Origin of the sequence: Streptomyces sp. Tue6028 (assembly GCF_002300165.1) — a bacterium.
Taxonomy (GTDB): Bacteria; Actinomycetota; Actinomycetes; order Streptomycetales; family Streptomycetaceae; genus Streptomyces; species Streptomyces siamensis.
This window is the reverse complement of the sequence record NZ_MLCE01000018.1, coordinates 57098-114271: the sequence shown is the minus strand read 5'-3', so window position 1 is coordinate 114271 and position 57174 is coordinate 57098. Positions and strand designations below refer to the sequence as shown.

The 57174-nt window shown below is 70.7% G+C and carries 49 protein-coding genes, 2 tRNA genes and 2 pseudogenes (2 of these 53 only partly in view); 27 read left to right on the top strand and 26 right to left on the bottom strand.

Annotation, left to right across the window (positions count from 1 at the left end):
- Both BKI49_RS15970 and BKI49_RS15965 read right to left on the bottom strand, forming a co-directional pair.
- Nucleotides 1-150 (bottom strand): annotated as a pseudogene (locus BKI49_RS15970) (IS110 family transposase) (it extends 914 nt beyond the left edge of the window).
- Between the two features lie 504 nt (nt 151-654).
- On the bottom strand, nt 655-1524 hold the full coding sequence (locus BKI49_RS15965; protein WP_143658453.1) for a hypothetical protein: 870 nt from the start codon (nt 1522-1524) through the stop codon (nt 655-657).
- A gap of 453 nt (nt 1525-1977) precedes the next feature.
- On the opposite strand from BKI49_RS15965, the gene BKI49_RS15960 reads away from it, so the two are divergent.
- A complete protein-coding gene (locus BKI49_RS15960; RefSeq protein WP_095934948.1) occupies nt 1978-2157 on the top strand; it encodes a hypothetical protein in 180 nt (59 codons plus the stop codon).
- Between the two features lie 302 nt (nt 2158-2459).
- Entirely contained in the window at nt 2460-2705 is a 246-nt protein-coding gene (locus BKI49_RS15955; RefSeq protein ID WP_095934965.1) for a hypothetical protein, read from the top strand.
- 367 nt (nt 2706-3072) lie between these two features.
- Here BKI49_RS15955 and BKI49_RS15950 read toward each other — a convergent pair whose 3' ends face one another.
- The gene (locus BKI49_RS15950) at nt 3073-3321 is read right to left on the bottom strand and encodes a DUF7660 family protein (protein ID WP_095934947.1); all 249 of its coding nucleotides are present in this window, start codon (nt 3319-3321) and stop codon (nt 3073-3075) included.
- A 181-nt stretch (nt 3322-3502) separates the two neighbouring features.
- Nucleotides 3503-4681 carry a protein kinase family protein gene (locus tag BKI49_RS15945; RefSeq protein ID WP_095934946.1) on the bottom strand — a complete coding sequence of 393 codons (1179 nt, stop codon included), beginning with the start codon at nt 4679-4681 and terminating at the stop codon, nt 3503-3505.
- Nucleotides 4682-5182: 501 nt separating this feature from the next.
- Here BKI49_RS15945 and BKI49_RS15940 point away from each other — a divergent pair.
- Nucleotides 5183-6205: pseudogene (locus BKI49_RS15940) on the top strand (integrase core domain-containing protein); the annotation flags it as partial.
- Nucleotides 6206-6527: 322 nt separating this feature from the next.
- Here the strand turns inward: BKI49_RS15940 and BKI49_RS15935 are convergent.
- Nucleotides 6528-6600: transfer RNA gene (locus tag BKI49_RS15935), tRNA-Arg, on the bottom strand.
- A gap of 257 nt (nt 6601-6857) precedes the next feature.
- A complete protein-coding gene (locus BKI49_RS15930) occupies nt 6858-7475 on the bottom strand; it encodes a ScbR family autoregulator-binding transcription factor (protein ID WP_179332465.1) in 618 nt (205 codons plus the stop codon).
- A 98-nt stretch (nt 7476-7573) separates the two neighbouring features.
- Between BKI49_RS15930 and BKI49_RS35835 the strand changes: the two genes are divergently transcribed.
- Nucleotides 7574-7702 (top strand): hypothetical protein, encoded by a 129-nt coding sequence (locus BKI49_RS35835; protein WP_257004810.1) that lies wholly within the window; start codon nt 7574-7576, stop codon nt 7700-7702.
- Between the two features lie 155 nt (nt 7703-7857).
- Here the strand turns inward: BKI49_RS35835 and BKI49_RS15925 are convergent, their stop codons facing one another.
- The 3 genes from BKI49_RS15925 to BKI49_RS15915 all read right to left on the bottom strand — a co-directional run bounded on the left by BKI49_RS15925 (nt 7858) and on the right by BKI49_RS15915 (nt 11810).
- The gene (locus BKI49_RS15925) at nt 7858-8529 is read right to left on the bottom strand and encodes a ScbR family autoregulator-binding transcription factor (protein ID WP_095934944.1); all 672 of its coding nucleotides are present in this window, start codon (nt 8527-8529) and stop codon (nt 7858-7860) included.
- A 133-nt stretch (nt 8530-8662) separates the two neighbouring features.
- The gene (locus BKI49_RS15920; RefSeq protein ID WP_095934943.1) at nt 8663-10447 is read right to left on the bottom strand and encodes an IclR family transcriptional regulator domain-containing protein; all 1785 of its coding nucleotides are present in this window, start codon (nt 10445-10447) and stop codon (nt 8663-8665) included.
- Nucleotides 10448-10532: 85 nt separating this feature from the next.
- The gene (locus BKI49_RS15915) at nt 10533-11810 is read right to left on the bottom strand and encodes a M6 family metalloprotease domain-containing protein (RefSeq protein ID WP_095934942.1); all 1278 of its coding nucleotides are present in this window, start codon (nt 11808-11810) and stop codon (nt 10533-10535) included.
- Nucleotides 11811-12265: 455 nt separating this feature from the next.
- On the opposite strand from BKI49_RS15915, the gene BKI49_RS15910 reads away from it, so the two are divergent.
- Both BKI49_RS15910 and BKI49_RS15905 read left to right on the top strand, forming a co-directional pair.
- Complete coding sequence (locus BKI49_RS15910; RefSeq protein ID WP_095934941.1) at nt 12266-12910, top strand: TetR/AcrR family transcriptional regulator; 645 nt, start codon at nt 12266-12268, stop codon at nt 12908-12910.
- Nucleotides 12911-13132: 222 nt separating this feature from the next.
- Nucleotides 13133-14665: an MFS transporter gene (locus BKI49_RS15905; RefSeq protein WP_095934940.1), complete on the top strand. Its 1533-nt coding sequence runs from the start codon at nt 13133-13135 to the stop codon at nt 14663-14665.
- Between the two features lie 156 nt (nt 14666-14821).
- Here the strand turns inward: BKI49_RS15905 and BKI49_RS15900 are convergent, their stop codons facing one another.
- Nucleotides 14822-15325, bottom strand: a complete 504-nt coding sequence (locus BKI49_RS15900; protein WP_095934964.1) for a MarR family winged helix-turn-helix transcriptional regulator — start codon at nt 15323-15325, stop codon at nt 14822-14824.
- 120 nt (nt 15326-15445) lie between these two features.
- Here BKI49_RS15900 and BKI49_RS15895 point away from each other — a divergent pair, with 120 nt between their 5' ends.
- On the top strand, nt 15446-16264 hold the full coding sequence (locus BKI49_RS15895) for a dioxygenase family protein (protein ID WP_095934939.1): 819 nt from the start codon (nt 15446-15448) through the stop codon (nt 16262-16264).
- Nucleotides 16265-16269: 5 nt separating this feature from the next.
- On the opposite strand, the gene BKI49_RS15890 is transcribed toward BKI49_RS15895, so the two are convergent.
- Nucleotides 16270-16794, bottom strand: coding sequence for a GNAT family N-acetyltransferase (locus tag BKI49_RS15890; protein ID WP_095934938.1), 525 nt, complete (start codon nt 16792-16794; stop codon nt 16270-16272).
- A gap of 170 nt (nt 16795-16964) precedes the next feature.
- On the opposite strand from BKI49_RS15890, the gene BKI49_RS15885 reads away from it, so the two are divergent.
- Nucleotides 16965-17963 (top strand): sigma-70 family RNA polymerase sigma factor, encoded by a 999-nt coding sequence (locus BKI49_RS15885; protein WP_095934937.1) that lies wholly within the window; start codon nt 16965-16967, stop codon nt 17961-17963.
- 464 nt (nt 17964-18427) lie between these two features.
- Here BKI49_RS15885 and BKI49_RS15880 read toward each other — a convergent pair whose 3' ends face one another.
- Nucleotides 18428-19429 (bottom strand): helix-turn-helix transcriptional regulator, encoded by a 1002-nt coding sequence (locus BKI49_RS15880; RefSeq protein ID WP_095934936.1) that lies wholly within the window; start codon nt 19427-19429, stop codon nt 18428-18430.
- Between the two features lie 62 nt (nt 19430-19491).
- Here BKI49_RS15880 and BKI49_RS15875 point away from each other — a divergent pair, with 62 nt between their 5' ends.
- From BKI49_RS15875 to BKI49_RS15855, 5 genes are all read left to right on the top strand, one after another.
- Nucleotides 19492-21042 (top strand): MFS transporter, encoded by a 1551-nt coding sequence (locus BKI49_RS15875; protein WP_179332464.1) that lies wholly within the window; start codon nt 19492-19494, stop codon nt 21040-21042.
- A gap of 719 nt (nt 21043-21761) precedes the next feature.
- A complete protein-coding gene (locus BKI49_RS15870; protein ID WP_095934934.1) occupies nt 21762-22523 on the top strand; it encodes a DeoR/GlpR family DNA-binding transcription regulator in 762 nt (253 codons plus the stop codon).
- 95 nt (nt 22524-22618) lie between these two features.
- Nucleotides 22619-23572, top strand: a complete 954-nt coding sequence (gene pfkB, locus BKI49_RS15865) for a 1-phosphofructokinase (protein ID WP_095934933.1) — start codon at nt 22619-22621, stop codon at nt 23570-23572.
- Between the two features lie 235 nt (nt 23573-23807).
- On the top strand, nt 23808-25907 hold the full coding sequence (locus tag BKI49_RS15860) for a PTS fructose transporter subunit IIABC (RefSeq protein WP_095934932.1): 2100 nt from the start codon (nt 23808-23810) through the stop codon (nt 25905-25907).
- A gap of 120 nt (nt 25908-26027) precedes the next feature.
- Entirely contained in the window at nt 26028-26273 is a 246-nt protein-coding gene (locus BKI49_RS15855; RefSeq protein WP_257004808.1) for a hypothetical protein, read from the top strand.
- On the opposite strand, the gene BKI49_RS15850 is transcribed toward BKI49_RS15855, so the two are convergent.
- The 4 genes from BKI49_RS15850 to BKI49_RS15835 all read right to left on the bottom strand — a co-directional run bounded on the left by BKI49_RS15850 (nt 26270) and on the right by BKI49_RS15835 (nt 31087).
- Nucleotides 26270-27022, bottom strand: coding sequence for a DUF6227 family protein (locus BKI49_RS15850; RefSeq protein ID WP_095934930.1), 753 nt, complete (start codon nt 27020-27022; stop codon nt 26270-26272). The genes BKI49_RS15855 and BKI49_RS15850 overlap by 4 nt on opposite strands.
- Nucleotides 27023-27179: 157 nt before the next feature.
- The gene (locus tag BKI49_RS15845) at nt 27180-28394 is read right to left on the bottom strand and encodes a L,D-transpeptidase (protein ID WP_179332463.1); all 1215 of its coding nucleotides are present in this window, start codon (nt 28392-28394) and stop codon (nt 27180-27182) included.
- Between the two features lie 100 nt (nt 28395-28494).
- The gene (locus tag BKI49_RS15840; protein WP_095934928.1) at nt 28495-29553 is read right to left on the bottom strand and encodes a P1 family peptidase; all 1059 of its coding nucleotides are present in this window, start codon (nt 29551-29553) and stop codon (nt 28495-28497) included.
- 307 nt (nt 29554-29860) lie between these two features.
- Nucleotides 29861-31087 (bottom strand): low temperature requirement protein A, encoded by a 1227-nt coding sequence (locus tag BKI49_RS15835; protein WP_095934927.1) that lies wholly within the window; start codon nt 31085-31087, stop codon nt 29861-29863.
- A gap of 91 nt (nt 31088-31178) precedes the next feature.
- Here BKI49_RS15835 and BKI49_RS15830 point away from each other — a divergent pair, with 91 nt between their 5' ends.
- Complete coding sequence (locus tag BKI49_RS15830; protein WP_095934926.1) at nt 31179-31361, top strand: hypothetical protein; 183 nt, start codon at nt 31179-31181, stop codon at nt 31359-31361.
- Nucleotides 31362-31404: 43 nt separating this feature from the next.
- Here the strand turns inward: BKI49_RS15830 and mscL are convergent, their stop codons facing one another.
- The 6 genes from mscL to BKI49_RS15800 form a co-directional block, all read right to left on the bottom strand.
- Nucleotides 31405-31875, bottom strand: coding sequence for a large conductance mechanosensitive channel protein MscL (mscL, locus tag BKI49_RS15825; RefSeq protein WP_095934925.1), 471 nt, complete (start codon nt 31873-31875; stop codon nt 31405-31407).
- Between the two features lie 114 nt (nt 31876-31989).
- Entirely contained in the window at nt 31990-32541 is a 552-nt protein-coding gene (locus BKI49_RS15820; RefSeq protein WP_095934963.1) for a hypothetical protein, read from the bottom strand.
- 305 nt (nt 32542-32846) lie between these two features.
- Entirely contained in the window at nt 32847-33725 is an 879-nt protein-coding gene (locus BKI49_RS15815; RefSeq protein ID WP_095934924.1) for an S-methyl-5'-thioadenosine phosphorylase, read from the bottom strand.
- Between the two features lie 226 nt (nt 33726-33951).
- Entirely contained in the window at nt 33952-34266 is a 315-nt protein-coding gene (locus BKI49_RS15810) for an FmdB family zinc ribbon protein (protein ID WP_095934923.1), read from the bottom strand.
- Nucleotides 34267-34334: 68 nt separating this feature from the next.
- Nucleotides 34335-35597: an MFS transporter gene (locus tag BKI49_RS15805; RefSeq protein ID WP_095934922.1), complete on the bottom strand. Its 1263-nt coding sequence runs from the start codon at nt 35595-35597 to the stop codon at nt 34335-34337.
- Nucleotides 35598-35964: 367 nt separating this feature from the next.
- Nucleotides 35965-37503: a potassium/proton antiporter gene (locus BKI49_RS15800; RefSeq protein ID WP_095934921.1), complete on the bottom strand. Its 1539-nt coding sequence runs from the start codon at nt 37501-37503 to the stop codon at nt 35965-35967.
- Nucleotides 37504-37738: 235 nt separating this feature from the next.
- Between BKI49_RS15800 and BKI49_RS15795 the strand changes: the two genes are divergently transcribed.
- Entirely contained in the window at nt 37739-40483 is a 2745-nt protein-coding gene (locus BKI49_RS15795; RefSeq protein ID WP_095934920.1) for a penicillin acylase family protein, read from the top strand.
- Between the two features lie 201 nt (nt 40484-40684).
- Here the strand turns inward: BKI49_RS15795 and BKI49_RS15790 are convergent, their stop codons facing one another.
- The gene (locus BKI49_RS15790) at nt 40685-41260 is read right to left on the bottom strand and encodes a 5-formyltetrahydrofolate cyclo-ligase (RefSeq protein ID WP_095934919.1); all 576 of its coding nucleotides are present in this window, start codon (nt 41258-41260) and stop codon (nt 40685-40687) included.
- Between the two features lie 133 nt (nt 41261-41393).
- Between BKI49_RS15790 and galU the strand changes: the two genes are divergently transcribed.
- From galU to BKI49_RS15755, 7 genes are all read left to right on the top strand, one after another.
- The gene (gene galU, locus BKI49_RS15785) at nt 41394-42296 is read left to right on the top strand and encodes a UTP--glucose-1-phosphate uridylyltransferase GalU (protein WP_095934918.1); all 903 of its coding nucleotides are present in this window, start codon (nt 41394-41396) and stop codon (nt 42294-42296) included.
- 4 nt (nt 42297-42300) lie between these two features.
- On the top strand, nt 42301-43623 hold the full coding sequence (gene glp / locus BKI49_RS15780; RefSeq protein ID WP_095934917.1) for a molybdotransferase-like divisome protein Glp: 1323 nt from the start codon (nt 42301-42303) through the stop codon (nt 43621-43623).
- 150 nt (nt 43624-43773) lie between these two features.
- Nucleotides 43774-44253 carry a cyclic pyranopterin monophosphate synthase MoaC gene (gene moaC, locus BKI49_RS15775; protein WP_028804863.1) on the top strand — a complete coding sequence of 160 codons (480 nt, stop codon included), beginning with the start codon at nt 43774-43776 and terminating at the stop codon, nt 44251-44253.
- A complete protein-coding gene (locus tag BKI49_RS15770; protein ID WP_095934916.1) occupies nt 44250-44789 on the top strand; it encodes a MogA/MoaB family molybdenum cofactor biosynthesis protein in 540 nt (179 codons plus the stop codon). The genes moaC and BKI49_RS15770 overlap by 4 nt, the downstream gene beginning before the upstream one ends.
- Nucleotides 44790-44815: 26 nt before the next feature.
- A complete protein-coding gene (locus BKI49_RS15765) occupies nt 44816-45490 on the top strand; it encodes a GNAT family N-acetyltransferase (protein WP_095934915.1) in 675 nt (224 codons plus the stop codon).
- A gap of 169 nt (nt 45491-45659) precedes the next feature.
- A complete protein-coding gene (gene sepX / locus BKI49_RS15760; RefSeq protein ID WP_095934914.1) occupies nt 45660-46913 on the top strand; it encodes a divisome protein SepX/GlpR in 1254 nt (417 codons plus the stop codon).
- Between the two features lie 97 nt (nt 46914-47010).
- A tRNA-Ala gene (locus BKI49_RS15755) sits at nt 47011-47084 on the top strand.
- A gap of 157 nt (nt 47085-47241) precedes the next feature.
- On the opposite strand, the gene BKI49_RS15750 is transcribed toward BKI49_RS15755, so the two are convergent.
- Nucleotides 47242-47718 carry a GNAT family N-acetyltransferase gene (locus BKI49_RS15750; protein ID WP_095934913.1) on the bottom strand — a complete coding sequence of 159 codons (477 nt, stop codon included), beginning with the start codon at nt 47716-47718 and terminating at the stop codon, nt 47242-47244.
- A gap of 58 nt (nt 47719-47776) precedes the next feature.
- Between BKI49_RS15750 and BKI49_RS15745 the strand changes: the two genes are divergently transcribed.
- Nucleotides 47777-48580, top strand: a complete 804-nt coding sequence (locus BKI49_RS15745; RefSeq protein WP_095934912.1) for an exodeoxyribonuclease III — start codon at nt 47777-47779, stop codon at nt 48578-48580.
- 220 nt (nt 48581-48800) lie between these two features.
- Here BKI49_RS15745 and BKI49_RS15740 read toward each other — a convergent pair whose 3' ends face one another.
- On the bottom strand, nt 48801-49439 hold the full coding sequence (locus BKI49_RS15740; protein WP_095934962.1) for a MerR family transcriptional regulator: 639 nt from the start codon (nt 49437-49439) through the stop codon (nt 48801-48803).
- A 416-nt stretch (nt 49440-49855) separates the two neighbouring features.
- On the opposite strand from BKI49_RS15740, the gene BKI49_RS15735 reads away from it, so the two are divergent.
- From BKI49_RS15735 to BKI49_RS15720, 4 genes are all read left to right on the top strand, one after another.
- Nucleotides 49856-51394: a flavin-containing monooxygenase gene (locus BKI49_RS15735; RefSeq protein ID WP_095934911.1), complete on the top strand. Its 1539-nt coding sequence runs from the start codon at nt 49856-49858 to the stop codon at nt 51392-51394.
- On the top strand, nt 51391-52350 hold the full coding sequence (locus tag BKI49_RS15730; protein WP_095934910.1) for an alpha/beta fold hydrolase: 960 nt from the start codon (nt 51391-51393) through the stop codon (nt 52348-52350). The genes BKI49_RS15735 and BKI49_RS15730 overlap by 4 nt, the downstream gene beginning before the upstream one ends.
- Nucleotides 52347-53228: an SDR family oxidoreductase gene (locus BKI49_RS15725; protein WP_095934909.1), complete on the top strand. Its 882-nt coding sequence runs from the start codon at nt 52347-52349 to the stop codon at nt 53226-53228. Before BKI49_RS15730 ends, BKI49_RS15725 begins: the two co-directional genes overlap by 4 nt.
- Nucleotides 53229-53342: 114 nt before the next feature.
- The gene (locus BKI49_RS15720; protein ID WP_095934908.1) at nt 53343-53612 is read left to right on the top strand and encodes a hypothetical protein; all 270 of its coding nucleotides are present in this window, start codon (nt 53343-53345) and stop codon (nt 53610-53612) included.
- A gap of 689 nt (nt 53613-54301) precedes the next feature.
- Here the strand turns inward: BKI49_RS15720 and BKI49_RS15715 are convergent.
- Nucleotides 54302-57174: the 3' portion of a S41 family peptidase gene (locus tag BKI49_RS15715; protein WP_095934907.1), read on the bottom strand. The gene runs 412 nt beyond the window's last position; 2873 of the gene's 3285 nt are visible here — the last part of the coding sequence; its start codon lies beyond the right edge, outside the window; its stop codon occupies nt 54302-54304.

The window sequence follows — 57174 nt, the reverse complement described above, 5'->3', positions numbered from 1 at the left end:
GCGGAGCCAGTTCAGGAGCCGGTGATAGCCGTCGGGCGTGGTGGGAAAGGCCTGGGTGGCCAGGTGCTGGCCGATGGAGTCGATCACGGCGGCTTGGTGGAAGTCGGTGTGGGTGTCGACACCGACTTCCACCGCTGTCTCGTCTGCCATGCTGATGACGCTGTCCTTCCGTGCGATGCATGAGGGATGGCACGCGCCGGTCGGGCGGGAGGACAAGACTGTGATGGGACCTTTGGCCGGGCTCCTATGAAGTCACAAACGCCCGACCGGCCGCGCGCGGACGGCACCGCCCGAAGCGGCCGACAAATCATCAACAGGACAGCATGCGTCGGTCAGTCGGAGGGTCAGACCCCTTGGACGGTGCCATCGCCATCCTCACAGTCAGATCTGGATGTCAGAAGGGGGGACCTACCGAATTCGGTAGGTCCCCCCTTCTGAACTGGTGCCCCCGGCAGGATTCGAACCTGCGACACCCGCTTTAGGAGAGAGGATGGGTGATCTCGGGCCTGAGCTGTGACTTCGCTGGCCGAGGAAGTGAGCAGCTACTCGGCCGCAGGGCACCGGTGTTGACCGTGACTGGCCGCTGCATCTGGCACCGTTGTGGCACGAACCTCAGCTGACGATAGTCAGCCATGATGGCGGGGACGCCGGGCCTTACAGAGCAGCTTCGCTATGTAGCTCGATTTTGGCAGCGCGGACGAAGTGTGTTTCCGCCTCGCTGAATTGTTGCTCGGCATCGGCATGTGCGCTGCTGAGCATTGGAGGACGAGACCGGAACCCCTCCAGGAGGGCTCCGAACTCCTCGTCGTTCAGAGCATCCGGTGGCAACGCGGTCTGAGCCTCCTGGCAGCACCGCATCGCCACTCGGGCTTCATGAGTATCCAGCCCACCCAGCTCATCGGGTTCTGAGGAGCTTGCAGAGCGGAGACGGCCCAGGGCAACTAGTGCCTGCATGAGTTCCTCAGCAGCAGCCCTCACACTCGGCGATTGATCATCCATCATTCGGCCGAGTCTGCCCAGCGCTCTCTCGTAAATGGCCTGCTTACCGAAGTAATAGGCCATCCTCTGAGCGGCGTTGGTCATTCCCGCGGCAGGAGCGGCTACGTCATCAGGACCTTCCAACTCGATGATTGTTTGGGCTGCCTTGAGGGTCGCCAGAGCGTCGTCGATAGCGGCCTTCCCGGCTCTGATGCTCTCCGCTGACAGATCTCCCTCACTGTCCATGACGAATCGCTCACCTAGTTCCTTTGTGCGATTCGCGGCGAGGAGGAATGAGGCGTATGCCTCACGTTGGATACCACGGCGCCACTGCAGGTGAGCAGCGTTCGCTTCGGCGCGAACGGCGTCCAACGCTGCACGGTATGCGGACCTTGCCTGAGCCAACCCCGCCTCGCTGGTGGCCTCCGCCGTGCGCAAGCCGGCCTTCATCTGCCATCGGCCGATGAGCATGCTGGCGGGAATCCCAATGAACGCTACTGCGGCCGCGGACAGGGCGGCTATTCCTTCAAGGTCCATGCTGGTCATGGTGCCGCAACTGTAGGGCGTGGTTGCACGATTTAGGTCGGCGGAGCGGCTTTGGGGTGGCGCTGCTTTGGCGCGAGTGATCACGGCCCCGTAAGCTTCCTGTGCGTCGGGCAGTCATCCCCTGACTCTGCCGTCCGCAGCTACTTCGCCCAGTGGGGGTGAGCAGCCTGTCAGTTCTCACTGCCGAGGAGATCGACGCCCTCAGACCAAGCCTTCGGGGCTTCACGGCTGCGAGCATGCCAGCTCATGGAAGCCGCCAGAGCAACACCCTGGGCTGGCAGATCACCGACTGCTGCGCCATGTTTTTCAAGGCCGAGGGCAGCGGCCCCCGGCCTTGACGCGCGAGTAGCTCCGTGTCGCCCTGTGGTGGTACGCGGTCGACAAGGACTGCCGCTTCATCTACCGCAGGGGCGTCTTACAGAGGAGAGCAAGACAGTTGATACGGAGGGTTCAGTGAACGACGAGATCAACATGCGAGCGGTGGCACTTGCCCGGTTTGGCGTGCTTGGCAACTATGCGGAGCTGAGGGCCGCGTTGCTGGTCGGTGCGAGTCTGGCCACCGTCCTGGGTCTTGCCGGGGATCTTGGTTACCTGTGTTTTCGCTGCTCAGAGGCGGTGGGCTCGTACGCTTAGCCGTCGTCATTGGTCGTCATTGGCCGCTGTCGAGCAGCGTCGGACGGCCCAGAGACGGCCCAGCTTCGGCCCGGCTCGACTGACGGCCGGCGCCGTCGACACGCCCCGTCTGAACCTCAGCCGACGACAGTCAGCCACGGCGGCGGTGCGCCCCGACCGACCACGCACGCGTATGCCCCGCTCCGCCCCCACGGGCCTCGGTCACGCCGTCGGTGCCGTCGACCAGAGCACGCCGTGACGGCCGGCCCGTGACGACAGGGCCCCGGCGTGTTGCGGCCAAGGGGCTCGCATACCTTCACGTCATGGACTTCAACATCACCGCGGGGGAGGAAGTCGTCGTGTTCCACGTGGCGAGCCTCGTCCAGGATGGCCTCTTCCCCACGGATGACGACTTGGCGGAGGAGCTGGGTGAAGAGGTTCGCTCAGTGCTGCGATCGCTCCTGGGCAAGGGTTGGCTTGTGGTTGACGAGGATCGTGAGCTGGCCTTGTCCACGATCGCGCGGCATGTCGTGTCCAGCCGCAGGGATGCCGAGGGGCCGCAGGCGTAGCAAGAGAGCTTGCGGTCGACCTGGTTCGTCTGTCGCTCTGCCAGCGGGGTTGCCACGACCCGTCATGTGGTGAAGCGACCGGCTGTGGCAACCGCTGCCTTGTAAGGGAGGACGTAGCCGGTGGCGAGGGTGCCCAGGTCAGTTCGGCCGTAGCGCCAGTCCAAGCGAATGGTGCATCTCGACTGTGGCGGACCGTCGTTGACCGTGATTGACCGCACGATGTGGCACGGCTGTGGCACGTTCGGAACGGCCGAGCGCTCAGAAGGCGCCTGGTGCGTTCACCTGGAATCGGCCCGTGGCCTGGGCAATCACGCGCGCCGGGGACGGGCTGCCACTCGACTTCGACGCGCATTCGACACGGCCTAGATCACTCGTAGATCGTCGCCGCTTGCAGGGCTCGTGCGAAGAACCTCCAGTCACCGCTGGCCGGCACCTTGCGGCCGGTGTTGCTGTACCAGCCGTCCGCGTCGTCGATCCATGCCGCCAAGGCCTCCAGGAAGCTCGGGAGGTCCGCGTTCTCCCATGAGCTTCCGTCCTCGGCGTGGCTGCGATGCAGCGAACGAACGAAGGCGGCGAGGTCATCTCTGTTGTCGACGTGCTCGGGAGAAGTAGTCACGAGCGGACCCTACTTGGCACACCAGCCCTGGGCCCGGTGAGCGCCGCCTTGTAAGTTCGATCCGCCCTCGCTCCAGGTGCTGCTGATGGCTGGTGTGACGGCCAGGCGGATGCGTTGCTGTGCACGCCCGTCCAACACCGTTGATGCCAGCCGTGGATGTCGGAGGGCTCGCCCAGAAGTGTTATGCCGGAGCGTCCGTGGGTGGCGGGGTGGACTCCAGTCTCTCGACGTCACCAATCAGTTCGCGCACGCTCCCATAGCGATGGGCGACATCATGTGCCGCACATTTCCGCACGATCTGACTCAGCGCATCATCTTGGGACATCAGGGCCTCTCTCCCGGTGAAGATATAGGAAAGCACCCAGCCGATCGAGTAGATTTCGTTGCGTACGCCGTAGTCCTTGAAGTTCGCCAGGAGGGGGTCTCGATAAGTTCCCCGCATCTCTGTCTTTGTTCGTGTGAACTCGGAATTCTTGTCCTTGGCGAGGCCGAAGTCTGACAACTTTACAAGAACAGCCCCACCGTTGAAGGTCTTCACTAGAACGTTCTGGAGGCTGACATCGCGATGAAGCAGCCCTTCGCTATGGATGTAGTTGACGCCGTAGAGGAATTGCAGCGCAATTCTCTTCCGCGATGAAAAGGGCAGCGTATTGTTGCGCTTTTTGATGTACTTGCGGAGCGTGGACTCGCAAAACTCCATTAGGTATTCATTTCGGGTTTCGTCGTACTGGAATACCTCGACTATGTACGGAAATCTAAGGCGCTTGAGGATCTCGAACTCTTGCTGGAACCGATGAAGATCCCGTTCGCTCAAGTCCTTATTGGCGCGCTTGACGGCGAATTTGATTCCATAGTCAGGATCGGCGAACGAGAAAACCTTGGCGTACGAGCCTTCACCTATCAGCTGCAGCTGGGTGCGCTGACTGGACTTCTTCAGTTTGATCTCCGTTTCTGGGCGCGAAAAAACTGGCTCGTATTTGACAATGGCAATCTGCTCGAAGTCGTCCGGGATGGTGCTGCCCCCGCTGCGTTCCAGCCAAGACTGGCAGCTCTTTATTGCGCCTACATAGGACTCCGCGAGGTGCGCCTGCATTCCGGCATGCTTGAGAGACTCGAGGAAGTTTGTGATTTCCTTGATGAGCGCGAACATCCCCCTGCTTGGCTCGGCCCAGTAGTGGCGGGTCGTCTCCGCTCTGTCGTTAATGGATTCGAAATGCTCGTTTAGTCGTTCGTGAAGGCTAGCGAAGGCACGGCCGAATTGAGGATCGCTCGCGTATAGACGCAGAAAAGCATTCGAAACTTTTGTTTCCGCGTAAGAATTTGAGAGGTCGGCCAGCATCAACTCGGTGGGGTCGATCATTTTGTTATCCTCCTGACGGTTGCTTTTCGCTTGCCTTCCTCTTTTGGTGCCTAGTCAGGTTAAGGTTTTTTTGGGGCTTGCGGGGTGAGAATCCGAGAAAAGGGCAAGACGGGGCGACCCGCTCACGACTCGCCCCAGCTCCCATCCCGTCCGCCGTCGACCCACATGTCTGTGGAGCGGGCGTGGTTCATGGCGTCCAGGTGGAGCGCGCCACTGTACGAACGACCTGGACGCCATGGGCCGCGTCTGCTCGGCTCTGCCTGGGTCGATGGCGGACGGGATGGGAGCCCACAACCCCTCGCCACCCATGGGCCCGCAGTCGGGAACGGCGCCCCTTCCATCCCGGTGCCGGCCGATCCCTCGCCGGAGGCATCGTCTGTGACTCGCGGATAACGTCCCGCCCTTGCCCGCATACACGCAGCGCGCCGCCGGGCGCGGCCAGCCGGGGCGCAGACAGGAGGCAGGCCGCGCCGCAAAGGCGGCGCGCGCCCGCGCCGTGCGCGGGACTGCGGTGCGTTCGAGAGTGTCGAGGCTGCTCAGGCGGCGTTGGATGGGTGGGTGCGGGAGTACAACTCCGAGCGGCCGCATCAGGCGTTGGACATGCAGTCTCCGGGAGACCGGTTCACGTCGGTTCCCGAACAGGAGCGGGACGTGCTGGGCGTGCGGGTGCCTGCCGTGCTCGCGCTGGTGCCGCAGCAGCGGACGCCTCCTGGGGAGCCGGATCCGGCCGAGGCAGTGCCCGTTCCTGCGGGCCCGCCTGAGCTGGCCCCGGAAGCGGTGCCGGTGGAGCACGGTGGGCCGGTAGAGTTCGAGCGGGTGGTGCCTGCGAGTGGGAATCTGCAGGTCGCGGGCAAGCAGTTCTGGCTCGGTCCGGCCCGCTCAGGGCTGACGGTGACGTTCTGGGCCGACACCTCGGTGATCCATCTGCTGATCGCCGGGACACGGATCAAGACCGTGCGTTCACACCTGTCCGTCTCTGATCTAGCGATGCTGGCGGCCCGGGGCGGACGCGCGGCCGGACCGGCACCGCTGCCGGCCGGTGACGGAGCGGCGTTCGAGGTGGACCGGGTCGTGAACAACAGCGGTCTGGTGGGCCTGGGCGGGCATCAGGTGCTGGCGGCGGAGATCTTGGGCGGCCGCCGGGTGGGTATCCGCGTCGACGACGAGACGCTGTCGTTCTTCGACCCCTCCTCGCGGGAACTGCTGCGGGTGCGGCCCAACCCGCTCAGCCCCGAGGAGGTCCAGCGTCTGCGCGGCCTGCGGCCCGCAGGCCCGCCGCCAAGGCCGCGAGTGGAGCCGGTCCGCGTGCAGCGGCGGATCAGCGCGACGGGCACGGTCATGGTCTGCCGCCAGGTCGTCTCGCTGGGACGGACGTACGCGGGACAGACGGTGACCGTGCACGTGTCGGAGACGACGATCACCGTCGAACTGGACGGCCAGGTCCGCGTCATCCGGCGTACCACCGACGTCCCAGTCCGCAACGTGAAAGCGAACAAACCCCGTGAAGTCTCCGATGTTGTCTAGGCCCACCGTCAAGCATCAGCTGAGACCAGAACGTCAAGCATCACCTGGGACTAGACAGCCAGCGGCGGCCGTCAGGTGTCTCCCTCAGGCCGCGTCCGCCCCCAAACGAGATGCGACCGAGTGGCGCCCTGGGACCTCTCGGGCGACCGTGTTCGGACCATTGCTGACCCTCGGCGCCATGATCCGTGACGGTGAGGGAGACCTCTCCGACCAGGACGGCAACGACTGAACCCGGACGTAGTGGCACGCGAGTGGCACGGCGCCGAACACGGCGAAGGGCCAGCTCGGGAGGAAACCCCTCCTGAGCTGGCCCTTCTGTCTGTGCCCCCGGCAGGATTCGAACCTGCGACACCCGCTTTAGGAGAGCGGTGCTCTATCCCCTGAGCTACGAAGGCGGGGTTCTGGCGGATCATGGTCCGGGCGTCCGGGTCTGATTCCGACAGAGCTTTCGGTGGCGCGGCCGGGGTGCGGCTGTGCCACCGCCCACAGTGTAGCGGTTGGTGATCCGACGGCCGGGGGGACTTTCCTGGGAGAGGGGTCGGTCCGTTCGGAGAGGGCTGCTGACCTGCGGAAAGGCGCACTTCGCGGGTGTGGGGCCGTGGGGGGCGGCAGGGTGTTCCGGTGTCGCCCACGGCTCCCCGCGGAGGGGCGCTCAAGGACCCGACAGCGCCGGGCGGACCAGTTGGATCATGCGGGTCAGGCGCTGTTCGGCCGACTCGCGGGAGCTGAACGGGCTTTTGCCGAAGGCGAGTTCGGTGTGTGTGCGGGTCAGGGACGAGGTGCCGGTGATCAGGGACATCATGAGGGTGGCGGCCGGGCGGACGTCCACGCCGGGCAGCAGGGAGCCGTCGGTCCTGGCGCGACGCAGGGTCCGGTAGAGGCTGCCGAGCCAGTTGAGGTGACAGTGCACCGACGGGTCGTCCGGTGTGTCGATCTCCTGGGTGAGCCGGGTGCCGGCGCGCACGACGACGTCGGTCTCCAGGAGGCGGACGAGCGTGTGGGCCATGTCGACGGCGATGTCGAAGCCGGGTCCCCGCCGCTCCGCCTGCTGGGCGAGGAGGGCGCCCGACGCGGTGCAGGCCTCGGCCTGGACGGCGCGTGCGAGGTCGGACTTGGCCGCGAAGTGGAAGGACAGCGCGCCCTTGGTCACCTGGGCGAGTTCGCTGATCACCAGCAGCGTGGCGCGCTCGTAGCCGACCTGGTCGAAGACCGTGGAGGCCGCTCGGATCAGGTTGCCTCTGGTTCGCCCGGACCTCTCCTGCTTCACCACGACGCAACCACCCGGACGCTCCTTGTCACTTGGCAGCCTCTTGTCCTTCGCAGGCGACGCTAGAAACCAACTTTCCGGTTTGTCAACGGGGCCGGGGCGTGGAGATCATCTTCACGACATGGCGTCAACCTGCGGGTTTCGCAGATGAGTTGAGTGGGCCGCGTTTGATCGATGTCGGTCGTGAGGTGCCAGGAAGTGAAGAAAAAAACCGCGCGGCCGGTTTTTGAAGCCGGGCACCGCGAGGGGATCCTCCGCCGAGAGGCGTTCGCCATCCAGGGGCGTCAGCCACCCGGTGGGCGCCGAGGGGACGACAGGCGCCGGGAGGAGGTCGGGCGCCAAGAGGCCGTCGGATGCCGCGAGGGTGCCGGGCGCCGAGCCGAAGTCAGGCGCCGAGCGTGCCGGACGCCCCGGCCCGCAGCGGCCGGTGCGCGTGGCCGAGCGCCGTCGTCGCGGGATCGGTGACCCCCTCCGGACGGACCCGCGCCAGCGCGCCCGGGTGCGCGACGGACGGCAGCAGATGCCGCCAGAGCACGGCGACACGGTCCCGCAGATCGGCCCGCCCGGTGAGCGCCTGGGACACCAGCTGTACGCCGGTGAAGGACGCCACGACGAACTCGGCGGTCTCGACCGGGTCGACCTGCGGAAGGACCTCGCCCGCCGCCTTGCCCTCGGCCAGCAGCCGGGCGGTGAGCTCGAACCAGCCGCCCCACGGATGGGTCCCGTCGACGAGGACCCCCTCGATGGACAGCCGACTGCCGGCCCGGGCGAGCGGGTCGTGGCGCAGCGCGTACGCGAACTGGTGGGTGATGTCGACGGCCGACTGGAGGGGCGAGCCGTGCTCCGGCACGGTCACCAGCGCGGTCTGCTCGTCGATGACCGCCCGCGCGAGATCGGACTTGGCCGCGAAGTGGAAGTACAGGGCGCCCTTGGTGACGTTCGCCCTGTGCAGGATCTCCGAGATCGCCGCGCGCTCGTAGCCGCGGTCGGCGAACACGCACGCGGCGGCTTCCACTATCGAGCGGCGGGTCTGCACCGCGCGAGCTTGTCTGGCCATCTCTCCCCTTCCGGGAGGTGCGTGCGTGCCCGGCGGGCGCCACGCAGGACCGCCGTGCAGCAGAAGGGGGCTCACCCTACCGGCCGGTCTGTTTCTCCGGCACGGAGTCGACCGCCACGGGTCGCGCCCGGAGTCAGCTGAGCGGTACCCGCCGGAAGCGGCCCGCGACGCGCAGTTCCGCCTCGATGCGGCCCGCCGTCGCGTGCAGCTCGGGCAGCACGTCGCGGACGCAGGCCTCGGTGCTGCGGCGGCTGCTGTGCATGGCGACGTTCACCGCGGCCACGACCCGCCCGTCGCGTCCGCGCACGGGGACGGCGATGGACCGCAGGCCCTCCTCCAGCTCCTCGTCGACCAGGGCGTATCCGGTGTCCCGTACGCGCGTCAGCTCGGTCTCGAAGCGTTCGGGGTCGGTGAGGGTGTGCGGGGTCAGCGGGCGCAGTTCGGGACGGGGGGCCCGGGGCCGGTCGGCCAGCATCACGCGGCCCAGCGAGGTCGGGTACGCGGGCAGCCGGGTCCCGACGGTGATGTTGACGCTCATGATGCGGCTGGTGGCGACGCGCCCGACGTACTGGATCTCGTCGCCGGTCAGGATCGCCAGCGACACGGAGTCGTGCAGTTGCTGGGAGAGTTCGGTCAGGTGAGGGGCCGCGATGTCGGGCAGCGTGGTCCGTGACAGCGGTGGGAAGCCCAGACCCAGGACGCGCGGGGTGAGCCGGAAGACCCGGCCGTGGGCCGTGACGTGGCCGAGGTGTTCCAGGGTGATCAGGGCGCGGCGGGCGGTCGCGCGGGCGAGGCCGGTGGCCTGGGCGACCTCCGTGAGCGTCAGCTCGGCGCGGCCCTCGCCGAAGGCGGTGATCACGGTCAGGCCGCGGGCCAGCGACTCGACGAACTCCCGCCCCAGCTCCTGCTTGGAGGCGCCGGTCCAGGCGGCGAGCCCCGCGGGGGAGCCCGGCGCGTTCCGGTCGGCGGGCGGCGCCTTCTGCAGCTCCTGCTCCATCGCGGCCACGGCCGCGCGCAGCCGCGGCAGCAGTGTGTTCCGCAGCCCGTCCACGGTGTGCCGGCTGGTGTGGCTGACCACGCTCACCACGCACGCGATCCGTCCCGACTCCCGCACGGGCATGGCGAGGGCGACGAGTCCGGGCTCGATGAGCTGGTCGTCCAGGGCCCACCCGTCCTCCCGGGCGCGGAGGGTGCGGAGTTCGAAGTCGTCGCCGACGGCGGCGGGCCGCGTGGTCGGGGGCGTGGCGTCCGGTTCCCGTCCGGTGTCCTCGATGGGCCGGCTCCGGGCCGGTACGGCGGGGAATCCGCGGTCCTCCGGGTCGGTGCTGCGGCGTTCGCGCCAGCGCGCCCAGTCCGCCTCGTCCCACTCGGTGGCGAACAGCGGTCCGGGCGCGGTGCGTTCGGCGGGCAGCAGGTCGCCGATGCGGAAGCTCAGGGACATGGCGCGGCGCCGGGTCGCCTGGTGGATGAAGCGGATGCCGTCGCGGTCGCCGACGGCGAGGGAGACCGACTCGTCGAGTTCGTCGGCGAGCGCGTCGGCGTGCGCGTCCAGGAGGCGGGGGAGCCGCAGGGCGGCGAGGTAGGCGTTGCCGAGTTCCATCAGACGGGGGGCGAGCACGGCGTCCCGGCCGTCGAGGCGTACGTATCCCATGCGGGCGAGGGTCGCGGTGATCCGGTCGACGGTGGAGCGGGCCAGTCCGGTGGCCCGTTCGAGTCCGCTCAGGCTGGACGTCCCGTCCGCCTCGGTCAGCCGCCGCAGGACGGCGATGCCGCGGATCAGGGGGGCGACGGCCTCGGCGGGCACGGCCGCAGCCGCAGCGCCGGCCACGGGTCCGGCCCCGGCGGACGACGTCCGGGACCCGGGTCCCGACCCGGTTGCGTTCCCGGCCCCGGGGGCCGGTGCGACGTTCGATGGCATGGGCTCTCCGTTGCGGATCTCAGAAGAGACACCGTAGTGCTTGCCGGGCCGTATCAGCAGGTCGGCGACGGGCGCCGCCCGCGGCTCAGCGCCGGGTGACGGCGATGTGGTACTCCCCGGACAGGTCGGCGGAGGCGACCCGGACCGTGACCCCCGTCTTGGGGTCCTTGAAGGTCTCGCCGGGGGCGAACGGTGCGTCGGAGAGCTCCGCGTGCACGTTGGGGGAGCGGGTGCAGCCGCCGCTGTCGCGCTGGGAGTCGTACACCGTGACGGGGCCGTTCCCGGTGTCGACGCTCGCGTCGACCTTGTAGATGAGGATGCCGGGGCGGCAGACCTCGGAGTCGTTGCCGCCCCGGGTGCGCAGTTCGAGGGCGTAACCGGTCTTGGGGCTGATGGGGATGAAGACGAGCTTGTTGCCGCCGCGCCGGGCCAGCGGGGTGAGCGTGTACTCCGTGGTGCCGGGTATCGCCGCGCAGCTGACCTGCGAGTCGTCGAGCCAGCCGAGCTTCCACTTGTGCCAGCCGAGCAGGTCGTTGTCGGCGCCCCAGTCCTCGCTCATGATGTCCCAGTGCCCGACCGCGCCCCCGCCGTCCTGGGTGTAGAGGTCGGGGAGGCCGAAGGTGTGGCCGTTCTCGTGGGGGAGCACCCGGTAGCCGGTGTCGGCGTAGGAGCCGGAGCCGTCGTCCTGGCGGCTGTAGACGAAGGACGCGTTGGAGACGGGGACGCCGTCGGCTATGGGCGCGTCGCCGTTGCCGGCGAAGGTCACGGACAGGACGGTGTCCAGGGCGGAGGGCCCGGCGTTCGGGGTGACCAGGACGTTCAGGATGTCGTAGTCGCGGAAGTCGACGGTGGGGTCGGCGGCGGTGACGATGTCCTGCACCAGCTCCCGGTACCCGGGGTCGAAGGGCGCGCCGCGCTCTATGCCGTAGTCCTTGAAGGTCTTGGGCATCCGCAGCCAGTGCGTGATCGGCGTCTCGGGGCGGTAGTCGAGACGGCCGTACGAAGCGGTGCGGAACCAGTCCCGCGTCTTGGGGAAGAACTCGCCGTAGCGGTCCATCGCGCTGCCCTTGCCGGGCGCGTCGGAGAAGTCGATCATCAGGGTGAGGGCCCGGACGGTGCCGGTGGAACGGGCGTAGCCGGCCGTGGTGGGGACGCCTTCCCCCATCTGCACGCTCATCGCTCCGTTGATCATGCAGGGGCCGAGTGCCGAGGTGCGCGCCAGCGCGATGGATCCCGCCGCTGTGGATCCCGCTGTGAGGTGCCCGGTGCCGGCGGAGGTGCTCACCGCCAGCGTGAGGACGGTCACCGAGGCGAGGGCGGCCACGCGGCGCGGGCGTATCCGGCGGCGGCTGGTCGGCTGCATGCATGGGCCTCTCGCTCCACGGCAGCCGCCGGTTTCTGGCTGCACCCTTGCGATCACCCTGTGCCGACCACCCGGCGGGCGCGCGCTGGACGAGCCCGATCGGGTCGTCGGCCCGGGATGCCGGGGGCGTCCGCGGATCCTAGGAACGTCCCTCTTCAGAAGCGGTGCGGCGCGCGCGGCGTCGGGCCCGCGCGAGACACGCGCCGGCAGCGGACGGAGGGCCGGCGCGCCGCGCGGCAGGGGTCGTACGGAGGGCTCGTGTCAGGCGTCCGGCGGCAGCGGGGCGCGGCCCGTGCGCGGCCCCTGGCGACGGCCGGACAGAGGTGTGGCGCAGGTCACATCAAGACGGGGAAATAACCGGGGATCGTTTCCCCGTTTAGCCCTGTGTCCGAGCGAAACGGGGAGCGAATCCCCGGATCGCGATCCGAACTTCCAGCGACTCCGAGGAGCACACCGTGGACACCGCCACCCCCGTGCAGCGCCGAGTGGCCCGGCCGCGCGCCGATGCCCTGCGCAACCGGGAGCGGATCGTCGCCGCCGCCCGCGAGATGTTCGTCGAGTTCGGCCCCGAGGTGCCGTTCGACGAGATCGCGCGCCGGGCCGGCGTCGGCAACGCCACGGTGTACCGCAACTTCCCCGACCGCGACGCCCTCGCCCGCGAGGTCGTCTGCGCGGTGATGGACCGCACCTCGGAGTGGGTCGAGCAGGCGCTCGCCGAGGGCGGCGACGCCTTCGAGACGCTCAGCGGCTTCGTGCACTTCGCCGCCGACGAGCGGATCGGCGCGCTGTGCCCGATGCTCTCCGAGAGCTTCGACCAGCATCACCCCGACCTGGTCGCCGCGCGCGATCGGGTCACCGAACTCATCACGGAGCTGATGTCGCGCGCCCGCGAGGCCGGACAGCTGCGCCCCGACGTCGAGTTCGGCGACCTGATGATCGCGCTCAGCCAGCTCACCCGGCCACTGCCCGGCACCGCATGCCGTGGCATCGACCGCTTCGTACACCGCCATCTACAGCTGTTCCTGGACGGCATGCGGGCCCCGGCCCGCTCCGTACTGCCCGGAGTGGCCGCCACCGTGGAGGACATGCGCCGAGCGTGACCGACGATTCCACCCTCGCATCGACGGGTTGACCATCGCATCGATGAGTTCGGCGCACCGCGCCGGTCAGTACTGACAGCCGGTAGTTCCCTCCGGAACTTCCAGTAGTTCCTCCCGGAACGTCCCGTCAGTCCCCTGCCAAGCTTCCCGGCCGTCAACGATGACGAGCCGTCCCTTTCTCTCGACCTTTTTTCGACACGAAGTCCCGGAGTGGGTATCCCCATGTCAGAAACAGGAACGCCGGCGCTCGCCGCCGACGCCAATTCCAACCGCTGGAAGGCGCTCGCGTTCATCGCGCTCGCCCAGCTGATGGTCGTCCTCGACGCGACCATCGTGAACATCGCCCTGCCCTCCGCCCAGCAGGACCTGGGGATATCGGACGGCAACCGTCAGTGGGTCATCACCGCCTACGCCCTCGCCTTCGGCGGTCTGCTGCTCTTCGGCGGCCGCATCGCCGACCTGTGGGGCCGCAAGCGCACCTTCGTCACCGGCCTGATCGGCTTCGCCGGCGCCTCCGCCCTCGGCGGTGCCGCCCAGGGCGAGGCCCTGCTGCTCGGGGCCCGTGCCCTCCAGGGCGCGTTCGGCGCGCTACTCGCGCCCGCCGCGCTCTCGCTGCTCGCCGTGATGTTCACCGACGCCAAGGAGCGCGCCAAGGCCTTCGGCATCTACGGTGCGATCGCCGGTGGCGGTGGCGCCGTCGGCCTCATCCTCGGCGGCTTCCTCACCGAGTACCTGAACTGGCGCTGGACCTTCTACGTGAACATCCCGTTCGCGATCGTCGCCGCCGCCGGTGCGTACTTCGTCATCCGTGAGCCGGCCGGTGGCCGCAACCGCTCGCCGCTCGACATCCCCGGTGTCGTGCTGTCCACCCTGGGTCTGGTCTCCCTCGTCTACGGCTTCACCCGCGCCGAGTCCGACGGCTGGAGCGACTCGGTGACCGTCGGCCTGTTCGTCGCCTCGGCGGTGCTGCTCGCGACCTTCGTGCTCGTCGAGTCCAAGGTCAAGGCCCCGCTGCTGCCCCTGCGCGTGGTCACCGAACGCAACCGTGGTGGTGTCTACCTCTCCCTGGGCCTCGCGATCATCGCGATGTTCGGCCTGTTCCTCTTCCTGACCTACTACCTCCAGATCGTGAAGGGCTACTCGCCGGTCAAGACCGGCTTCGCCTTCCTGCCGATGATCGCGGGCATGATCACGGGCTCCACCCAGATCGGCGCCCGGCTGATGACCCGCGTCCCGGCGCGGCTGCTGATGGGCCCCGGCTTCCTGACCGCCGCGGTCGGCATGCTGCTGCTGACGCAGCTGGAGATCGGTTCCTCGTACGCGGGGCTGCTGCTCCCGGCGCAGCTGCTGCTCGGCCTCGGCATGGGTACCGCCTTCATGCCGGCCATGTCCCTGGCCACGACGGGCGTCGAGCCCCGTGACGCCGGTGTCGCCTCCGCGATGGTCAACACCTCGCAGCAGGTGGGCGGCGCCATCGGTACGGCCCTGCTGAACACGATCGCCGCCTCGGCGACCACCTCGTACGTCGCGGACCACATCGCCGGTGCCACCTCCAAGCCGCAGCAGCAGCTCGTCCACCTGCAGGGTCTGGTGAACGGCTACACCAACGCGATCTGGTTCGCCGTCGGCATCCTCGTGGCCGCCGCGGCGATCGCCCTCACCTTCGTCAACGCCGGTCGCCCGGACGTCTCCTCGGCCGCCGGTCAGGGCGAGGGCGTCGAGGACGAGGTGAAGATCCCGGTCGTCGCCCACTGACGGCCGCGCACTCCGGCTGCTTCGCGTACGGACGAGGGGTGGGGACGCCTCGTCCGTACGAACCCCAGGGTCTGCCCCGGCTCCCGAGCACGACGGAGCCGGGGCAGACCCCTGTCCGGCAGGAGCGGCGGGCGCGGCGGGGGCCGCTCCCGGCGGTCAGCGCAGCCAGGGCAGGTCCGCGCCCGCTTCCTTCGGCTGGAGCCCCTCGGCGATGATGAGCATGGCGTCGCCGAGGGCCTTCTGCTGTTCGGGGGTGAGCCGGTCGAACATGGCCTGGCGCACGGCGGCCACATGGCCCGGCGCGGCCTTGCCCAGCGTCTCCTGCCCCGCGTCGGTGAGGACCGCGAACTGGCCCCGCTTGTCGGAGGGGCAGTCCTCGCGGCGCACCCAGCCGTTCTTCTCCAGGCGGGCGATCGCGTGCGACAGGCGGGAGCGGGTGATCTTCGCGTTCATGGCGAGCTCGGTCATCCGCAGCCGCCTGCGCGGAGCCTCGGCGAGCTGTACGAGCAGCCCGTAGTAGACGTGCGGCATCCCCGCGTCGCGCTGCAGCTGCCGGTCGAGATGGTCCTCGAGGAGAGTGGCGGCGTGCATGTACGCGCGCCAGGTGCGCTGTTCCTCGTCGGTGAGCCAGCGCGGCTCTTCAGCGGGTGCCGTGTTCATGTACTCCACTGTACGAGCCCCTTCTTGAATGTTAAACAAACCAGGAGTATCGTCCGGCATAGAGATTGAGAGTTCAAGTATCCAGTCCTATGGTGAAAGCCTCCGGAGGGAGCCGCAGTCATGTCTGCCGCCACGTCTTTCGCAGCCGGGGAGCGTGCCCCGCAGCAGCGCATGCCCGCCCTCTATCTGAGCCACGGCGCACCGCCCCTCGCCGACGACCCCGTCTGGCCCGGCCAGCTCGCGGCCTGGTCCGCCGACCTCCCCCGCCCCACGGCGATCCTGATGGTCTCCGCCCACTGGGAGGAGGCTCCGCTCGCCCTCGGCGCCGTCGAGACCGTGCCCCTCGTCTACGACTTCTGGGGCTTCCCCGAGCACTACTACCGGGTCGAGTACGCGGCCCCCGGCGCCCCCGCGCTCGCCGAGTCCGTACGGAAGCTGCTGCGCGCCCCCGGCACCCCGGTCCAGGACATCCCGGACCGCGGGCTGGACCACGGCGCCTACGTACCGCTGGTGGAGATGTACCCCGAGGCCGACATCCCGGTCCTCCAGGTCTCGCTGCCGACCCTCGACCCGGTCCGCCTGTTCGAGATCGGCCGCAAGCTGGCGCCGCTGCGCGACGAAGGCGTGCTGATCGTCGGGTCCGGCTTCTTCACCCACAACCTTGCGGCGCTCCGGCACACCGGCGGGGGAGTGCCGTCCTGGTCCAGCGAGTTCGACGACTGGGGCCACCGGGCCCTCGACGCCGGTGACGTGGACGCGCTGCTCGACTTCGAGCGCAAGTCCCCGGCGGGCCGTCTCGCCCACCCGCGCACCGAGCACTTCGCCCCCCTGTTCGTGACCATGGGCGCGGCCGACGCGTCCGGAGAGCTGGACGGGCAGAAGTCCGTCATCGACGGGTTCTGGATGGGGATGGCGAAGCGGTCGGTGCAGTTCGGCTGACCCGCCTAGCCGTTCAGCTTCTTCTCGTACCAGGCCACGTCCCAGTACCGGCCGAACTTGCGGCCGACCTCCCGGTAGGTGCCCACGTGCTGGAACCCGAAGCGTTCGTGCAGCCGCACGGACGCTTCGTTGGGCAGTGCGATGCCCGCGTACGCCCGGTGCAGGTCCTCGCCCGCGAGCGCGTCGAAGAGGCTCTCGTACAGCAGGGTGCCGATGCCGCGCCCGCCGGCGTCCGGGGCGACGTACACGGTGACCTCGACCGAGGTCGCGTAGGCAGGCTTCGGCCGGAACGCGCTGGACGTCGCGTACCCCAGAAGCCGCTGTGAGTCCGCGTCCGTGGCAACCATCAGGCGGTGCGGTCCGTCTTCAGGGTGGGAGAGCAGCCACGAGCGACGCGCTTCCGGCGTGAACACGGCGGTGTCGAATGTGATGGACGTCTCACGCACGTAGTGGTTGTAGAGGTCCGTCAGCGCGCCGAGATCGGCCTCGACTCCGGGCCTGACCTGGGTCTCCGTACGTCCGACAGGCATCTGTCCTCCCTGGGTGGCCGGACAGGGTACTGCATGATCAGAAAAATCGAGGGGCGGGTTGGGAATTCTGTCCTGATTCCAGTCGTTGTTTCCATCGGATGCCGGGCACCCGGGAGGGTGAACCCGAAGTCCAGGACCACCCGCAAGCCCACCATCGCAAGGGAGCACGCATGGCAACCCGTGCCGTCGCCCGTCGTCAGTCCGCCACCGGCGAGACCGCCGACGCGGCACGCAGTGTTCGCGCCGTAGGCGGCGAGATCGCCGACCGCGACCTGGTCGGCATGTACCTCGACGAGATCGCGCGTACGCCCCTGCTCGACGCCGCCAAGGAAGTCGAGCTGTCCCAGATCATCGAGGCGGGTGTGTTCGCGCGGCAGATCCTCGACGGGGAGGAGGAGGCCCAGGCCGACGCCACCCGTGAGGAGCTCGAGGCGCTCGTCGCGGACGCGGAGCGAGCGAAGGACATATTCATCCGTTCGAACCTCCGCCTGGTCGTGGCTGTGGCGCGACGCTATCCGCGCAGCGGCCTGCCCCTGCTCGACCTGATCCAGGAGGGCAACGCGGGCTTGGTCCGCGCCGTCGAGAAGTTCGACTACCGCAAGGGCTTCAAGTTCTCGACGTACGCCACGTGGTGGATCCGTCAGGCCATCACCCGCTCGATCGCCGACCAGTCGCGCACGATCCGCCTCCCCGTGCACCTGGTCGAGGAACTGGGCCGCATCCGCCGCGTACAGCGCGAGTTCAACCGCGAGCACGGGCGGGAGCCGGAGCACGCGGAGATCGCCGCCGAGCTCGGTTCGACCCCGGAGCGCGTGGGCGACGTCCTGGACTGGGCCCGCGACCCGGTCTCGCTGAACATGGCGGTGGACGACGAGGGCGAGACCCAGTTCGGCGATCTGCTGGAGGACACCTCGGCCGTGTCGCCCGAGCAGTCGGTGCTGACACTGCTGCGCAGCGAGGGCTTGGACGACTTGATCGGCCGCCTCGACCAGCGCACGGCCTCCATCATCAAGATGCGGTACGGCATCGAGGACGGCCGGGAGCGCACGCTCACCGAGGTCGGCAAGGAGCACGGGCTGACGCGCGAGCGCATCCGTCAGATCGAGAAGCACGCCCTTCTCGAACTGAAGAAGCTGGCCCGCGACACCGGGTTCGACGCGGCGGCGTAAGCACCGGGGTCCACGAGTCCGCCCGTATCGCGCCCGACCGTGCGCGCAACGTTGGCCACAAGTCGACCAGACATGGCCATGTAAGGCCGCTTCAACCTGCTGGGCTCTGGGAACAAGACTTCAGAGCCCAGGGTTGAAGGGCTCAGTCCAGGGCAGACGCACCATCGACCCCCAAGAGCCGAGTCCCGACGCACCCCCCCTCGCGACGGGACTCTTCCGAGCCGAGCCTCGGCGCCTCACCCCCCCTGGCGCCGAGGCTCGGCTCCGTTCTGCGAGGGCTGTGCGTGCGGGCTTTCGGGCAGAACGCTGACGGGCCACCCCGGACCTGAACCCCGGGGTGACCCGAAGGGCAGATTCTGCCACAGCGACACAACGACAACTCGGCCCCGACGAGGCCGAACCGGCTGCGCCCGTGAGCGGACCGGTCGCGCGGCCGCGCGCCGGGCCGGCCCGGGGGCCGAGGCTCATCCGCGGGGCGCGGCGAGTGTTCCGGCGTCCGCAGGGTCGCCGCCCGCCCGGGTCAGGCGAGCGCCCAAGTCCCTGACGCAGCCGACCAGTTCCGGCGGCTCGTGCACCACGAACTCGCAGTCGACCATCGCCAGCCGCACCGCCAGCCACTCCACGGAGTCGCCGGCCGAGGCCCGCAGCCGGCACCTGTGGTCGTCGACCGGTTCGGGCGCACCGAGCCAGGCGGGCAGCCGCGCCGCGACGAACTCGGCGGGAGCGGCGAAGGTGACCTCGAAGGCGTACGTCTCCTGACGCCGGTACATGGACTGCCGCAGGTAGTCGGCGGCGTTCCCGGCGGGCAACTCGCGCGCGGCGAACCGGGCCCCCGTGGCGAACGGCTCGGAGACCCGGTCGACACGGAACGTACGCCAGTCCTCGCGGTCGAGGTCGTAGGCGACGAGATACCAGCGGCGGCCGGTGGAGACGAGCCGGTACGGCTCCGTCAGCCGCCGTGACGGCGTCCCGTCCCCCGAGCGGTACGCGAACCGCAGCCGCTCCCGGCCCGCGACGCACGACGCCATCACGGTCAGCGTCTCGGGCGCGATGCTGGCGCCGTCCCCGCTGGTCAGCGGAGTGGTGGCGGCCTGCAGCGTGGACACGCGGTGGCGCAGCCGGGACGGCAGCACCTGCTCCAGCTTGGCGAGGGCCCGTACCGAGGCCTCGTCCACGCCCTCGACGGCGTGCCCGGCGCCGGCCCGCAGCCCCACCGCGATCGCGACGGCCTCCTCGTCGTCGAGCACGAGCGGCGGCATCGCCTTGCCCGCGACCAGCCGGTACCCGCCGTCGGCCCCCTTGGTCGCCTGCACGGGATAGCCGAGCTCCCGCAGGCGGTCGATGTCCCGCCGCACGGTACGGCGGGACACCCCGAGCCGCTCGGAGAGCTCGCCGCCGGGCCATTCGCGGGGCGTCTGGAGGAGGGAGAGGAGCTGGAGGAGACGTGCCGGAGTGTCCGTTGTCATGTTTTCCAGAGTGCCGCAGATCTAGGACACGATCTGACCTATTGGGGTCCTATCTTCTTTCCATGACCTCCACCGACACCACTCTCAGCAGCACGGCCGAGCCGGCCGACGCCCCCGCCGGCTCGGCCGACCGGCGGCGCTGGTTCGCGCTCGCCATCGTGATGACCGCGGCCTTCATGGACCTGGTCGACGTCACGATCGTCAACATCGCGATCCCGTCGATCCAGCAGGACGCCGGCGCCTCGTTCAGCCAGATCCAGTGGATCACCGCGGGCTACGCGCTGGCCTTCGCCGCCGGACTGATCACGGGTGGACGGCTCGGCGACATCCACGGACGCAAGCGGCTCTTCCTCGTCGGCATAGCCGGATTCACCGTGGCCTCGGCCCTGTGCGGCTTCGCCGCCAACCCGGAGATGCTCGTCGCCTCGCGCATCCTGCAGGGCGCCATGGCCGCGATGATGGTGCCGCAGGTGCTGTCGATCGTGCACGCCACCTTCCCGGCGCACGAGCGGGGCAAGGTCTTCGGCCTCTTCGGTGCGATCGTCGGTCTCGGCGCCGTGTCCGGCCCGCTGCTCGGTGCGCTGCTGACCGAGTGGAACCTGTTCGGCCTGGAGTGGCGGCCGATCTTCCTGATCAACCTGCCGGTGGGTGTGGTCGCGCTGTTCCTGGGCCGCCGTTTCATCAGCGAGTCCAAGGCCCCGCGGGCCCTCAAGCTCGACCTCGTCGGCGTCGCCCTCGTCACGCTCGGCCTGCTGATGCTGCTCTACCCGCTGACCCGTGGCCGCGAGCTGGGCTGGCCGGTGTGGGGATACGTGTCGATGGCCGGCGCCCTGGTCGTCTTCGCGGTGCTGGTGGCGTACGAGAAGCGGAAGACCGCGCGGGACGGTTCGCCGCTGGTGGAGCTGTCGCTGTTCAAGGTGAAGAGCTTCGCGGCGGGCATCGCCGTCCAGACGGTCTTCGGCGTCGGCCTCGGTGTCTTCTTCCTGGTCTGGACCCTCTACATGCAGGTCGGCCTCGGCTGGAGCCCGCTGCGGGCCGGTCTGACCGGGGTTCCGTTCTCCATCGCGGTGTCGGCGGCGGCGGGCATGTCGGTGCAGCTGCTGGTCCCCCGGTTCGGCCGCAAGGTCCTCCAGGCGGGCGCCCTGACCATGGCGCTCGGTGTGCTCCTCTACATCTGGGAGTCCGACCGGTACGGCATGTCCATCGCCTCCTGGCAGATGGCCCTCCCGCTGGTGGTCATGGGTGCGGGCATGGGCTTCATCGTGGCCCCGCTGACGGACGCGGTGCTCTCGGAGGTCCCGCGCGAGCACTCCGGCTCGGCTTCCGGACTCATCAACACCGTGCAGCAGATGGGCAACGCCCTCGGACTCGGGCTGGTGTCGGTCCTCTTCTTCGGCGAGATCGGTGACCGACTGACCCCGGCCCAGGTGGGCCCCGCCTTCGTGAACGCCTTCCAGCACGCGCTGGGCTGGGTCGCGGCGGTGATGGCGGTCATCTTCCTGCTGATGTTCGCCCTGCCGAAGCGGCCGGCCCAGCACGTCGAGGGCGCGGACGCCGAGGACGCGGGCGTCGACACGGCCGCGGGGGAGCGGGAGCCCGAGCTCGTCGGCTGAGACCCGGTGGAGGGGAGCGGGCCCGGCACCTCAGGTGCCGGGCCCGTCCCCATGCCCCGACCGCACCGCGCCCAGGCCCCTCGCCCCCACAGCCGGCGCGGCCCGTCGACAGCCGTCCCTCGCCCCCTCCGCCTCTACCCGACCCGAACCCCCGGGGCTCCACCCCCGGACCCCCGATCGGCCTGAACGGCCGTGTCCTCAAGCGCCGGACGGGGTGGGGCACTGCCCCCCCGACCCCGACAATGACGACCCCGGGGTGGGGAAGTCGGCCTGGACGGCCTCGTCCTCAATCGCCGGCCGGGCTGAAAGGTGGCTCCCTGTCCTCAATGCGGGGCGGGACGGGAACTGCTGCCGCGGGCGGAACGGGCTGGGAGCTACCGCCGGACGGACCAACGGCCGGACCCCAGCCCCACTCACACCCGCAGTCGCCCTCTCACCGAAGGGGCCGTGCCGGTGAATCACATGCCCGTTGCGGACGGCGCCACGAACCGACCGCACTGACCCACCGGACCACACGAGGGCTGCAACGGGCGGATCACCGGCACGGCCCCGACCCACCCACCGGACAGACGGCGAAACGGCCGACAACGCTCCGCACCGGACACAAACGGAAGTCCGTTCATGCCCGAATCAAGCCCGAACCTGTTTACTTTCAAGAAATCCGGGCGTAGCCTCCGAGTGAAACCACAGGTTCGGGCATCACGCGGAGGCGAGCGGACATGTACGCACCGGAGCGACAGCAGGAGATCCTGCGGCTCGCCCGTGACGGCGGACGGGTGGATGTGCTCTCGCTGGCCGAGGAGTTCCAGGTCACCGCGGAGACCATCCGCCGGGACCTGAAGGCCCTGGACCGCGCGGGTCTCGTGCGTCGCGTGCACGGCGGGGCGATCCCGGCCGGACGCCTGGACTTCGAGCCCGACCTCGCCGAGCGCGAGTCCACGTCCGCCGACGAGAAGGACCGCATAGCGCGGGCCGCCCTCGCCGAACTGCCCGGCGACGGCACGGTGATCCTGGACGCCGGATCGACCGTCTCCCGGCTCGCCGGTGCCCTCCCCCTGGAGGCGACGCTCACCGTCGTCACCCACAGCCTGCCCATCGCCGCCCGCCTCGCCGACCACCCCGGCATCCAGCTCCACCTCGTCGGCGGACGCGTCCGGCACCGTACCCGCGCCGCCGTGGACGCCTGGGCGCTGCGCGCGTACGGCGAGATCCGCGCCGACGTCCTCTTCATCGCGGCCAACGGTTTCTCGGCCGACTACGGACTGACCACCCCCGATCTGGCCGAGGCCGCCGTCAAGCGCGCCGCCCTGCACGCCGCGCGCCGCGTGGTGCTGCTCGCCGACTCCTCCAAGAGCGGCCAGGAGCACTTCGCCCGCTTCGGCGACCTGTGCGACGTGGACCTGCTGATCACCGACCGCGGGCTGAGCCCCGAAGACGCCGCCTCCGTCGAGCGGGGCGGCACCGAAGTGCTGTGTGTATAGAGCACGGCGCGCGAGTGCCGTGTGGAGAACGCGGCACGCGAGCGCCGCGTGGAGAACGCGGGCCCGTCAGTGCCGTGTCCGAGAAACGAGTGCGCATGATCCTGACCGTCACCCCCAACCCCTCCCTCGACCGTACGTACGAGGTCCCGTCGCTCGACCGCGGCGAGGTCATCCGGGCCACCGGCGAACGCATGGACCCGGGCGGCAAGGGCGTGAACGTCTCGCGCGCGGCCGCCGCGGCCGGCCGGCACACGGTCGCCGTCCTCCCGCTGGGCGGAGCGCCCGGCGCACTCGTCGCCCAGCTGCTCGACGCGCAGGGCATCGAGGTCGCGCCGGTCCCGGTCGCCGGAGCCACCCGCTCGAACATCTCGGTCGCCGAACCCGACGGCACGCTCACGAAGATCAACGCACCGGGTCCCGAACTCTCCGCCGCCGAGGCGGAACTCCTCCTGGAGACGGTCCGCCGGCACTACCGCCCCGGCAACACCGACTGGATCACCTGCTGCGGCAGCCTTCCGCGCGGGCTCGCGCCGTCCTGGTACGCCGATCTCGTCGCGCGGGCCCACGCGGCGGGCGCCCGGATCGCGTTGGACACGTCCGGCCAGGCACTGCGGGAGGCACTGCGCGAGCGGCCCGACGTGGTGAAGCCGAACGCCGAGGAACTCGCGGAGGCTGTCGGGCGCCCGCTCGCCACGGTGGGCGACGCCGTCAAGGCGGCGGAGGAGTTGCGTGAGCAGGGCGCACGCGCCGTGCTCGCGAGCCTGGGCGCGGACGGGCAGCTGCTGGTGGAGGAGACGGGCGCCTGGTTCGGCAGCGCCCGCGTCGACGCCGTACGCAGCAACGTGGGCGCCGGCGACTCCTCGCTCGCCGGCTTCCTGATCGCCGGCGGCCGCGGTCCCGCCGCGCTCGCCTCCGCCGTCGCCCACGGCGCGGCCGCCGTCCAGCTCCCCGGCAGCGTGATGCCCGGACCGGCCGACCTCGACGCCTCCGCGGTGACGGTCACGACGGAGATCCCGATGGACCTTCCCCTCACGGAGCCGGTGCCATGACCCCGGTCGCCCGCCGGGCCCGTACGCCCCTGATACGGCGGGGACTCCCCTCCCTCGCCGCAGCCGAACGGCGGGACCTTCCCGGTCCCGCAGCCCCCTGCACCACCGCTGCCACTTCCCTCACCCCTCTCACACTCCTCACCCCCCTCACCCCTGTTCCCTCTGGGCGCAGCATCCCCGTCCCCACCCCCGCCCACGAATCCCCACGGGCGATACGCGTGCGAAGGAGCCCGCGATGAGCGAGATGATCACCGCGGACCTGGTCGACCTCGACCTGTCCGCCGATACGAAGGAAGCGGCGGCGCGCGCCCTCGCGGAACGCATGGTCGCCCTGGGCCGGGTGACCGACCTCGACGGCTTCATCGCCGACGTGGCGGCTCGCGAGGCCCAGATGCCGACGGGCCTGGACGGCGGCATCGGTATCCCGCACTGCCGCAGTGAGCACGTCACCGAGCCGACGCTCGCGTTCGGACGCAGCGCGGAGGGCATCGACTTCGGCGCACCGGACGGACCCGCCGACCTGATCTTCCTGATCGCCGCCCCGGCGGGCGCGGACGACGCCCACCTCACCATCCTGTCGTCGCTGGCCCGTCAGCTGATGAACGCCGAGTTCACCTCCGCGCTGCGGGCGGCGGGCGACGCGGCGACCGCGGCAGCGCTCATCCGCGGCGAGGAGCCCCCGGCCCCCGCCACGGCCCCCGAGAACTCCGCGACGGTGCCGAATGCGGCGGCCTCCGCAGGCACCGGCGTGGACGGCACGGCCCCGGTGCCGGGTGCGACCGTCGAGGACGGACCCGCCCCGGCGCCGGGCGCCACCGACGCGGAGGCCGAGCGGCCGTTCCGTGTCGTCGCCGTCACCTCCTGCCCCACCGGCATCGCCCACACCTACATGGCGGCCGAGTCCCTGGAGAACGCCGGCCGCGAGGCAGGCATCGAGGTCGTCGTCGAGACCCAGGGTTCGGCCGGATTCACCCGCCTCGACCCCGCGGTCATCGCCGCCGCGGACGGCGTGATCTTCGCGCACGACGTGCCGGTGCGGGACAAGGACCGCTTCGCCGGCAAGCCGACCGTGGACGTCGGCGTGAAGGCGGGCATCAACAAGCCCGCCGCGCTCATCGACGAGGTGCGGGACAAGGCGGCGCGCGGCGAGGTCACCTCCGCGGCGGCCCACGGCACGCCCGTCGAGCGCGCCGGCGAGTCCGGTGAGGGCTACGGCACCAAGCTGCGCAAGTGGCTGATGTCCGGAGTCAGTTACATGGTCCCGTTCGTCGCCGCGGGCGGTCTGCTGATCGCCCTGGGCTTCGCGATCGGCGGCTACAAGATCAACAAGGCGCCCTCGGTCATGGACCACTTCCTGTGGACCCAGGCGGACAGCTGGGGAGCCCTGTTCTTCCAGATCGGCGTCGTCTCCTTCGGCTTCCTCGTGCCGGTCCTGGCCGGCTACATCGCCTACGGCATGGCCGACCGGCCAGGACTCGTGCCGGGCTTCGTCGGCGGCGCGATCTCCCTCACCATTAACGCGGGCTTCCTCGGCGGTCTGGCCGCCGGTCTCATCGCCGGTGCGGTGGTGCTCGCCATCCAGCGGGTCAGGATCCCGGCTGCCCTGCGCGGCATCATGCCGGTGGTGGTGATCCCGCTGATCTCCGCGGCGATCGTCGGATTCCTGATGTTCGTGGTGATCGGCAAGCCCATCGCCTCCGCGCAGAAGGGCATGACGGACTGGCTGAACGGCCTCACCGGCACCAACGCCATCCTCCTCGGAGCCCTCCTCGGCCTGATGATGTGCTTCGACCTCGGAGGCCCGGTCAACAAGGTCGCGTACACCTTCGCCACCGCGGGCATCGCCGTCGCGAGCCCCAGCGACTCGGCGATGAAGATCATGGCCGCGGTGATGGCGGCCGGCATGGTCCCGCCGCTCGCCATGGCCCTGGCGACGACCGTGCGCGGCAAGCTCTTCACCCAGACCGAACGCGAGAACGGCAAGGCCGCCTGGGTCCTCGGTGCCTCCTTCATCTCGGAGGGCGCGATCCCGTTCGCCGCGGCCGACCCGCTGCGCGTCATCCCCGCTTCCATGGTGGGCGGCGCGGTCACCGGTGCGCTGTCGATGGCGTTCGGCGCCACCCTGCGGGCCCCGCACGGCGGCATCTTCGTGGTCCCGCTGATCGGCAACCCGTTCCTCTACCTGATCGCCATCGCCGCGGGCGTCGGTGTGAGCGCGGCTCTGGTCGTCGTCCTCAAGGGCATGCGCAAGCAGGCTCCGGCGGGCGTCGCGGCGGGGGCCGCGGACGCTCCGATATCGGCGAAGGCCGAGACGCAGGAGCCGGTCGCGGCGTGAGGGGCGCGACTCCTGCCCCTTTGCGGCATCTGTGAGTTGTTCAAGGCATCTGCGAGATGCGTCACGGTCCGGGATCAAAGTCCCGGACCGTGGTGTCTACTGGGACGTATGCCTGAGCACGTGTCGACCTTTCAGCTGATAGGCGTGCCCCTGATCGCCCTGGCGACCGCCATCTGGATCGTCGGGCTGTCCCGCTTCATGCGCCGCGCCCGCCTCCGGGACGCGATGCGGCGCGCGGACGACACGCTGCGGGCCATTCCCGAACAGTCGCGGTCCGGCCCGGTCTCCGATTCGGTCGAGCTCACCCCCGAGGAACACGCCGCCTTCGCGGGCCTGGTGCGCCGATTCGGCGACACCCGCCCCTAGTGGCCGAGTCGCGCCGCGCGCCGCTCCATCGCCTCGCGCGCCGCCTCTTCCGTCGGGTACACCTCGCACATGTGACGCCGGTCCGGGGTCGCCGTGTGCTCGACCTCCCACAGGGAGATCTCCCGCCCGTCCCGCAGCAGGAACGCGTGCTCGTAGAGCGAGAAGCACAGCCCCGCCCGACCGGCACGGCACGGCTTTCCGAACGCCTGGGTGATCTGGTGCGCGAACGCCTCGCGCAGCAGCAGCGTCGAGAGGTCGTCGCCCGGCCGGTCCGCGTTCTCCGCGCGCCGCAGCAGCCGGCGGACGTGGTCCGCCGAGTCGTCGGGCACGTACGCGTGGCGCGGCTCGGGGATCGGCGACAGCTGCACCAGCACGGGCAGCTCGAAGTCCGGTGCGTCCGGCGGCAGCGGCAGCCGCGCCGTGGCCGCACGCAACTCCTCCTCGTCCACGTACACCTCGTGCTGAGGGTCGCGGCCGGGGGCGGTGTTGTGCACGAGCTCCCACAGCGTGACCGCCGAACCGTCGGCGAGCAGCCATGTGTGCCGGTACGTCTCGCGATGCAGCCCCGCGCTGTGGTGCGCGGAGTGCAGCGAACTGTCGTGGGCCAGCGCGCAGTCGAGCTGCCGTATCGTCTCGTCGGGCAGCTCGAAGGAGTTCAGGGCGCGGCCCAGGAGTCGCGCGAGATGCTCCTCCGGAGACTCGGGCGACTCGGGTGGTTCGTACGCTGCTGTCTCGTACGGAACGCTCAAGGCTTCTCCCGGCGTTGCTGCATGTCACCTTGTGGGTGCATACCGTAGCCCCTCGGTCGGACATCATGTCCGCGAACCGAGAAAACGTACGGACAGAAAACGGACGGGCCGCGCGGGGAGTTCCCGCGCGGTCCGTCCGGTCGTCAAAAGCCGCTCGTCAGAGGGCACTTCCCGCCGTCCAGGCGCTCCATGACATGTTCCAGCCGTTGAGCCCGTTGTCCGGCGCGACCGTCTTGTCGGGGGAGTTCTTGACCGTCACGACGTCCCCGATGAGGGAATTGTCGTAGAACCACTTGGCGGTCGTGTTCCCCTGCGCGCCCTGCACGTCGGCGAGTCCCACGCAGCCGTGGCTCGTTCCCTGCCGGCCGAAGGGCGGATTCCCGCGGTTGTACCAGTAGTTGCCGTGGATGAACGTCCCCGACGCCGTCAGCCGCATGGCGTGCGGCACGTCCGGGATGTCGTACTCGCCGCCGTAGCCGACCGTCGAGCCGTTCATCCGGGTCTGGACGAACTTCTCGGAGATCACCATCTGCCCGTTGTACGTGGTGTGCTCCGGGCTGCCCGCCGAGATCGGTACCGACTTCAGGGTCTTGCCGCCCCGCACGACCGTCATGGTCTGCGTGCGGACGTCGACCGTGGAGACCTGGGAACGGCCGATCGTGAACGTGACGGTCTTCTTCTGCACCCCGTACACGCCGTTCGCGCCCTCGACGCCGTCCAGGTCGATCTTCATCGTGACCTTGGAGCCGGCCTTCCAGTACGTCTCGGGCCGGAAGTCGAGCCGCTGCGCCCCGAACCAGTGACCCACGACCTGCTGGCCGCTGCTCGACGTGACCTTGATGTGCGACTGCACGGCCTTCTTGTCGCCGATCACCTTGTCGAAGGTGAACGACACGGGCATGCCGACGCCGACGGTGGAGCCGTTGTCGGGCGTGTAGGTGCCGATGAAGCTGTTGCCCGAAGACACCGTCGTGAAGATGGAGTTGGCCGCCGAAGTCCGTCCCTTCGCGTCCTTCGCGGTCGCCGAGATCTGGTACTTCGTGCCCCGCTCCAGCTGCTCCTTCGGCTTCCAGGAGCCGCCGTTCGCGGATATCGTCCCGGGCACGGCCGTCCCGGTCCCGGCCACCGTCATCTTCACGTCGGTGAGCTCGCCGTCGCTGACCTTCACCCCGGTCGCGTTGATGGACGCGCCCGTCGAGCCGTCCTTGGCCGAGATGACGATCTTCGCCGTGGACGTCCTGGTCGCGCTCTTGCCGTCCTTGCCGCTGTCGGCGCTGGCGTCGCCGCCGCATGCGGTGAGGGTGAGGGCGCCGACCATCAGGGCGGCACACGCCCCCAGTGCGCGCCGTGTTGTCCTGTCCGGCGTTGTCACGGGCTGCTCCAGTTTCGTGTGATGCGCGGGTTCCGCTCGGTTTCGAGGACAAAGAGCGAGCGTCGACGCGTCGGGTTCCCTCCGATCGCGTCGGATGCCATCACGTGACAGAACCAGGACAATCGCCCAGCGGCGGCTCCCCGTAGAGCTCCTCGTAGGACGGCCACAGGCCGCCCGGCCCGTCCACCGGCACTGCCGCCCGTACGGCCCGCACGATCGCCCGCGTCACCAGATCGGCGCCCGCCGCGAGAATCTCGTTGAGCGCGAGGGGGTTCTCCGCTGCGAGCGGCCGGGCACCCGTGGCCAGCGCGAACACCGTGTCCCCGTCGTTCAGCAGATGCACCGGCCGCACCGCGCGCGCGATCCCGTCGTGCGCCGTGCCCGCCAGCTTCTGCGCCTGGGCGCGCGTCAGATCGGCGTCGGTGGCGACCACGGCGAGCGTCGTGTTCAGCGGGGGCGGGGCGTTCCTCGCCGCGGCCTCGGCGAGCCGTGCCCGCGCCGCCTCGTGCACCGCCGCCGAGGGGTACTCCACCCGCCGGCTCGGCAACTCCCCGTACAGCACCCCCGTTTCCGGATCCGTCGCCGATCCCGCCGCGTTCGCCACCACCAGCGCGCCCACCGTGATGCCGGACTCCAGCACGGCGCTCGCCGTGCCGACACCGCCCTTGAGCCGCCCGACCACCGCCCCGGTACCGGCGCCCACACCGCCCTCGCGCACCGGTTCGCCCGGCTCGCTCGCGTCCGCCGCCTCGACCGCGGCCCGGCCGGTGCACGCGTCGGGCCTCGCCCGGAAGTCGCCGCCGCGGCCCAGATCGAAGACGCAAGCCGCCGGCACCACCGGCACCACGTGGGCCGGGTCCGCGCCCACGCGCACCCCGCGCCCACGGTCCTCCAGCCAGGCCATCACGCCCGACGCCGAGTCCAGCCCGTACGCGCTGCCACCGGTGAGCACCACGGCTTCGACCTTCTGCACCAGATTGCGGGGGTCCAGCGCGTCGGTCTCCTTGGTGCCGGGCCCGCCGCCGCGCACGTCGACGGCCGCGATCGCGCCGCCTTCCGGGGCGAGCACCACCGTGGTACCGGTGAGCCAGCCGTCCCCGGTGCGCGTCGCGTGCCCCACCCGAAGACCCGTGACATCCGTCAGAGCGTCAACTGTCATGCGCTCAGCCTTCCCCACTCACCGGGTCATACGATCACACCACCGCACAACCACCCAGGCGCATGACCACTTGGGGCATGACCGTCCGGGGCATGACCGCCCGGGCCCCGGCTCCCACCCGACCGCCCCCGCTCCGCCCCAACTGCGCCCCGTCCGCTCTCCGCCCCGGCGTTCGTCGCCCCACCCGGTCGCCCTGCCCGCGCCCAGGTGTCCTCCGCTCCCACCAGCCGCCCTGTCTCCCAACAGGCCGCCCCGGTTCTCACCCGGTCGCCCGGCGGCGCGGAGACCTTCCGCGACCCGCGCCCGTCTACGCGGTTCTCGGCGTCCGTCCCACGATCGTCCGGGCCGGCAGCATCATCCCGATCACCACCGACAGGGCCGAGACGATGCCCGCGGAGAGCACGGCCCACTCGCCCAGGAACGTGCACACGATGACCAGCAGCGCGGTGGTGGGCAGTACCAGCTGCTGCGCGATCCCGAATTTGAAGTGGCGGGAGTGCAGCGTCCAGACGGTGAGGAAGAACAGCGCCGTCGGGAGAGTCACCGCGGCGGACGCCGCGAGCGTCGAGATGTGTGCCTTGCCGATCGCCTGCTCGATCGCCACCTCGAGACCCGCCCCGATCGCGGCCGCAGACGCGAAGATCAGGTAGTGGCCGTACCCCCACAGGAACGCGTGCCTGCTGGAGCGCAGATGTCCGTGGATCGGCACCACGAAATAGGTCCACCAGGCGGAGAACACGATCAGCAGTCCGCCCACGGCGATCGGGATCAGCTCGCCCACCGCCTCGTGCTCGTCGACGGCGGACTTCACGGCGATCGTGGCCGCGGCGATCGTCTCCCCGAGGACGATGATCGTGAACAGGCCGTACCGCTCGGAGATGTGATGCGGATGCCACGACGTGTTGAAGTCCTTCTCCGCGTACACCGGGACGCACAGTTCGGCGATCACCATCACCAGGTACACCCACGGCCGGCCGGACTCCGGCAGGACCAGCAGTCCCAGCCAGCCGACCTGGCACAGCAGCACTCCGCCCGCGTACCGCAGGGCCATGGTTCTCTCGGCGCCCCGCGTGGAGCGTGCGGCCCGCAGCCACTGCGCGATCATCGCGAACCGCATGATCGCGTAACCGAGCCAGACGAGCATGTAGTCGTGCTTCTCGAAGGCCTCGGACACTCCGGCCGCGAGGACGAGGACACCGGCGATCTGCACCAGGGTGACGAAGCGGTAGAGCGCGTCGTCGTTGTCGTACGCCGAGGCGAACCAGGTGAAGTTCATCCAGGCCCACCAGATCGCGAAGAAGATCATCGCGTAGTTCAGGATGCCCTCGCCGGCGTGCCCCTCGGCCACGGCGTGCACCAGCTGCATGCCCGCCTGGGCGACGGCCACGACGAAGCACAGGTCGAAGAAGAGCTCCAGCGGGGAGGCGACCCGGTGCGCCTCGTCACGGCCGCGGGCGGTCATGCGGCGCAACGGCCTGCGGCCGGAGGGCCGGGGCGGGGCTGCGGTCGGCTCGGATGAGGGGCTGGACGTCATACGGCCAAGCACAGCAGAAAAGCGCCGGAAATTCATGTGAAGGCGTTCACAAGCGATCCTGGGTGCGGTGCCCCCGGCGTACCCTGAACACATGAGTACCGCCCCCGCCCCCGAACCGCGCGATCCGAAGCCCGCGCTGGTCTTCGACGACCCGCTGAACCAGCAGTCCTCGGACGACACGGACCGTGGGTGGGGCGAGCGGGCCGAGAGCACCGGCGACAGCGCGGCCGACCTGAAGCGCTTCCTCGACGAGAAGCCGCCCCACCACATCTGAGCCCGGCCGTCGCGCCGGCGCGGACGGCAGCAGGGGGCCGCCGTCAGTCCTGGGCGCGTCCCTGGCCGCGCTGGGCCACGAGTTCGTCGCGGATCTCCTTGAGCACTTCCAGCTCGGTCACCTCGATGATCTCGTGCGTGCCCTCCTTCGCCTTCCGGCGAGCCTCTATCCGCGCCAGGTACTTGGCCATCGGCAGCACCATCAGGAAGTAGACGACGGCCGCGGTGATCACGAAGCTGAGCGTCGCGCCCAGCACCGAGCCCCACAGGATCCGGACGCCCGTCGCGGTGTCCCCGCTGCCGGTGCAGGGCTCCTTGATGCAGGTGCTGTAGCTGTCGAGGTTCTTCGTGCCGATCGCGCCCACCAGCGGGTTGATGATGCCCTTCACCACGGAGTTGACGATGTTGGTGAAGGCCGCGCCGATGACCACCGCGACGGCCAGGTCGACGACGTTGCCACGCATCAGGAAGGCCTTGAAGCCCTCCCAGATGCCGGGTTGCTTCTTCTCGCTCACGAGCAGGCCCCTCCGCACAGATTGTGGAACAAACAGCTCCGCAACCTACGTCAGGCCGTGCGGGGCCTGTCCAATGGGGCAACTCCGACGTGGCACTTGACACCACATCCTCACTCATCGCAGCGTCACCGCCAGTTGTGCGCCGGCACTCGCGCCGGCCAGCCGTGCCGCCGCCGGCCGTGGGACCGAGAGGAGGACCAGTGCTCCGCTCTCGGTGGCCTCGGCCTCCGGCACCTCGGTGACGCGCGCTCCGGCCGCGACGACCCGGCCCGTGCCGTCGCCGTCCGCGGCGATCACGTCGATCAGGTCGCCCGGCCGCAGCAGACGGACCGTGGCGGCGTCCGTGATCCGCACCGGCGCCGTCACCGTGTCGGTCGCGCGGTGGTCACGCACGGGATCGGAGGCGGTCACGGACGCCGCTGCCGAAGGGGCCGGGACGGCGTCCGGGGGATGCCCCCGCGCCGGCTCGGAGTCCCGCGGGCCCGCCGTCACGAGCGCCGCCGCCGTGACCGCGAGTCCCGCGGCCAGGGCCCGCTTCCGGTGCCGCGCGAGACGCCGCAGCGCATACCGTCCGCCGTGCAGGCGCACGGGGGCGAAGTGCGGCACCTCGCAGGTCGAAGGCGCGTCCGCGCCGGGCGGGCGCACGAGAAGGGAGAGCTGAGCCATGGTGACCACCACCTGCGACGAGAGACCGGCTTGCGATCCCACGATGAGGCTTCGTGACCGAGCCCGCCGCGCCCCGTGGACTACCCACGGGTTGTGGACAACTCCCTCACCCGAACGGGAAGTTCCACCCTTCACGTGTCCCCGCCGTCAAGCCAGGCCTCCTCGCCGTGAGGCCAGGTGTCCCCGCCGTCGAGCAAGTCGAGCAAGTCGAGCAAGTCGAGCAAGTCGAGCAAGTCGAGCAAGTCGAGCAAGGTGTCCCCGGCGCCAAGACGCTCCCACACCCGCCCGGAGCGCCCCGCCCCGCGTCACGGCAGGTCGAACCCCGGGTCCATCCCGCCGAGCGCCCTCGTGCACAGGCAGTCCCGCGTCCCGTTCTCCGGCAGTCCCGCGACCGCGTCGAAGAGCACGCTCCGCAGTCGGTCCACGTTCGCCGCGAACACCTTCAGCACCTCCTCGTGCGAGACGCCCTCGCCGCTCTCGGCGCCCGCGTCGAGGTCGGTGACCAGGGTCAAGGAGGTGTAGCAGAGCTCCAGTTCGCGGGCGAGCGCGGCCTCCGGGTGGCCGGTCATGCCCACCACCGACCAGCCCTGCGCCTGGTGCCAGAGGGATTCGGCACGGGTGGAGAACCTCGGTCCCTCGACCACGACGAGCGTGCCGCCGTCCACCGGCTCCCAGTCCCGTCCGCGCGCGGCGTCGAGGGCCGCCTTGCGCCCGACGGGGCAGTACGGGTCGGCCAGCGACACATGCACCACGTTCGGCACGGAGCCGCCCGGCAGCGGCATCCCGTCGAAGTACGACTGCGCGCGCGCCTTCGTGCGGTCCACCATCTGGTCCGGGACGAGGAGGGTTCCGGGCCCGTACTCCGCGCGCAGTCCGCCGACCGCGCAGGGGCCGAGGACCTGGCGTACGCCCACGGAGCGGAGCGCCCACAGGTTGGCCCGGTAGTTGATGCGGTGCGGCGGCAGATGGTGGCCGCGGCCGTGGCGGGGGAGGAAGGCGACCCGCCGCCCGGCGATCTCGCCGAGGAACAGGGAGTCGCTGGGCGCTCCGTAGGGCGTGTCCACCTGTATCTCGGTGACGTCGTCGAGGAAGGAGTAGAAGCCCGAGCCGCCGATCACACCGATCTCGGCCCGGGCCGCGGTCTGCTCCTCGTCGGGGCGCTGTGCGTTCTCCGTGTTCGCCATGGACCGCACACTAGCCGGATGGGCGGCGTCGCAGCCGGGCCGGGGAACGCCGAAGACCCCGCCGTCGTACGACGGCGGGGTCTCGCGGGAGAACGGTTCCGGGGCCTGACGGCGCTCCGGGAGCAGTGTCGGCCGAGGAAACCCGGCCGGGCGGTCCGGGCAAGCCGGCCGAGCGGCACGAGACGGCCGACCCACGGGGGCGCGGCGGCAGCCGCGCCCTGGCGGGCTAAGCGGCGGAGCTGCTGGACGAGCCGGTGCCTGACGACTTCGAGTCGGAGGACGACGACGAGGCCGTCGAGGACGACGGGGTCGACGTGGAGGAGCCTGACGTCTTCGACGACGCGGGCGAGCTGCTCGACGAGGAGCCGCGGCTGTCGTTGCGGTAGAAGCCGGAGCCCTTGAAGACGATGCCGACGGCCGAGAACACCTTCTTCAGGCGGCCACCGCAGTTGGGGCACTCGGTCAGGGCGTCGTCGGTGAACTTCTGCACCGCCTCAAGGCCCTCGCCGCACTCGGTGCACTGGTACTGGTAGGTCGGCACTTGTCTTCCTCCTGGCACTCTCACTCAATGAGTGCTAACGACGGTCCATAGTGACGTATTCCGAGAGATCAGTCCACTGTCACCGGCACTCGGTGACCGACGCCACGCGCCACGGTGCGCCCCGCACCTCTGGGTGTCAGGTGTGACCGCAGGGTCACCAGGGTCGCCAGAGCCAGCACCGTACCGGCCATCGGGACCAGGAAACCGGCGCCGTCCCAGAGGCGGTCCTCCATCTGCCCGGCCACCGTGACGGCCGCGGCCTGGCCCAGCGCGACGGCGCCGGTCAGCCAGGTGAAGGCCTCGGTGCGGGCGCCCTGCGGCACCAGGCCCTCGACGAGGGTGTAGCCGGTGATGAGGGCCGGTGCGATGCACATGCCCACGAGCAGGCCGATCCCGGCGAGCACGACCACGGAGTGGGCCGTCCACAGGCCGGAGGCGGTCAGCGCCAGGGCCGCGTACCCGACGACGAGACGCCGCTGCGGTGCCGCCTTCCAGGCGATGGCGCCGCAGACGATGCCGGAGAGCATGTTGCCCGCGGCGAAGACGCCGTACAGGACGCCGTTGAGGCCGGGCTCGCCGAGCGACTCGCTGAACGCCGCCAGGGAGACCTGCATGCCGCCGAAGACGGAGCCGATGCCCAGGAAGGTCACGATCAGGACCCGCACGCCGGGGACGCGCAGGGCGGAGACGTGCTCCACGCGCGCGTGCCCGCCGCTCGTGACGGCCGGCTGCGTGCTCCTCTGCGCGGCGAACAGCAGACCGCCGACCAGGGTCAGCGAGGCCTCGGTCAGAAGGCCCGCGGAGGGATCCACGGCCGTGCACAGCGCCGTGGCGAGCAGCGGGCCGAACACGAAGGTCAGCTCGTCCGTGACGGACTCGAAGGCCGCCGCCGTGGTCATCAGGGGGGAGTCCTGGAGCTTCGCGCCCCAGCGGGCCCGCACCATGGGGCCGATCTGCGGCACCGAGGCACCCGTCGGCACGGCGGCGGCGAACAGCGCCCACAGGGGGGCGTCGGCGAGCGCGAGGGCCGTCAGGGAGAAGCCTGCCAGCGCGTGCACCAGGACGCCGGGCAGCAGGACGGCCCGCTGGCCGTGGCGGTCGGCGAGACGGCCCGTGAAGGGCGCGAAGAGCGCCATGGAGACACCGGTGACGGCGGCCACGGCGCCGGCGCTTCCGTACGAGCCGGTGGTGTGCTGCACGAGCAGCACGATGGAGATGGTCAGCATCGCGAACGGCTGGCGTGCGGCGAAGCCGGGGAGCAGGAACGTCCAGGCGCCGCGGGTGCGCAGCAGCTGGCCGTATCCGGGGCGGGAGGTGACCGTGGATGCCACGGCCCGTGCCTTTCTGCCACCTGGTAGCGCGACCCGTCGCGCGTGCTCGCCTCAGGGGTGCCGGGGCCGGTGCCGGACGGTGATCGTGCGGGCCCCTCGGACTCGCGCGCTCACGCCCTGGACACCGGCGCTCCCCTTCGACTCACTCGCCCTGCGGGGGCGCCGAGAGCTGTCCTCTTGCGCGGAACTGCGGTAGATACCGTCGCCCACTGCGGGAGGGCGTCACGGCCGCCGTGCGGTCGCGCCAGCTCTGCGTCAGGCAGAGGTGGTTCGATCTAGGTGTGCCTTCATCGTACAGGGGCCAAAGGGGCCGGGCCTGTGAAAATGAGCACCACGGCGGCGTCCGCCTGTGAATGCCCATCGCCCCTCAATGTCCTGTTTGCCGGTGCGTTCCCGGGCCGTCGGTGCCCAGCCAGCCGGCCAGCTTGCCGCCGTGTCCCACGGCGCGCAGCCGCTTCTCGGCGGCGTCCCGGACCTGGTCGGTGGCGACGACCAGCAGTTCGTCGCCGCGCCGCAGCACGGTCGTGGGCAGCGGGACGAACGAGGTCTCGTCGCGCACGACGAGGGTCACGGCGGAGCCCGCGGGCAGCCGGAGCTCGCCCACCTCGACGCCGTGCATGCGCGAGCCCTCGGGGATCGCGACGGACAGCAGGTGACCGCGCAGCCGCTCCAGGGGTGCCGACTCGATGCCCAGGTCGGCCGCCCCCGTGGTCTCGCCCAGGTGCAGCTTGCGCGCCAGCCACGGCAGGGTGGGCCCCTGGACGAGGGTGTAGGCGACGACCAGGACGAAGACGATGTTGAAGATCCGGCGGCTGCCCTCGATGCCGCTCACCATCGGGATGGTCGCGAGGATGATGGGCACGGCGCCGCGCAGTCCGGCCCAGGACATCAGCGCCTGCTCCTGCCACGGGATGCGGAACGGCAGCAGGCCGGTCACGACGCTGAGGGGCCGGGCCACCACGGTGAGGACCAGGCCGATGATCAGCGCGGGCACGATGTCGTCGCCCATGTCGTGCGGGGTGACGAGCAGGCCGAGCAGCACGAACATCCCGATCTGGGCGATCCAGCCGAGTCCCTCCGCGAAGCCGCGGGTGGCGGGCCAGTGCGGCAGCTTGGCGTTCCCCAGGAACATCGCGGCGAGATAGACGGCGAGGAAGCCGCTGCCGTGGGCGAGCGCGCCGGCGGCGTAGGCGACGACGGCGATGGCCATCACGGCGATCGGGTAGAGGCCGGAGGCGGGCAGCGCCACGTGCCGCAGTCCGTACGAGCCGAGCCAGCCCACCGCGATGCCGAGGGCCGCGCCGATGGCCAGCTCCAGCGTGATCTCGCCCAGCAGCTCGTACCAGTGCTCCACGGGGCCCGCCGCGCAGAACGCGACGACGAGGATCACGACGGGGGCGTCGTTGAAGCCCGACTCGGCCTCCAGGACGCCCGTCACGCGCGCGGGGAGCGGGATCTTCCGCAGCACGGAGAAGACCGCCGCCGCGTCCGTCGAGGACACCACCGCTCCGATGATGAGCGCCTGCCGCCACTCCAGACCGATCAGGTAGTGGGCGGCCGAGGCCGTGACGGAGACGCTCACCGCGATACCCACCAGCGCCAGCGAGGAGGCGGCCGGGAGGGCCGGCCTGATCTCCTTCCACTTCGTGCCCAGGCCGCCCTCGGCGAGGATCACGACCAGTGCCGCGTATCCGATGACCTGGGTCAGTGCGGCGTTGTTGAACTGGACGTCGCCGATCCCGTCCTGGCCGATCGCGACGCCGATGCCCAGGTACACGAGCAGCGTGGGGAGCCCGCTGCGTGAGGAGATCCGGACGGCCACGACCGCGAAGAGCAGGACGAGCGAGCACACGAGCAGGAGCTGGTTGAGGTGGTGGACAGTCAGCGGCCGTTCCTTTCTCGCCAATCCGGTCCCGCCGCGGCGGGCACGCGGATCTGAGCACTGGAATCCGGTACTTCAGTGCAAGTACTTCGTTACCTTACCTAACTCTTGACGTTTTCTTGACGCTTCCTGGGACAAGATCGAACGTCTGTGCTCCCGGCTACCCGACTCCGCGTCAAGGCGCTCTTGGCCCTGCGCCTATGGTTGCTCCAGCACTCCAGGACCGCCTGCCGCTCGCGTTAGGACAGCAAGGACAGCGATGCCCCCCAACACCACCGCCTCTTCCGGCACGAAGCCCGGCAAGTCCGGCAGGAAGAAGGGGCGCAAAGCCCGTCTGTTCTTGATTGTCCTGGTGCTCGCCGTCATAGCAGGCGTCGCCTTCGGCGCGTACTGGAGCATCAGCACCGTGCGCGCGTCCTTCCCGCAGACGAAGGGCAGCATCCGGCTCGACGGGCTGTCGGGCCCGGTCGACGTCAAGCGTGACGACTACGGAATCCCGCAGGTCTACGCCTCCTCCGACGAGGACCTGTTCATGGCGCAGGGCTTCGTGCAGGCGCAGGACCGGTTCTACGAGATGGACGTGCGCCGGCACATGACCTCGGGCCGGCTGTCCGAGATGTTCGGCAAGGATCAGGTCGAGAACGACGAATTCCTGCGGACCCTGGGCTGGGACCGGACCGCGAAGCGGGAGTACGACACCAAGCTGTCGGCGTCCACGAAGAAGTACCTCCAGGCATACGCCAAGGGAGTCAACGCCTACCTGAAGGGCAAGGACGGCAAGGACATCTCCCTGGAGTACGCGGCCCTGGGCTTCACCAACGACTACAAGCCGCAGGAGTGGACCCCGGTCGACTCGGTGGCCTGGCTCAAGGCGATGGCCTGGGACCTGCGCGGCAACATGCAGGACGAGATCGACCGCTCGCTGATGACGAGCCGGCTCGGTCCGAAGCAGATCGCGGACCTGTACCCCGACTACCCGTACAGCCGGAACAAGGCCATCGTGCAGGAGGGCCGCTACGACGACGTCACGGGGTCGTACGTCCAGGGCGACACCACCTCGACGGCCACCGCGGGCACCGGCCTCACGGGCGGCGCCACCGCCCCCTCCGGCTTCCAGAGCCAGCTCTCGGGGCTCTACGACGTCCTCGACGACGTGCCCACGGCCGTCGGCGTGAACGGCAACGGCATCGGTTCCAACTCCTGGGTCGTCTCCGGCAAGCACACGATCACCGGCAAGCCTCTGCTGGCCAACGACCCGCACCTGTCGGCCTCGCTGCCGTCCGTCTGGTACCAGATGGGCCTGCACTGCACCAGCCTCTCCGACAAGTGCCAGTACGACGTCTCGGGCTACACCTTCGCGGGCATGCCCGGCGTGGTCATCGGCCACAACAAGGACATCGCCTGGGGCATGACCAACTCCGGGGTCGACGTCACCGACCTCTACCTGGAGAAGCTCACCGGCGACGGCTACCAGTACGACGGCAAGGTGCTGCCCTTCAAGTCCCGCAAGGAGACGATCAAGGTCGCGGGCGGCGCCTCCAAGAAGATCGTCGTCCGGGAGACCAACAACGGGCCGCTGCTGTCCGACCGCGACGACGAGCTGGTCAAGGTCGGCAGGAAGGCCACCGTCGACACCGCGGCACCCGACCGCGGCGACGGCTACGGCATCGCGCTGCGCTGGACCGCGCTGGACCCCGGTACCTCCATGGACGCCGTCTTCCAGATGGACAAGGCGTCGAACTGGGCGGAGTTCCGCAAGGCGTCCACGTACTTCGACGTGCCGTCCCAGAACCTGGTCTACGCCGACACCAAGGGCCACATCGGCTACCAGCTGCCGGGCCGCATCCCGATCCGCGGCGAGGGCGACGGCTCGCTCCCGTCGCCGGGCTGGACCTCCAAGTACAAGTGGACCGGTTACATCAAGCAGGCCGAGCTGCCCTACGAGTACGACCCGAAGCGCGGCTACATCGTGACCGCCAACCAGGCCGTCGTCGACAAGGACAAGTACCCCTACACGCTCACCACGGACTGGGGCTACGGCACGCGCAGCCAGCGGATCGCCGACCTGATCGAGTCGAAGATCAAGGGCGGCGGCAAGATCTCGACCGACGACATGCGCCAGATGCAGCTCGACAACAGCAGCGAGATCGCCAAGCTGCTCGTGCCCAAGCTGCTCAAGATCGACGTCGACGACCCGGACGTCCGCCAGGCGCAGAAGTTGCTGGAGGGCTGGGACTACACCCAGGACGCCGACTCCGCCGCGGCCGCGTACTTCAACGCGACCTGGCGCAACATCCTCAAGCTCGCCTTCGGCAACAAGCTGCCCAAGGAGCTGCGGGTCAAGGGCCAGTGCCTGTGGGTCGACCCGGTCGACACGACGGGCCCCGCGGACGAGGACCGGTCGGTGCGCGAGTGCGGCCAGCGCGATGCCGACCAGGCGCAGCCGGACGGCGGCGACCGCTGGTTCGAGGTGGTCCGCAAGATCGTCGACGACGAGGGCAACGACTGGTGGCAGTCGCCCAAGACGCGCACCGACCGGGCGACCGACACCCGTGACGAGCTGTTCCGGCGGGCCATGAAGGACGCCCGCTGGGAGCTGACCGCCAAGCTCGGCAAGGACATCGACACCTGGAGCTGGGGCCGGCTGCACCGCCTGTTCCTGAAGAACCAGACGATGGGCACCGAGGGCCCGGCCTTCCTGAAGTACATGCTCAACCGTGGGCCCTGGAAGCTCAGCGGCGGCGAGGCGACGGTCAACGCCACCGGCTGGAACGCGGCGGGCGGCTACGGCGTGGTCTGGGTGCCGTCGATGCGGATGGTGGTGAACCTCGGGGACCTCGACAAGTCCAAGTGGATCAACCTCTCCGGTGCCTCCGGACACGCCTACAACGCCCACTACACCGACCAGACGGACAAGTGGGCCAAGGGTGAGCTGCTGCCGTGGGCCTTCTCGAAGCAGGCGGTCGACGACAAGACGAGCGACACCCTGGTCCTGAAGCCGTGACGCGCTGACGGAGCGGCGCGGGCATCGGCCCGCGCTCCGGCCGAGGTGGCCCTCCACGCACGCGTGGGGGGCCACTTCCGTCTGCGGGCCGGACGGGCGCGGACGCGCTCGCGCGGGGGTCCCGCGTGTACGGGGCCGGCTCCGGTCGCGCGGGCCACGCGCGCGTGGAGCTCCCTTGCGCGTCCTGGGGAGGGCGGGCCGTCAGCGGAAGCGGCGCACGCCCGAGGGGGTCACCACGGCATGGACGGGCCGGTCGTGCGCCTCCGCCGGCACCCGCTCGACGACCTCGGCGTCGTACAGCAGCACCACGAGCGCCGGATCGGCCCCCGCGCGCTCCAGGCGGGCCAGCACGCGGTCGTAGGAGCCGCCGCCCCTCCCCAGGCGCATGCCGCGCGCGTCGACGGCGAGGCCGGGCAGCAGGACGACGTCCGCGTCCCGGACGGCCTCCGGCCCCAGCCGGTCGCCGGCGGGCTCCAAGAGAGCCATCTTCCCGCCGTGTTGGACGCGCGCCAGCGATTCCTCCCCGGTGTACGCACCCCAGTCCAGGTCGTTGTCCGCCATCAGGACCGGCAGCAACACACGCACCCCGCGCGCGAGGAGCGCGTCCAGGAGCGCGCGGGTGCCGGGCTCGCTCCCCACTGAGACGTACGCCGCCACCGTGCTCGCGTGCGCCAGTTCGGGCAGCTCCAGTGCGCGGAGGGCGAGTTCTTCGGCCGTTTTCCGCACGTCACCGGCCGTCAACCCGTTTCTCACCGCGAGGAGGTCTCGCCGCAACATTCGCTTGTCAGGCTCCGGTTCAGGTCCGAGCTGGCTCACAGGTGGTTCCCGTATCCTTTCTAATGCGCTCATATGAGAGCGAATTAACCGGAGCCACATGTTCCACACATAGCCACCGGTTATGGTTGCGGGCATGACTCAGTCGCACCCCAGGATCAGCAAGGCTGTCATCCCCGCAGCAGGCCTCGGCACCCGGTTCCTGCCGGCCACCAAAGCCACTCCCAAGGAGATGCTGCCGGTCGTCGACAAGCCGGCGATCCAGTACGTGGTGGAAGAGGCCGTGTCGGCGGGTCTCGACGACGTCCTGATGATCACCGGGCGGAACAAGCGCCCCCTCGAGGACCACTTCGACCGCAACTACGAGCTCGAGTCGGCCCTCCAGAAGAAGGGCGACGCCGACCGGCTCGCCAAGGTCCAGGAGTCCAGCGACCTGGCCACCATGCACTACGTCCGCCAGGGCGACCCCAAGGGCCTCGGCCACGCCGTCCTGTGCGCGGCCCCGCACGTGGGCCACGAGCCCTTCGCCGTCCTCCTCGGCGACGACCTGATCGACCCGCGCGACCCCCTGCTCGCGCGCATGGTCGAGGTGCAGGAGCAGCGCGGCGGCAGCGTCATCGCGCTCATGGAGGTCGCGCCCGAGCAGATCCACCTCTACGGATGCGCCGCCGTCGAGGCCACCGAGGAGGGCGACCTGGTCAAGGTGACGGGCCTGGTCGAGAAGCCCGACGCGGCGGACGCCCCCAGCAACTACGCGATCATCGGCCGCTACGTCCTGGACCCCCACATCTTCGACATACTCCGCAAGACGGAGCCGGGTCGCGGCGGCGAGATCCAGCTCACCGACGCCCTCCAGCAGCTCGCGGCGGACGAGAAGGTCGGCGGCCCCGTGCACGGCGTGGTCTTCAAGGGACGCCGCTATGACACCGGCGACCGTGGCGACTACCTGCGTGCCATTGTCAGACTCGCGTGCGAACGTGAAGACCTGGGCCCGGACTTCCGGGCCTGGCTTCGCAGTTACGTAGCCGAGGAGATGTAGGGATTTGAGCAGCGCCGCGACCCGCGCCACCGGCCAGGACCACCTCTGGTCGGTGACCGAGCACCTGGAGGACATCCTCACGACCGTCCGCCCCCTCGAACCCATCGAGCTTCAACTCCTCGACGCCCAGGGCTGCGTCCTGGTCGAGGACGTCACGGTGGCGGTCTCCCTGCCGCCGTTCGACAACAGCTCGATGGACGGGTACGCGGTCCGGGTCGCCGATGTCGCGGGCGCGAGCGAGGAGTACCCGGCGGTCCTCACCGTCGTCGGCGATGTCGCCGCCGGCCAGGCCGAGCGGCCGCACGTGGGACCCGGGCAGGCCGCCCGGATCATGACCGGCGCACCGCTGCCGCCCGGTGCCGAGGCCGTCGTGCCCGTCGAGTGGACCGACGGCGGCCTGGGCGAGGGCCCGGTCTCCGGGATGCGCGCCCACAGCGCGGCCCCCGAGGGAGCCTCCGGCCAGGTGCACGTCCACCGCCCGGCCGAGGCCCGCGCGCACGTGCGCGCGAAGGGCAGCGACGTGAAGGCCGGTGACCGCGCCCTCGAAGCCGGCACGATCCTCGGCCCGCCGCAGATCGGCCTGCTCGCCGCGATCGGCCGCGGCACCGTGCGGGTGCGCCCGCGCCCGCGCGTCGTGGTGCTGTCCACCGGCAGCGAACTGGTCCAGCCCGACGAGGCGTTGGGCTCCGGCCAGATCTACGACTCCAACAGCTTCGCCCTCTGTGCCGCAGCCCGCGACGCCGGCGCCATCTCCTACCGGGTGGGTGCGGTCGCGGACGACGCCGAGACGCTCCGCGCCACCATCGAGGACCAGCTCATCCGCGCGGACCTGGTGGTCACGACGGGCGGCGTGAGCGTCGGCGCGTACGACGTCGTCAAGGAGGCCCTGTCCTCCGTGGGTGACGAGGACGAGGCGGGCGGCGGTGTCGAGTTCCGCAAGCTCGCCATGCAGCCCGGCAAGCCCCAGGGCTTCGGTTCGATCGGTCCGGACCACACCCCGCTGCTCGCACTCCCGGGTAACCCGGTGTCGTCGTACGTCTCCTTCGAGCTGTTCGTGCGCCCCGCCATCCGCACGCTGATGGGCCTCGAGGACGTCCACCGGCCCACCACCACCGCGACGCTGAGCGTGGACAAGGCGCTGACCTCGCCCGCGGGCCGCCGGCAGTTCCTGCGCGGCACGTACGCGGACGGCGAGGTGAAGCCCGTCGGAGGCGCCGGATCCCACCTGATCGCGGCCCTCGCCCACGCCGACGCACTGATCGTCGTCCCCGAGGACGACACCTCGGTCGAGCCCGGCGCCGAGGTGGAGGTGGTCCTGCTCGGCTGAGCCGGCGGGCCCCGGAGCCCGCCCCGCGATCCGGCGGAGCGGGCGGTTCCTCACGGGGGCGTGGGCGAAGGCGGACGGGCGGTAACGTGTCGCGCACAACAGGCCCACGCGCCGCACCGCGACAGGCCCGGACCGGGAGCGCCCACGCACATGAGTACGCAGGACCGACTGACGCACATCGACGAGGCGGGCGCCGCCCGCATGGTCGACGTATCCGGGAAGGACGTGACCGCGCGCACCGCCCGCGCCAGCGGCCGCGTCCTGGTCTCGCCGAGGGTGGTCGAGCTGCTGCGCGGCGAGGGGGTCCCCAAGGGCGACGCCCTCGCCACCGCGCGCATCGCGGGGATCATGGGCGCCAAGCGCACCCCGGACCTGATCCCGCTGTGCCACCCGTTGTCGGTGTCGGGTGTGAGAATTGATCTGTCGGTCGCGGACGACGCCGTCGAGATCCTCGCCACCGTGAAGACGACCGACCGCACGGGCGTCGAGATGGAAGCGCTCACAGCGGTCAGCGTGGCGGCCCTCACCGTGATCGACATGGTCAAGGCTGTCGACAAGGGGGCGGTCATCACGGACGTACGCGTCGAGGAGAAGACGGGCGGAAAGTCCGGCGACTGGAGCCGTTCATGACCGGCGGCCCTTCCCTGGGCGGCGCTCTCGCGGCGCCGTACAGCGCCCTCGTCGTCACGGCCTCCAACCGCGCCGCCGCCGGGGTCTACGCGGACAAGGGCGGCCCCCTGATCGTGGAGGGCCTGACGGCGTTCGGCTTCGCCGTGGACGGTCCGCAGGTCGTGCCCGACGGCGACCCGGTGGAAGCCGCGCTGCGGGCGGGCGTCGAGGCCGGGTACGACGTCATCGTGACCACCGGCGGGACGGGCGTCTCACCGACCGACCGCACCCCTGAGGCGACGCTCAAGGTGCTCGACCGCGAGATCCCGGGCATCGCCGAGGCCATCAGGGCGTTCGGAAGGGAGAAGGTCCCGACCGCGGTCCTGTCCCGGGGGCTCGCCGGCGTCGCCGGCGGGACGCTGATCGTCAACCTGCCGGGCTCCACCGGCGGGGTGCGGGACGGCCTCGCCGTCCTGGAACCCTTGGTGGTCCACGCCGTCGACCAGATCCGCGGCGGCGACCACCCCAGACCCAGTGGCAGTGGGGGTGTGAGCTGAACAGCCCATCCTGGCCGGTCGAGCTGGTGGACGGCGACGTCGTCCTCCGGCCGATAAAGCTGCGCGACCAGCGGGCCTGGCGTGAGGTGAACCGGCGCAACCGGGACTGGCTGCGGCCCTGGGAGGCGACGATCCCGCCGCCCACGCCCAGCGGGCCCATCGCCCACCGGCCGACGTACCGTCAGATGGTCCGGCATCTGCGCGCCGAGGCCAACGCGGGCAGGATGCTGCCCTTCGTGATCGAGTACCAGGGGCGTCTGGTCGGCCAGCTGACCGTCGCGGGAATCACCTGGGGTTCCATGTGCTCGGGGCACATCGGCTACTGGGTGGACCAGTCGGTGGCGGGCCGCGGAGTGATGCCGACGGCCGTGGCGCTGGTGACCGACCACTGCTTCCGCACGGTCGGACTGCACCGCATCGAAGTCTGCATTCGCCCGGAGAACGGCCCCAGCCGCCGGGTCGTGGAAAAGCTCGGATTCCGCGAGGAAGGGCTGCGTCCGCGATATCTCCACATCGACGGGGCCTGGCGCGACCATCTCGTCTTCGCACTGACCGCCGAAGAGGTGCCCGAGGGACTCCTCGGCCGCTGGCGTCGCGCGCGCTCGGCGCAGAACCGCTCGGAGCAGGTGGGATCGGATCAGACGGGACCGCGGAAACCGAGTGGGCCGCGGAACGCCGGACAAGGCCGGGAAATGAAATAGGTGTTCGAAATTGATCGCCGGGTGATCGGCTCAGGGCATTAAATTCGCGCTCCAGGGCGAGCTGCTGATCGCATGGGTCACAAAAAAAGCTCGAAATATCAGCCAGATCGTGCGACACACCGGCCCAATTGGCAGATGGCCTCATGCAAACCCCTCTACCGTGTGAGGCGTGAGCAGCAGCGGCCTCATCTACGCAGTCATCGTCGGGGCCTGGGCCGCCTACTTGGTGCCGATGTGGCTCCGTAGGCAGGACGAGCTGAACGAAGCCCGTCCGACGGAACGCTTCAGCACCGCCATCCGGCTGCTGTCCGGACGGGCGGGTATGGAGCGCCGGTACGCCAAGGACCTGCGCGCACGCTCCGCCGACCAGGGGGAGTCCAGCGCCGACCCGGGCGACGTCACCGATTCGGTGGACGTCCGGGCCTTCGCCGCGCCTCCGTCCCGGACACAGGCGCATGCCGAAAGCCGGCCGCAGGTGCAGGAGCGGGTCCAGTCGCAGGCGCCGGCCCAGGCCGAGCAGAAGCCGGGAGCGCGGCCCGCCGCCAGACCGGGCGGCGCCGCACCGGAGGCGCCGGGCGCCACCAGACCCGTCCCCAAGCAGCAGGGCAAGCCCGCACCCCAGTCCGCCCAGCCGTCCGCGACCGGGCGTGCCCCTGGGGCGCGCCGCGGGCCGTCGGCGGAGGCCGCAGCACGGGCCCGGCGCACGAAGGTGCTCGCGCGCCGCAGGCGTACGACGGTGCTGCTCTTCCTCGCCTTCACACTCGGCGCGATCGTCGCGGCCGTGGGCGGCCTCGCCTTCCTGTGGGCTCCGGGCGTGCCGGCCATGCTGCTGAGCGGGTACATCGTGTACCTGAGGGCCCAGGAGCGGCGGCGCTTCACCTACACCATGGACCGGCGCCGGGCCGAGGCCGCGGCGCAGCGGCTCAGGGAACGGCAGCCGCGCCGTCGGCCCACGCTCGACGAGGGTGTCGACGAGCCGGAGGAGGGACCAGCGACGGACACCGACACCGGTCTCTCCGCCCTCGCGGCCGACCGCCGCGCGCTCGTCGAGCAGACCGACCACGCCGAGTGGGTCGACCAGCAGCGCGAGCGTCAGCGCGGCCCGGGGCAGGGCGACAGCTGGGACCCGGTGCCGGTTCCGCTGCCGACCTACGTGACGGCGCCCGTCGCACCGCGGGCCACGTCCAGCGTCGACCTGGGGGCCCCGGACGCGTGGAGTTCCGCGCGCTCCAGCGCCGCGGAACCGGCTGTGCCCGAGACCGCCCCCGTGGCGGAGGAGACCACCGACGGCACGGAGGGTGCCGACGACGGCCGCAGCGACGCACGGCGCGCCGCGTCCGCCCGGCGTGCCCGTGAGCGCGGTCGCACCCCGCTCTTCGACCAGTACGAGGACGGGGAACGGCCGCGCGCGGCCAACGAGTGACGGGTGGGACGGAAGCTGCCCGGGAGTCCTCGGCTGACCTGCCAGGAACGGATTTCCAAGCACCTCGATGGGGATGCTAGAGTTTCACTCGTTGCAAGGGCCTGTGGCGCAGTCCGGTAGCGCACCTCGTTCGCATCGAGGGGGCCAGGGGTTCAAATCCCCTCAGGTCCACTGCAATCACTGCTTCCGAGCTTTGCTCGGGGCAGTTGACTGGATCCCGTCCGATCTCATGATCGGGCGGGATCTTTGCGTTGCGCTCGGACCGGCAGCCCTGATGGCCGGTCAGAAGACCGGCCCGAAGGGGGCTGCGGCGGCGCCGGCCGCGGGGCTAGAGCGCCTTGGCGTAGCAGAGGCTCAGCTCGTGGAAGCGGTAGTAGCCGAACTTCACGCAGGGCTCGTAGCCGCTCGACCGGTACAGGGATACCGCCTCGGGCTGCTTGGAGCCGGTCTCCAGGACCATGCGGGCACGGCCCGCCGCGCGGGCGTCGTCCTCCAGGGCGGCCAGCATCCGGCGGGCGAGGCCGAGGCCGCGCGCCTCGGGGATCACATACATCCGCTTGAGCTCGGCGTCGCCGTCGGAGTACCCCTCGTCGTTCTCCTCCTGGGTGCGCCAGCCGCCCGTGGCCACCGGACGGTCCTGTCCGTCGTACGCGATGAGGTAGAGCCCCAGCGGCGGGGCGAACATCGCCGCGTCGAGCGGTGTGGCGTCGCCGTCGTCGCCGTAGCGCTCGGCGTATTCGGCCTGCACCTGGTCGTTGAGCTTGACGGCGTCGGGGTGGTCGAAAGGAACGGACCGGATATTCATACAGGCAATCGTACTTCTATGCATAGGGTCAGGGCTACGGATTAAGTATCGTGCCCGGGTGCTGACTGTGACCTCTGTGAATGTGAACGGGCTCCGGGCCGCCGCGAAGAAGGGATTCGTGGAGTGGCTCGCGGAGACCTCCGCCGACGTGCTCTGCCTCCAGGAGGTGCGAGCCGAGCCGGGGCAGCTCCCCGACGAGGTGCGGGCGCCCGAGGGGTGGCACGTCGTGCACGCCCCCGCCGCCGCGAAGGGACGGGCGGGTGTGTCGCTCTACACGCGCCGTGAGCCCGACGGCGTCCGGATCGGCTTCGGGTCCGAGGAGTTCGACACCACCGGGCGCTACGTCGAGGCCGGTCTGCCCGGCGTGACCGTCGCCAGCCTCTATCTGCCCTCCGGTGAGGTCGGCACCGAGCGGCAGGACGAGAAGGTCCGCTTCATGGACGCGTTCCTGGCTCATCTGAAGGTGCTCAGGGAGCGGGCCGCCGCCGACGGGCGCGAGGTCGTCGTCTGCGGCGACTGGAACATCGCCCACCAGGAGGCCGACCTCAAGAACTGGCGGGGCAACAAGAAGAACTCCGGCTTCCTGCCCGAGGAGCGGGCCTGGATGGGGCAGGTCTTCGACGCGGGCGACGGCGGCTACGTCGACGTCGTGCGCGCCCTGCACCCCGACGCCGAGGGGCCCTACTCGTGGTGGTCGTACCGCGGCCGGGCCTTCGACAACGACACCGGCTGGCGTATCGACTACCAGGTCGCCACGCCGGGCCTCGCCGGCAAGGCCCTCAAGGGGTACGTGGAGCGGGCGGCGACCCACGCGGAGCGGTGGTCCGACCACGCGCCGGTCACCGTCGTGTACGACCACTAGGGGTTTCGTTCGGATCAGCTCGGGTCCGCGACGCCCGGCACGGCACCTCGCCGCGTTGTCGGAGCACCCGAGTACGCCCAGTACGCGGGTGATCCTCCGCCTTGCGATGCACCGCACCGGACGCCGCGGCCTGATCCGACCTGACCCGAACGAAACCCCCTAGGCGATACGCCGGGGCGCCGGTCCCCGGCCGGCGCTGCCGGGCCGCCGCCCGAGCGGCTCAGGCGTCCCGGTCGCCCCCGTGCGCGCGCACGCGTCGGTCCAGCGCCATCGACAGCTCCGCCTCCACCACGCTCTTCGCGAGCGGGCGCAGGCGCTGGAGGTCCTCGGTGGAACGGTCCTGGGTGAGGACGAGGCCGGTGAAGAGTTCGGCGAGCGCGTCGGCGTGGTCGCGTACGCGGCGGGCCGCGCCCAGTACGTCCGCGAGCGGGATGCCCTCGCGGACCAGCGCCGCGGAGACGTCGAGCAGGCGGCGGCTGATGTGCACGATCTCGCCGCCGTCGGTGCCGAGGTAGCCGAGGTCGAGGGCCGCGGCGAGGTTCTCCGGGGTCGCCTGGCCCGCGAAGACGTCGGCCAGCGCCTCGGGGGAGAGGCGCACCGGGGTCTCCTCCGTGGGCTCGCCCAGGCCGAGCAGCTCGCCCACGTCGCGGCCGTGGTCGAAGGCCTCGGCCAGCTCGGCGATGCCGTTGAGGGTGTGGCCGCGCTCCAGCAGCGCCGAGATCGTGCGCAGCCGGGCCAGGTGGGTGTCGTCGTACCAGGCGATGCGGCCCTCGCGGCGGGGCGGCGGTATGAGCTTGCGCTCCCGGTAGAAACGCAGGGTGCGGACGGTGATGCCGGCCTCCTCGGCCAGCTCCTCCATCCGGTACTCGCGCCGGCCGGGGCCGGTCGTTCCCGGGACGCGTGGGCCGGTGCCCGCTTCCGGGGCCGATGCCGCGCCGGGGTCCCGCGTCACGCCGCGGGACCGTCCCGCCGTGCCGGTGTCCGGCCCTCGGCGGGCCGCCGCGCCGGACCGGTCCGCCGTGCCGGTGTCCGGACGCTCCGGCGCCGCTGAGCCGTGCTTCCGTGTCGGGTCGTCACGTCGCGTCCGCGCCCTCACGCCCCGCTCGCGCGCCCCGGCGCCCCGCTTTCCTGATCCCTCGGCCACCTCCGCACCCTACGTCGTACCCCCGGTAACTTTCCCGGTCGCGACCCCTACCCATCAGTACGCCGCTGCTCTACTCTCCCCATTGCGCCAGTGTTCACTGGCAGAGTCGTGCGGACCAGGGAGGCGTCGGGATGACCGAGCACGAGCATGTACGGGTGGCGGTGATCGGGTCCGGCTTCGGCGGGCTGGGGGCCGCGGTGCGGCTGCGCCGCGAGGGGATCACCGACTTCGTCGTCCTGGAGCGGGCCGGCAGCGTGGGCGGCACCTGGCGCGACAACAGCTACCCCGGCTGCGCCTGCGACGTGCCCTCCCACCTGTACTCGTTCTCGTTCGCGCCGAACCCCGAGTGGCCGCGCACCTTCTCCGGGCAGGAGCACATCCGGGCGTACCTGGAGCACGTGGCGGACGTCTTCCGGCTCCGGCCCCATCTGCGCTTCGACTCCGAGGTCAAGATGATGACCTGGGACGCCGAGAAGCTGCACTGGGCCATCGAGACCAGCAGCGGCCACCTCACGGCCGACGTCGTCGTGTCCGCCACCGGGCCGCTCTCCGACCCCAAGGTCCCGGACATCCCGGGGATCGACACCTTCCCGGGCAAGGTCTTCCACTCGGCCCGCTGGGACCACGACTACGACCTGCGCGGCAAGCGCGTCGCCATGGTCGGCACCGGCGCCTCCGCCATCCAGATCGTGCCGTCCATCCAGCCCGACGTGGAGCGGCTGACGCTCTTCCAGCGCACCCCTCCGTGGGTGATGCCGCGCGTGGACCGGGCCATCAGCGGGGCCGAGCGGTGGCTGCACCGGCAGCTGCCGTTCACCACCCAGGCCCGGCGCGGACTCCTGTGGGGCATCAGGGAGTTGCAGGTCCAGGCGTTCACCAAGCGGCCCGATGAGCTCGGCCTGGTGGAGCGACTGGCCAAGCGGAACATCGCGCGTGCCGTGAAGGACCCGGCGCTGCGCGCGAAGCTGACCCCCGACTACCGGATCGGCTGCAAGCGGATCCTGCTGTCCAACACCTACTACCCCGCGCTCACCCGGCCGAATGTCGACGTGGTGGCCTCCGGGCTGGCCGAGATCGACGGCTCCACCCTCGTCGCCGCCGACGGCAGCAGGGCCGAGGTCGACGCGATCGTCTTCGGCACCGGCTTCCATGTCACGGACATGCCGATCGCCGAACGGGTCGTCGGCGCGGAGGGCCGGACGCTCGCCGAGACGTGGAGCACCGGGATGAAGTCGCTGCGCGGCGCCACCGCGGCCGGATTCCCCAACTGGATGACGATCATCGGGCCCAACACGGGTCTCGGGAACTCGTCCATGATCCTGATGATCGAGTCCCAGCTGAACTACATGGCCGACTTCGTACGGCAGTTGGACGTCCTCGGGGGCCGCGCCGCCCTCGACGCGCGCCCCGCCGCGGTGAACGCCTGGAACGACCGGGTCCAGGAACGCATGAAGCGCACGGTGTGGAACACCGGCGGCTGCACCAGCTGGTACCTCGACGCCAACGGAGTCAACACCACCATCTGGCCCGGCACGACGAGCGAGTTCCGCAGCGCCACGCGCCGCGTCGACCTCGGGGAGTACGAGGTGCTGCGCGCGCCCGAGCCCCGGGACACACCGGAGCCGCGCCGTAAGGGCACCCGCAGGAACAAGGTGGAGGCAGGGGCATGAGCCGACTGACGCACGTGGTGGACGGGGCGTACGCGCCTCCCGCGCCGGCCCGGGAACTGACCGCCGTCTCCGCCGACGGCGCGCGGCTGCACGTCGAGGTGCACGGCCCCGAGGACGCGCCCACCGTCGTCCTCGCGCACGGATGGACCTGCTCCACCGCCTTCTGGGCGGCGCAGATCCGTGACCTCGCGGCCGACCACCGGGTCGTCGCCTACGACCAGCGCGGGCACGGACGCAGCCCCGCGAGCGCCGCGTGCAGCACCGAGGCCCTCGCCGACGACCTGGAGGCGGTGCTCGCCGCCACCCTCGCACCGGGCCAGAAGGCCGTCCTGGCAGGACACTCCATGGGCGGTATGACGCTCATGGCCGCCTCGGCCAGGCCGCGTTTCCGGGAGCACGCCGCGGCGGCCCTGCTGTGCAGCACGGGCAGCTCGCGGCTGGTCGCCGAGGCGCGCGTGGTGCCGATGCGCGCGGGGCGGCTGCGGACCCGCCTCACCCGCTCCGTCCTCGGCTCCCGGGCCCCGCTCGGTCCCGTCACTCCGCTCGCCCGGCGGATCCTCAAGTACGCGACGATGGGGGCCGGTTCGTCGCCCGCCATGGTCGAGGCGTGCGCGCGGATCGTGCACGCCTGCCCGCGCAAGGTGCGGCACGCCTGGTCGGCCGTCCTCGAAGCGCTCGATCTCGACCACGGCGTCAGGGAGTTGCGGGTGCCCACGGCCGTGGTCGCGGGGACGGCGGACCGGCTGACCCCGGTCGTGCACGCGCGCGCCCTCGTGGCGGCGCTGCCGAACTGCGTCGGTGTCACCGAGCTGCCGGGACTCGGGCACATGACGCCGGTGGAGGCGCCGGAGTTGGTGACCTCCCGCATACGCGAGCTCGTCTCGGCGTACACGGACAGCGCGGGCGGCGCGGCGAAGAGCGCCGCGGACGGCGCGGAGATCAAGGAGGGCGCATGAGCAGCAGGGTGAGCCTGGAAGGACAGGTCGCGGTCGTCACGGGAGCGGCGCGGGGCGTCGGTGAACTCCTCGCGCGCAAGCTCTCCGCACGCGGCGCGAAGGTCGCGCTCGTCGGGCTGGAGGCGGACGCGCTCAAGCAGGTCTCGGAGCGGCTGCACAGCGAGAGCGACCACTGGTACGCCGACGTCACCGACCACGAGGCGATGGCGCGGGTCGCCGAGGAGGTCAAGCAGCGGTTCGGCAAGGTGGACATCGTCGTCGCGAACGCCGGTGTCGCCAGCGGCGGGCCCTTCGTCGACTCCGACCCCGCCGCCTGGCGGCGGGTGATCGAGGTGAACCTCATCGGGTCGGCGGTGACGGCCCGGGCGTTCCTGCCCGTGCTGACGGAGAGCCGGGGCTACCTGCTCCAGATCGCCTCGCTCGCGGCGATCACCCCCGCCCCGATGATGACCGCGTACTGCGCGTCCAAGTCGGGCGTGGAGGCGTACGCGCACAGTCTGCGCGCCGAGGTCGGCTACAAGGGCGTACGCGTCGGCGTCGGGTACCTGTCGTGGACCGACACCGACATGGTGCGCGGCGCCGACCAGGACGAGGTCATGCGTGAACTGCGGCAGCGGCTGCCGTGGCCCTCCAACAAGACCTATCCGCTGGGCCCGGCCGTCGACCGGATCGTCGCCGGGATCGAGCGCCGCTCCAGCCATGTGTACGCGCAGTGGTGGCTGCGCGGTATGCAGGGCATCCGCGGCTATCTGCCCGGGATCATCGGGGCGGTCGGGCAGCGCGAGATGCGCCGGTTCGAACCGCGGCTGGGCGAGGTCCGCACCGGGTTGGTCGGGGCCGGCGGGGCTGCCGACGAGGAGGAGCGGACACACAAGTGACCTGCGGTTTCCCTGGGTTGGTCACCATGTGTGACTGATCGAAATGCGTGCGTAGTCGTGCCGTGTCAGTCTGGTCGAGCCCGATCCCCCTCACCCGAAACGGGAGTGAATCTCATGGGCATGCAGGACCAGTTCAAGGAGAAGGCCGAGCAGATGAAGCAGCAGGCGAAGAAGAAGATGGGCGACGCCCGCCAGGAGCCGGGCCAGCGTTCGCCGCAGGGTCACGAGCGTTCGCCCCAGGGTCACGAGCGTCCTGAGCAGGGCGGCGAGCGCGCCCAGCAGGGCCGCGAGCGTGGCCAGCAGGGTCGTGACCGCTCCACGCAGGACGCGGAGCGTACCCAGCGTGAGGCGCAGGACCGCTTCGACCAGGACTACGACGCCTAGTCGCTGCGCTCGCTTGAGCCGGGAGTGGGGTGCCCCCTTTGCGGGTGGGCACCCCGCTTCTTTTGTGTGTGTGGGTGGGGCTACGGGGGTGGGGGTCGGGGGCGTCGCCTTGCGCGGGTGCGTGGGGGCTGGTCGCGCAGTTCCCCGCGCCCCTGGGGGTGTGTGGTCGAGGGTTCGTCGCCTTCTGCGGGTTGGGTGGGGTTGGGCGCGCAGTTCCTAGCGCCCTTGGGGGGTGATGGGGGCGTGGTCTTGTGCGGGTGGGGTGGGGGCTGGGCGCGCAGCTCCTCGCGCCCCTGGGGGTGTCTGTCTCTGTCTTGTTGGGGGCGCGGTCCTCCTGAACGGGGCCGGGGCGGCCCCGTCAGGGGCGCGGGGAACTGCGCGCCCAGCCACCGCGCTCCCTCGGCGCACCGCGAACCCTGGCCCCCCGGGGCATTACTGGAACCGTGGCCCCTGGTGGGGGCTACTGCGGGGTCCCGTCAGGGGCGCGGGGAACTGCGCGATCGGCCACCGCGCTCCCGCGGCGCACCGCGAACCCTGGCCCCCGGGGGGCACTACTTGAACCCCGGCCCCCGGCGTGGGTACTGCGGGGTTCCGTCAGGGGCGCGGGGAACTGCGCGATCGGCCACCGCGCTCCCGCGGCGCACCGCGAACCCTGCCCCCGGGCATTACTGGAACCCTGGCCCCGGGGGCTACTGGTGGGGTCGCGGAGGGAGCTTGGGGCGAGAGCGGTCGGGGACCGTGGAGTAGTCCGGCGGGGAGGCCGCGGGGTGGGTCTTCAGGAGGTCCAGGGCCAGCTGGATCGCGTCGTCGAGCTGGGCGTGGCGGCCCTCCGCCCAGTCGAGCGGGGTGCGCAGGATCTCCAGGTCCGGGATGACGCCCCGGTTCTCGACGGACCAGCCGTACGCGTCGAACCAGGCCGCGTTCATCGGGACCGTGATCACCGTGCCGTCGCCGAGACGGTGGCGGCCGGTCATGCCGACGACGCCGCCCCAGGTCCGCTGCCCCACCACGGGCCCCAGCTTCAGCAGCTTGAACGCCGCGGTGATCATGTCGCCGTCCGACGACGTCGCCTCGTCGGCCAGCGCGACCACCGGTCCGCGCGGCGCGTTCGACGCGTACGACACCGGCTGGGCGTTGCGGGTCAGGTCCCAGCCCAGGATCGTGCGGGTCAGCTTCTCGACGACGAGTTCGCTGATGTGGCCGCCCGCGTTGCCGCGCACGTCCACGATGAGCGCCGGGCGGGACACCTCCATCCGCAGATCGCGGTTGAACTGGGCCCAGCCCGAGCCGCCCATGTCGGGGATGTGCAGATAGCCGCAGTGGCCGCCGCTCAACTCCCGGACGACCTCGCGGCGTTTGGCCACCCAGTCCTGGTAGCGCAGCGGCCGCTCGTCGATCAGCGGCACGACCGCCACCCGCCGCGACCGGCCCTCGCCCGCGGCGGGCGTGAACGTCAGCTCCACCGTCGTGCCGCCCGAGCCCGCCAGCAGCGGGTAGGGGCCCGTCACCGGGTCCACCGGACGCCCGTCGACATGGGTGAGCACCGCGCCCTCGCGGATGCCCGAACCGGCGAGCGGCGAGCGGGCCTTGGAGTCGGATGAGTCGCCGGGCAGGATGCGCTTGAGCATCCAGCTGCCGTCGCGGCGTACGAAGTTGGCGCCCAACAGGCCCTGCCAACGCTGGTAGTGGGCCGGGCCCTCGTTGCGGCGGGCGGCGGCGACGTACGCGTGCGACGTGCCCAGTTCGCCGAGGACCTCGCGCAGCAGGTCCGCGAACTCGTCGGGCGACGCGACCCGTTCGACCAGGGGGCGGTACTGGTCCAGGATCGCGTCCCAGTCGACACCGCCCATGTCCGGTTCCCAGAAGTAGGCGCGGGTGATGCGGCCCGCCTCCGCGTAGGCCTGGCGCCATTCGGCGGGCGGGTCCACCTCGTGCAGGATGCGGCGCAGATCGATCCAGACTGTGGAGTCGCTGTCGCCGGCCTCGGTGGAGGGCACGGCCCGCAGGTCGCCCTCGTCGGCGACCACCAGCCGGGCCCCGTCGCCGCTCACCGCGAACCAGTCCAGGTGCGAGACGAGTTCGGACTTCTTCGCCTTCGTGATGTTGAAGAACTCCAGGGTGGGGCGCCCGGTCATGTCGTCGGGGTTCGCGAAGGTCTCGCCCAGCGCGCCGGAGATCGGCCAGCGCAGCCAGACCAGGCCGCCGCCCGCGACCGGGTGGAGCTCCGAGTACTTGGAGGCGGTGACCGGGAAGGGCGTCACCCGGCTCTCCAGGCCTTCGAGTTCGACGGTGACCGCGCCGTCGCCGCCCTCGTCCTCGACCGGGTCCAGGCCTCCGGCGACCGGCCGCCCGTCCGGGTTGAGCGCGAAGGGGGAGGGCGTCGCGGAGGACAGCGGCACCAGGTAGGGGCGGCAGCCGAGCGGGAAGGACAGGTCGCCGGTGTGCACGTCGTAGACGGGGTCGAAGCCGCGCCAGGACAGGAAGGCCAGGTAGCGGCCGTCGCGTGTGAACATGGGGTTCTCGTCCTCGAAGCGGCCGTTGGTGACGTCGACGATCAGGCGGTCCTTTATCCGCGCCATCTTGATCTGCCGCAGCGAGCGGCCGATCCCGGGGTGGGACCAGGTCACCCACGCGCCGTCGGGTGAGAAGGCGAGGTCGCGCACGGGTCCGTTGATCGACCGGATCAGCTCGGTGACCTCGCCGTTGGACTCCTCGGTCGCGTCGGCGAGCAGCAGCCGCCCGTCGTTCGAGGCGATGGCGAGCCGCTCGCCCGCCGGGTCCGACACGAGCTCCTGCACCACGCCGAGTTCGCCGGAGGCGAGGCGGCGCGGCTCGCGGTCGCCGCTCGCGCGCGGCAGGTAGGCGATCTCGATGGCGTCCTCGCCGTCCGCGTCGGTGATGTAGGCGACCTGCCCGCCCGAGCCGAGCATCTCCGGCAGCCGGACCCGTACACCCGGGGTGTCGATGATGGTGCGGGCCGGCCCGTCGCGGTGCGTGAGCCAGTACAGGCTGCCGCGGACGACGACGGCGCTGGCGCGGCCCGTCTCGTCCACGGAGATGCTGTCGACGTTCTGCGTCGCGGGCACCTGGTAGGTGCGGCGGCCGGCGCGCGGACCACCGAGGCGCACGTCGAGGCGGCGCGGAATGGAGTGCGCGGTCAGGTCGTCGACGATCCACAGGTCGCCCGCGCACTGGTAGACGACCCGGGTGCCGTCGGAGGCGGCGTGCCGGGCGTAGAAGGCGTCGTGGTCGGTGTGGCGCCGCAGGTCGGTGCCGTCGTACGCGCACGAGTACAGATTGCCGATGCCCTCGTGGTCGGAGAGGAAGGCGATCCGCCCGCCCGCGAACATGGGGCAGGACAGATGTCCTTCGATGTCGGCGAGCAGATGCCGGCCGTGCAGCCAGATGCGCCCCATCGCGCCGCCCCGGTAGCGCTTCCAGGAGGCGGGCTCGTGCGGCGGGGTGCCGGTCAGCAGCAGGGTCCTGCGCTCGCCCTCGATGTCTGCGACCGCGATGTCGGCGACCGGTCCCCAGGGCAGCTTGCCGCCGGGGTCGCCGTCGG

Bases quoted from the DNA above. Each gene is read 5' to 3' on its own strand.
- BKI49_RS15750 (WP_095934913.1), bottom strand. From the start codon at position 47,718: ATGAATATCCGGTCCGTTCCTTTCGACCACCCCGACGCCGTCAAGCTC.
- BKI49_RS15820 (WP_095934963.1), bottom strand. From the start codon at position 32,541: ATGGCTCAGCTCTCCCTTCTCGTGCGCCCGCCCGGCGCGGACGCGCCT.
- BKI49_RS15815 (WP_095934924.1), bottom strand. From the start codon at position 33,725: ATGGCGAACACGGAGAACGCACAGCGCCCCGACGAGGAGCAGACCGCG.
- BKI49_RS15735 (WP_095934911.1), top strand. From the start codon at position 49,856: ATGACCGAGCACGAGCATGTACGGGTGGCGGTGATCGGGTCCGGCTTC.
- pfkB (WP_095934933.1), top strand. From the start codon at position 22,619: ATGATCCTGACCGTCACCCCCAACCCCTCCCTCGACCGTACGTACGAG.
- BKI49_RS15740 (WP_095934962.1), bottom strand. From the start codon at position 49,439: ATGGAGGAGCTGGCCGAGGAGGCCGGCATCACCGTCCGCACCCTGCGT.
- BKI49_RS15905 (WP_095934940.1), top strand. From the start codon at position 13,133: ATGTCAGAAACAGGAACGCCGGCGCTCGCCGCCGACGCCAATTCCAAC.
- BKI49_RS15955 (WP_095934965.1), top strand. From the start codon at position 2,460: ATGGACTTCAACATCACCGCGGGGGAGGAAGTCGTCGTGTTCCACGTG.
- BKI49_RS15830 (WP_095934926.1), top strand. From the start codon at position 31,179: ATGAGTACCGCCCCCGCCCCCGAACCGCGCGATCCGAAGCCCGCGCTG.
- BKI49_RS15835 (WP_095934927.1), bottom strand. From the start codon at position 31,087: ATGACGTCCAGCCCCTCATCCGAGCCGACCGCAGCCCCGCCCCGGCCC.
- BKI49_RS15945 (WP_095934946.1), bottom strand. From the start codon at position 4,681: ATGATCGACCCCACCGAGTTGATGCTGGCCGACCTCTCAAATTCTTAC.
- BKI49_RS15925 (WP_095934944.1), bottom strand. From the start codon at position 8,529: ATGGCCAGACAAGCTCGCGCGGTGCAGACCCGCCGCTCGATAGTGGAA.
- moaC (WP_028804863.1), top strand. From the start codon at position 43,774: ATGAGTACGCAGGACCGACTGACGCACATCGACGAGGCGGGCGCCGCC.
- BKI49_RS15920 (WP_095934943.1), bottom strand. From the start codon at position 10,447: ATGCCATCGAACGTCGCACCGGCCCCCGGGGCCGGGAACGCAACCGGG.
- BKI49_RS15880 (WP_095934936.1), bottom strand. From the start codon at position 19,429: ATGACAACGGACACTCCGGCACGTCTCCTCCAGCTCCTCTCCCTCCTC.
- BKI49_RS15790 (WP_095934919.1), bottom strand. From the start codon at position 41,260: ATGTTGCGGCGAGACCTCCTCGCGGTGAGAAACGGGTTGACGGCCGGT.
- BKI49_RS15895 (WP_095934939.1), top strand. From the start codon at position 15,446: ATGTCTGCCGCCACGTCTTTCGCAGCCGGGGAGCGTGCCCCGCAGCAG.
- BKI49_RS15890 (WP_095934938.1), bottom strand. From the start codon at position 16,794: ATGCCTGTCGGACGTACGGAGACCCAGGTCAGGCCCGGAGTCGAGGCC.
- galU (WP_095934918.1), top strand. From the start codon at position 41,394: ATGACTCAGTCGCACCCCAGGATCAGCAAGGCTGTCATCCCCGCAGCA.
- BKI49_RS15720 (WP_095934908.1), top strand. From the start codon at position 53,343: ATGGGCATGCAGGACCAGTTCAAGGAGAAGGCCGAGCAGATGAAGCAG.
- BKI49_RS15730 (WP_095934910.1), top strand. From the start codon at position 51,391: ATGAGCCGACTGACGCACGTGGTGGACGGGGCGTACGCGCCTCCCGCG.
- BKI49_RS15840 (WP_095934928.1), bottom strand. From the start codon at position 29,553: ATGACAGTTGACGCTCTGACGGATGTCACGGGTCTTCGGGTGGGGCAC.
- BKI49_RS15795 (WP_095934920.1), top strand. From the start codon at position 37,739: ATGCCCCCCAACACCACCGCCTCTTCCGGCACGAAGCCCGGCAAGTCC.
- BKI49_RS15860 (WP_095934932.1), top strand. From the start codon at position 23,808: ATGAGCGAGATGATCACCGCGGACCTGGTCGACCTCGACCTGTCCGCC.
- BKI49_RS15900 (WP_095934964.1), bottom strand. From the start codon at position 15,325: ATGAACACGGCACCCGCTGAAGAGCCGCGCTGGCTCACCGACGAGGAA.
- BKI49_RS15725 (WP_095934909.1), top strand. From the start codon at position 52,347: ATGAGCAGCAGGGTGAGCCTGGAAGGACAGGTCGCGGTCGTCACGGGA.
- BKI49_RS15875 (WP_179332464.1), top strand. From the start codon at position 19,492: ATGACCTCCACCGACACCACTCTCAGCAGCACGGCCGAGCCGGCCGAC.
- BKI49_RS15770 (WP_095934916.1), top strand. From the start codon at position 44,250: ATGACCGGCGGCCCTTCCCTGGGCGGCGCTCTCGCGGCGCCGTACAGC.
- BKI49_RS15915 (WP_095934942.1), bottom strand. From the start codon at position 11,810: ATGCAGCCGACCAGCCGCCGCCGGATACGCCCGCGCCGCGTGGCCGCC.
- BKI49_RS15870 (WP_095934934.1), top strand. From the start codon at position 21,762: ATGTACGCACCGGAGCGACAGCAGGAGATCCTGCGGCTCGCCCGTGAC.
- BKI49_RS15965 (WP_143658453.1), bottom strand. From the start codon at position 1,524: ATGACCAGCATGGACCTTGAAGGAATAGCCGCCCTGTCCGCGGCCGCA.
- BKI49_RS15885 (WP_095934937.1), top strand. From the start codon at position 16,965: ATGGCAACCCGTGCCGTCGCCCGTCGTCAGTCCGCCACCGGCGAGACC.